Raw genomic sequence first — 54,881 nt, 5'->3', positions numbered from 1 at the left:
AGCGGCCCGATCACTTCCCATTCTTCGTCTGTAACGCCAATCCGCTCGCCCAAGGCAGCCTCCAAAAGCCAGCCTTGAATCAAGGTCCGAGTCCACAGTCAAGCTTTGTCCACGAAGCCTAGTGCGCCTTGCCCTGAAGCAGGTCTGCCCCCTTCTCACCGATCATGATCGTCGGCGCGTTGGTGTTGCCTGATATGATCTCCGGCATGATCGACGCATCGATGACCCTCAGCCCCTCGATCCCGCGAACCCGTAACGCGGGATCGACGACCGAGGCCTCGTCCCCACCCATCCGGCACGTTCCCACCGGGTGGTATAGGGTCCCGCCGTAACCGCGCGCAAATTCGAGCAGCTGCTCATCGGTTTCCAAGGCCAGTCCGGGTTCCATTTCGTACGCGATCATGCCGGAAAGAGCCTGCTGCTCGCCAATCCGGCGACCCCAGCGCAAGCCCGCGATCGCAACTTCGCAGTCGAGTGGATGGTCCAGATAATTGGGGTCGATGCGTGGATGCTCGGTAGGATCGGCCGATTTCAATCTGATCGTCCCGCGGCTCATCGGACGCAACTGACAAGGCGCGATCGTCAGGCCCGGCTGCCGCTCCAACTCAAACCGCTGCTCGGTTGCCAGTTTTTGGGCATCCATCGTCGCTGGAAGAATGTGAAACTGGATGTCCGCGCGTGGCGCCGCCTCGTTCGAGCGCACAAAGGCGGTAATATGCGATGCCGAAAGTGACAAAAGCCCGCGACGGCCGAACCCATAACGAGCAATCTGCGCCAGAAAGCGCGGCCCTCGCGTCAACTCGTTGACGCTGACGACATTCGGGTTGAGCCGATAGCGGACAAGCGTGACGAAATGGTCCTGAAGATTGCGGCCGACTTCCGGCCGGTCCGCCACCACTGCGATCCCGCGCGCTTGCAGTTGTGCACCATCGCCAATCCCTGACAGCATGAGCAGTTGCGGTGAATTGACCGCACCGCCGCTAAGCACCACCTCGCGTCGCGCCCGCACACGCCGTATTCCGGTGTCATTCCAATATTCCACCCCGACAGCGCGTTTTCCTTCGAATAGGATGCGCATGGCGAGGCTGCCTGTACGCACGGTCAAATTGGCGCGCTTCATCGCGGGATGGAGAAAGGCTACTGCCGCAGAGCAACGCTTGCCTCCCCGCTGCGTGACTTGTAGCCAGCCGACGCCTTCATTGTCGCCCCGGTTCATGTCGGCAACTTCGCGAAGCCCTGCCTGCTGCCCGGCACGGACCACAGCATCCGATACGGCGTGACGATCACGCTGGTCCGCAACATCAAGGGGGCCACCGACGCCATGCGCGGCGTCGCTGCCATGTTCATAATTTTCCGATCGCTTGAACAATGGGAGCACATCGTCCCAGCCCCAACCGGTACAGCCGAGTTCTTTCCAGCGCTCGTAATCGGCGGCCTGACCGCGAACATAGAGCATGGCATTGATCGACGATGAACCGCCGAGCACTTTCCCGCGCGGCCACATGTGAGTGCGGCCCAGCGTACCGGGGTCAGCTTCGGTGTCGTACATCCAGTTGACTGACGGGTCTTTCAACGTTCGGGCGTAACCGATGGGAACGTGGACCATCAGGTTAGAGAGGAATTGCCGGGGATTGCGGAGCGGCCGGTCGTCCCCTCCAGCCTCGATCAAGAAAATCCGGTCTTGGCCGCTCGCGCTCAACCGATCAGCGAGCACGCATCCTGCGGAGCCCGCCCCGACCAGGACAAAATCAGCCTCTTCGTCGAAATGATGTGCCGTCATGCTCTCCACCCCAAATCCATCTGAGGCGGGCAGCATATGGGGGGTGGAGGAACAGCAGAACCGGCCGCAAGCCAATCTACAAGAGTTCGTTCCCTGTGAGGCAAAATCCCCCGTCGCGATCCGGTTCGACCTGCCAGGACGAAACGGCCGACCGCGCCGCTTTACTGGCGGCGGCGCGATTCGTTGCGGAATTCGGATGGAGTCTGGCCAAAGGCCTGCTTGAAAACCCGGCTGAAATAGGCACCGTCGCAAAAGCCGCATTGCAAGGCGATGCTCGTGATGGATTCGCAGGAAAAGGCCGTCGACGTCAGCATCCGCGTCGCCAGAGCGAGGCGCTCGCGGCGTACCGCTTCAGAAAAGGTCACGCCCCCTTCGGCGAAAAGGCGATGAAGATAGCGTTCGGTAAATCCGAACTCTCGCGCCACCGCCCGCGGGCACAGGGAGCGCGCTTTCAAACGGTCGCGAATATGCGTCTCGATACGGCGCATAAGTGCAGCTTGGTATCCTGTGCGCATCGTCATTAGCCCCTCGGGCACAAAGCAGGATCCGACGACATCGAGTACGGACCGGAACACCGCTGGCCTTTCGGCCTCGTCGATCATATCGACTGTCTCGTGAAGCTTCCTGATAAGCGACGACAGTATCTTACCAGTACCGGTATTGGGACTCACCTTTCGCCCGCAAAGGTCGTCGATGCGCGAGATATGCTGATCGACAAGCGCGCGGGGAAAGATGATCGATACGCATGACATGAACTCGTCGGAAGCCACGGACCCGGGGCGAGCGCCGCTCCACAGTAGCAACTCCCCCGCGCCCGCCGTTACCTCGTGGCGGTCATGAGAAAAGGTCTGGCGCCCACGATCGTAAAGCGTCAGCACCACCTTGTTGTCAGTATCATGATCGATCTGTCCGGCGGCTCGATGCCCTCGAACCGGATCGACCATCATTGAGGTGAAACTTACATCTCCATACTGTCGGCTGGTTATGCTGCCGCGAAAGTCGGTTCGATTCTCCGGAACCAAGTCCCACGCAAAATGCGCTTGGCACAGCGTCTCGCTAAAGGGACCGAAAGCGTGCAACGCGCCACGATCGACGATGGCCGAATGCAGGGTCATGTCCTTCTCCCAATCCACCCGGAGCGTTCGCTCTCATAAGGCAAAGCGGTGGTACCCGTCATTTCCGAAACGTCGCTAACCAGTCCCTGCGCCCCTCGCATCGACCAATTGAACGCATCAGGAGGAAAGCAGAGGCGACCACTTCGTCCTATACTAATGTTCAAATCTCATTTAATGAACCGGTCGTCAACGGAATCTTCGCAGGCGTCCGCCTTGGATGCCCGCGTCGGTCGTCAACGGGGGTGTCGAGCAGTTGCACGGAGGCGAACTCCTCAGCGAGCAGGAAGTTCAGCGAAGCCCGACCCGGCAAACCATCCTCGACGCGACGATCGCCGTCTTGGCAAACAAGGGGATAGCGGGCCTCACTTATCGCGTCGTTGCGAATACAGCGGGTGTCAGCCGGGCTCTTGTGCAATATCATTTCCAGACCAGACAAAGTCTCGTGTCAGCCGCCTCCCAACACGCCCTGCTGCATTTCCTGCAAATCGTTGATCGCGCCAATAGCCGGACCGTCGAAGCATCGACAGGTCGCCTGCGCTCGCCGCTCTTGACTATCGTCCGCGCGTTTGCCGGGGAAATGAAGGATTCGATCGTGGCGTGCGCTGAAGTATTGGCGCATGCCGGGCGCGACGCCGAAAGCATCGCCATCGCAAGAACTTGGTTCGAACATCTCGATCGAAGCTATACGGCCTCTTCTGCGCCTCCAGACTGCGACCGCCCAGGCCAGCTCCCGCCACAGGATATCGACCTAGCGACCGGCCTCATCTTCGTAATCTGCGCATTGGACCTCGATCCCGAGCGATTGGACGCCGTGATAATCGACCATGCGTCGATTGAAGCATGGGCGCCCCGGGGAGCGGTAGCGGCTGTCGCCCGTCCTGCCCGCCATTACGGAGAGAGGACCGTCAAATCGGCCATCGTCGATGCCGCCATCGAAATTCAGATCGAAGGGGGCCTATCGTCGCTAAATTTCAGGTCGGTGGCAAAAAAAGCAGGCCTCAGCGCATCCGCACCAGTCTATCACTTTCCAACGATCGATACGCTCGTTCGCGAATCCCAGGCGGCACTAACCGGTCGATCCAAACTTCGCTATCGACACGCTCTTTCGGTCATAAACGACCAACCGCTGTCTCCAGCGCTTCTGGCCGCCGTCACATCGACTATATTCGTACGCGAGGTGTCGGAATTTCCTGGCGAAAATGCAGTCCTCTTCGGGAACTGGATAGAGGCTTATCGACATCCGGCGTTAAGGGAATCCATTTGGCCGTTCATCCGGGACACTCAAGCTGCATGGTCCGAGATTATCGGAAAATCCTATGGCCGGACGGGAGGGCTGGCTTCGATCGGAATTTACGGGCTGTCTGCATTTGTCGGCAAAATGGTCAGATCATTGGCCACCGGTCGGACGATGGAAGACATGCTGTTGGCGACAAAACATTTTAAAGAAAACTTTGATTTTATAGCAGAATTGTAGACCATGATCGACGCCGCCCTTCGTGGTTGATTCTGCACGCAGTGAGACTGAAAGAACCCGCGACAGATTTTTACGATCGATCAGCATTGGCGACAAACCCCAACGTCAAATCGACGTTGTTTCAGTGCGACTGACCGGCCATCGATGGCAGATGACGTGTTCTCACAGTTCGGCGTCGGCTGGTGAGCCCACTCTTTCTATCCCAAACGGCAGAACTGAAGCTACGAACCGTCACCTCATTCAACCCATAAAATATCGATTCATCCCCCGAGACCCGGTTGAACGGATGTCATTTCTGATGGCATAAGAATCCGGCTTTCTAGAAATTCAGTTTATATTCAGTGTCTTACTACTACGTCTGGGTGCTCGTAGAGTGATCAAATACCCTCAAAATTCTGCCATTTGCCCCTGTATCGCTGCGCCAAAGCTCATCTTCACTGCATCTTCGTACCCTATGCGCCGCCTGATACGGCATGGGCAGCAACCGGTCGGAGCGCTCCTATTCTCCGGCCTACCAAGCTACCTTCAGATTACGACCGAGAGCGAGTTATAACATCGGTGTCCCCGGGAAAGCGGGAATCCGGGGATGGATCGGCCTATGCAGGCTCTGGATCCCCGCTTTCGCGGGGATGACATGTTGAAGAAGCGGATTGTCGACTTCCGGTCGTTCATTGATATTCGTCATCCCGGACTTGATCCGGGATCCATAGCAGCGCCGAAGTCATGGACCCCGGATCAAGCCTGTCCCGAGCTTGTCGAAGGGTCCGGGGTGACGAGAAGGGGAAGGGCCACTTTCGATCGTCAGCGGACGATCGCGCCGCCCTTCATCACATGGTCGATCTTTTCGAGCGCCGTAATGTCGGCCAGCGGGTCGGCTTTGACCGCGACCATGTCGGCGTAGCGACCGGCGACGATCGCGCCCACATCGTCGCGGCCCATTTCCTCTGCGGCGCGGCCGGTTGCGGCCTGGATTGCCTGCATCGGCGTCATTCCATATTTGACCATGTTGCGGAACTGCCGCGCGTTAAGCCCGTGTGGATAGACGCCGGCGTCGGTGCCGTAGCCAAGCTTGACGCCGAGTTCGACGGCGCGGTGGAATGCGGCGCGCTGGGTGTCGGTGGTTTCGCGATTCTTGCGCAGATATTCCTCGGGCCAGCCCTCTTTCGTGCCTTCCTGATCGATGTAGGTGCCGTTGTAGATATCCATGACGAGCCATGTGCCGTGGGCCTTGGCCATCTGCAACGCTTCCTCGTCGGCAAGGCTCGCATGTTCGATGCTGTCGACCCCGGCGCGGATCGCATTCTTGATACCCTCGGCGCCATGCGCATGCGCGGTTACGCGCTTGCCGCGCGCATGGGCGACCTTCACCACCGCGCGGAGCTGTTCCTCGGTGAGTTCGGGCGCACCGGGTTCGGTCCCGATCGCGAGCACGGCGCCGGTCGCGATCGTCTTGATGAAATCGGCACCATGATCGAGCAGAAAGGCGGTCTTTTCGGCGGCCTCTTCGGGCGTCGCGGCGACGCCGAGGCGCATGTCGGGGGGAAGCTGGTCGTTCGGCACCACCCCGTTGAGTTCGCCGCCGCCGCCGGGGATCGTGATATAGGCGCCCGCGACCCACATGCGCGGCCCCGGCACGTCGCCGCGCTCGATCGCGTTCCGCAGCGCGACGTCGGTCAGGCCGCGATAGGTTCCGACGTCGCGGACGCTCGTGAATCCGGCGTTCAATGTAACACGGGCGTTGCGCGCGCCGACGAGCGCGGTCTCGGCGGGTCCGGCCTTCATCGGCGCGGCGAGGTCGGCGCTCTGGCCCAGATCGGCAAGATGCGTGTGCAGGTCGATCAGGCCGGGCAGAACGGTGTAGGCCGACCAGTCGAGCCGCGTCGCCCCCGCGGGGGTGGTGCCGCAGGGCGCGACCGATGCGATGCGTTCGTCCGCGATCGTCACGCATTGGCCGGTGCGAACCTCGTTCGTCACGCCGTCGATCAGGCGGCCCGTTTCGACATAGAGCGTGGCGGCCGACGCGGGTGCCGCGGCGAGCGCCGCCGCGGCGATCAGAGGGAAGCGCTGAAGGTGTCGCACTGGCGCGGATCTCCGGTTTCAAGCCCGCGACGCAGCCACGTCATGCGCTGCTCGCTGGTCCCGTGGGTGAAACTTTCGGGCACGGGGCGCTGGCCCGCCGAGCGCATCAGCGTGTCGTCGCCGATCGCGTTGGCGGCGCGCATGGCCTCTTCCATGTCGCCGGCTTCCATCACGGGCTGTCCGGCGCTGTTGCGCGCACGTGCGGCCCACACGCCGGCGTAGCAGTCGGCTTGCAGCTCCATCCGGACCTGAATCGCATTTCCCTGCTCCTGCGAGGCGCGCGCCTGCATCTGGCGAACCTTGTCCGATGTGCCGGTCAGCGTCTGGATATGATGCCCGACTTCGTGGGCGACGACATAGGCCTGCGCCGCATCGCCAGCGGCGCCGAAGCGGCTGGCGAGTTCGTCGAAGAAGCTGGTGTCGAGATAGACGCCCTGGTCGGCGGGGCAATAAAAGGGACCCATCGCCGCCTGCGCTGCGCCGCAGCCCGACCGGTTCTGATCGGTGAAGAAATTCAGCGTCGGCTTGCGGTAGCCTTCGATAAGCTGGCCCCAGACCTGATGCGTCGAGCCGAAGACGTTACAGGCGAATTTCTCGGCCGCGGTGTCGCATGCGACGCCCTGCTCCGCGCTGCGGCTGTCGGCCATCGGATCGGCGGTGCCGCCGCCGGTGCTCAGCAGGCTGGCGCCGGGACCAAGGAAGACGAAAGCGAGGATGCCGAGGAGGACGATCGTCCCGCAGCCCATCTTGCGCCCGAGCAGCATCGGCAGCAGACCGACGAGCAACCCGCCCATGCCGCTGCCGCCACCACCGCCGAAGCCACCGCCGCCGCGTCCGAGGTCGCGAATGTCGTCGCCGGGATCATAATCGTCGAGGCGCATCGTCGGGGTCTCCAGCGCAAGGGGTTTCGGTCCGCTTCCGGTTCTGACAGCAGCTTGGCCCAAAGGGAAGGGTCTTCGGCGCCGGGGTTGCAAAGGCAGGTGCCGCGCGCCACCTATGCGGCCCGAACTCCTGCGAAAGGATCCCCCGAGTCCCATGCCGCGCCGCGCCGCTCCCGCCGCCTTGCCGCTGCCCGACCTCGTCGTGCTGGTGCTCCAGGGTGGCGGTGCGCTCGGCGCCTATCAGGCGGGGGTCTATGAGGCACTCATCGAGCTCGGGGTCGAACTCGATTGGGTCGCGGGCATTTCGATCGGCGCGATCAACGCCGCGATCATCGCGGGGAATCCGCGAGACGAAGCCGTCGGGAAGATGCGCGAATTCTGGGACGGCGCCTCTTCGGCGCTGCCCGCGCTACCGACGATCGACAATGACCTCGTGCGCGAATGGACGCACCTCGCCGCCGCCGGACAGGTTGCGACTTTTGGCGTTCCCGGTTTCTTTACGCCGCGGTGGCCGCCGCCGCTGTTCGCCGAACCGCAGACCCCCGCTGCGGTCAGCTTCTATGACACCACGCCGCTTGTCGCTACGCTCGACAGACTCGTCGATTGGGAGCGCGTCAACCAAGGCAAGGTCCGGCTGTCGGTCGGCGCGGTTGCCGTCGAGACCGGAAATTTCCGCTATTTCGACACGAAGAACGATCGCATCGATGCGCGGCATATCCTGGCGTCGGGTGCCCTGCCACCGGGCCTGCCGCCGGTCGAGATCGACGGAAGCTGGTATTGGGACGGGGGGCTCGTCTCCAACACGCCGCTTGAACATGTCGTGCAATCGGCGCGCGATGACATGCTGGTGTTCCAGGTCGACCTTTTTCCTGCCCGCGGCAGCCGCCCGCACGATCTGGAAGAAGCCTGGTCGCGCGAAAAGGATATCCGTTATTCGAGCCGGACGCGCCGCATATCGGACGGCCTCGTCCGTCGCCGAAAGGAGCACCAGCTTGTTCAGAAAATGATCGACAAGCTTCCCGAGGCCACCCGCGCGCTTCCCGAGGTGAAGGCGGTCGAGAAGATGGTCGATTGCCGCGCGTTGAATGTCGTCCAGTTGATCCACGAACCGCCGTCCTGGCAGACCGGCGCGCGCGATTTCGAATTTTCGCGTTCGACGATGGAGGCGAACTGGGCGCTCGGGCGCGCGGCGGTCGAAGCGGCGATGAAGGACGGTCACGTGCTGGCTCAGAGCATCGCCGAGGGTCGCTCCGAAAGTTTTGCGGTTCAGTCGAACGAATTGCGACCAAAGGCGACGCCGGACGTTTCCTGACTCTCTCCCCCAACGAAGAAAGGACCATCATCATGCATCTCAAAGGCAAGACGGCGCTCGTCACCGGATCGACTTCGGGTATCGGGCTCGGCATCGCCAAGGCGCTGGCGACCGAGGGGGCGAACATCGTCATCAACGGTTTTGGCGATGCCGACGCCATCGAAACGGAACGCGTGGGATTGGAAAGACTCAATGGCGCCAAAGCCGCCTACGATAGCGCGGACCTGACCAAGGCCGACGAAATCGGCGAGATGTTCGCGCGCGCCGACAAGGATCTGGGCGGGGTCGACATCCTCGTGAACAATGCCGGGACCCAGTTCGTCTCGCCGATCGAGGATTTTCCGCCCGAAAAATGGGATCTGATCCTGGCGCTGAACCTGTCGTCGTCCTTTCACACCATCCGTCACGCCGTGCCGGGGATGCGCAAGAAGGGGTGGGGGCGGATTATCGGCACCGCGTCGGCGCACTCGCTTGTCGCCTCTCCGTTCAAATCGGCCTATGTCGCAGCCAAGCACGGACTTGCCGGGCTGACCAAGACCGTTGCGCTGGAGGTGGCCGAGGCGGGCATCACCGCCAACTGCATCAGTCCGGGATACGTCTGGACGCCGCTCGTCGAAGGACAGATTCCCGACACGATGAAGGCGCGTCACATGACGCGCGAACAGGTGATCAACGATGTCCTGCTGGCTGGGCAGCCGACGAAGCAGTTCGTCACCGTGGAGCAGGTTGCGGCGCTTGCGGTCTTCCTGACGCGCGACGAAGCGGCAAATATCACCGGAGCCAATCTGAGCGTCGACGGCGGCTGGACCGCCGCCTGATCTCCTTTTTCCTGTCCCGGTCTTGAGCAATGTGACCCCTTATCCTAAGGTTAACGCATATGGGGCCGGGAGTAGATATGATGTGGGGTCGCGCGAAATATATGTTCCTCGCGGCGGGGCTTGGCCTCGCCGCGTGCCAGACGGTGCCGCCGATGCCGACATCGGCCGCCGACACGCCCGCCGCAGGGACGTGGCGGGCCACCGCCACCGAACAGGACCGGATGCGGATACGGAACTGGTATCGCAGCTGGCAGGCGGCGCTGGCCGACGCGCAGGCGAAGGGATATGGGGCCGACATCGAACGCGAAGGGGTGGTGTTGCAGCCGACGGCTGCGCTCCCCAATCCCTATCTGCCGGCGGGCGATTATCGCTGCCGAACGGTCAAGGTCGGTGCGCAGCGCGGCACGCTCGGCTATGTCGCCTATGACTGGTTTCGGTGCCGCGTCGCGGAAGAGCAGGGCCTTGTCAGCCTGACCAAGCTGACGGGGTCGCAGCGTCCCGTTGGCCTGATTTTTCCCGATAATCTGAAACGGCAGGTGTTTCTCGGCACGCTGGAACTCGGCGATGAGGAGATGCCGGTCAGCTATGGCAACGACCGGATGCGCGATATGGCCGGGCTGGTCGAACGCATTGGCGACAATCGCTGGCGGCTCGTGCTGCCGGCACCGGCCTATGAATCGTTGCTGGACGTGATCGAACTGGTTCCGGCCAACTGACAATTTGCACAAGGGGGCGACTATGCGAGTTTTGTGGACAGGTCTTGCGGCGCTGGCACTCGGCCTGCCGGCGTCGGCGCAAACATTGGGCGAACAGGTGAAGGCCGAGATGCCGTCGCTGATCGACATCTATGCCGACCTTCACGCGCATCCCGAACTTAGTTTCCACGAGGTTCGTTCGGCGGGAATCCTCGCGGCCGAGGCCAGAAAGCTCGGCTTCGACGTCACCGAGAAGGTCGGCGGCACCGGTGTCGTCGCGGTGATGAAGAACGGGTCGGGACCGGTGGTGCTGGTTCGCGCCGACATGGACGGCCTGCCCGTGACCGAGCAGACGGGCCTGCCCGGCGCGTCGAAGGTGCGGGTCACCACCGACGAGGGCGTCGAAACCGGCGTCATGCACGCGTGCGGCCACGATACGCACATGACGAGCTGGATCGGCGTGGCGCGGCTGATGGCGGCGAACAAGGATAAATGGTCGGGTACGCTGGTGATGATCGGCCAGCCGGCCGAGGAGCGCGGCGCCGGCGCGCGGATGATGCTGGAGGACGGCCTCTATACGCGCTTTCCCAAGCCCGAATATGCGATCGCCTTCCACGATGCGGCAGGGTTTCCCGCGGGCAAGATCGGGTACACGCCGGGTTATGCGCTCGCCAACGTCGACAGCGTCGACATCACGGTAAAGGGCGTGGGAGGGCACGGCGCCTATCCGCAAGCGACCAAGGACCCGATCGTGCTGGCCAGCCGGATCGTGACGTCCTTGCAGACCCTTGTTTCGCGCGAGGTCAGCCCGCTCGACAGCGCGGTCGTGACGGTCGGCAGTTTTCATGCCGGAGCAAAGCACAATATCATCCCCGACGAGGCGAAGCTGCAACTGACCGTGCGCAGCTACACCGACGAGGTTCGCGATCATCTGCTCGACGGTATCGCGCGCATCGCAAAGGGTGAGGGGGTCGCGGCGGGTCTTCCCGACGACAAGCTGCCGGTCGTGAAAGTCGATCGCGATGAATATACGCCTTCGACCTTCAATACGCCCGATTTCACCGAACAGATGGCATCGGTCCTGACCGCACGGTTCGGAGACCAGCGCGTCGTCAAGATGCCCCCGGTGATGGGCGGCGAAGATTTCGGGCGCTTCGCCCGCGAGGATAAGAGCATCAAGAGCATGATTTTCTGGGTGGGCGGCGTTCCGGCCGGCGAATTTGCGGCGGCGCAGAAGGACGGGCGCACGCTTCCCAGCCTGCATTCCCCTTTCTGGGCCCCCGACGCTCCGGCGGTCATCTCGACCGCAACCGAGGCGCTCACCGCATTGGCAATGAAGCTGATGGCGAAGGGCGCGTCCTAGACCTGCAGCCAACCTTCCCGCGCGCCCGCGTCCCAAATAAATTGGGCTGGACCTGTTTGCAGGGCTGTGGTGAGCAGGCGGCATGTCCGCCAATGAACCTGCTTCCGGCCTGTCGGAGTGCCTTTCCGACCGGGAAATGGAAATTCTGAATCTGTTGGTTGCCGGCCACACCGTCAAGACGATCGCCGCGCGCCTGGGCCGTTCGGAAACCTCGATCAACGAGCGATTGCGCAGTGCGCGGCGGAAGACGGGCGTTGGCAGCAGCCGCGAACTGGCGCGGCTGCTCGACCTCCAAAAAACTTGTGACGAAAAAATCGATCTTTCGAGCCGGGGCCACGCGGTGACAGATCAGGCGCACCCCGAAAAACCCGGGGTCCGTGGTTCGAAAGGAATGATCGTCATGCTGATTGCAATACCGCTGGTCGCCGCCGGATTAATGCTCGCAGCCGACCCCTCGGCCGATCGGGATGGAACAGCCGATGCCGTTTACAGCGCCGCGTCCGGGCAATTGCCGCTGGTCGGAAGCTGGTCGCTCGACGCATCGCTTATGCCCGAGAACGAACGACCCCGACGGGTCACGATGACATTCCGTGCGTCGCAAGACGGCAAATGGACGACGCGGGTCGAAATCGTCGCGCCCGACGGGTCGAGCAAGCATGCGGAATCGACGGCCGCGCTGGATGGCGTGCCCGTGCCCGTCACGGGGAATATGGAGTTCATCGACACGGTGGCTCTGCGCCAACCGGCGCCGGACACATTGGTGATGACGCTGGGCAAGGCTGGCGCGCGGGTTTCGACGCGCGTCTATACCGTCGCCAAGGATTCGAAATCCATGACCGAAACGATCGTCTGGTCCAGCAACCAGCAGGAGAAACTGGAAACGGCGCATTTTAATCGCGTTTCCTGATCGCGCCCCGACCGTCTTCAGCGGCATCGTCCGGGGCCATGAAGAAATGCCGGTTTTCACGCTGTTCGTGGGCTGCGAGGTCGCAGACGCCGAACATGTATAATGCCCCCCTCCCGACTTCCGGCCTCCCGGGCTTGCCCCCGGGAAGCCGATTTTGCTCCCTCCGCGATATTGAACCGACGAGCGCGGCGCGAGGGTCTTGCACGCTGCGGGCGGGCTTCCTACATAATGTTCATGCGGGCCGGGCCCCTCTGGCGTCCACGGAAGTTTCTTCCGAGGCGTGATGTCGGACCGCATCGGGTGACACCGATGCCTCTGGCGGCCCACCTCCCCCCTACCAAGGGCTTCCGGTATCGGCGTCACCTGTTTTTTGAGCTCGCTCATACAGGAGGCCATATGTCTGTACATGCCCACATCTATCGCCTGACGGTGCTGCATCGTCGTCTGGACGACGCGGTACGGCGCGAAGCGCGCCTGAGCGGCGGCGATCCGTTCCGGGTGCTTCGGCTCAAGAAGCTGAAGCTCGCGGTCAAGGATCGCCTCGCCTCGCTGATGCGCCGACCGGCCATCGCGGTTTAATTTTCAGCGGATCGAATTGCAGGGCGCGTCGCCATTCGGCGGCGCGCCCGCCTTGCGTGGAATGGGATCATGGATTTTCTGTTTATCGACTGGCTCGGCACCCCGCTGTGGTTCTGGCTCGCCTTTCTGGGTCTGGTCGTCGCCCTCACTGCCTTCGACCTCGGCATCCTGCACAAGGAAAACAGGGAAATGGGCATCGGAGAAAGCCTCAGGCTTTCGGCAATGTACATCGGCATCGCGATCATGTTCGGCGGCTGGATATGGGCGGCGAAGGGCGGCGAAGCGGGGATGCAATATTTCACCGGCTTTTTCATCGAAAAGGCGCTTTCGATCGACAATATCTTCGTGATTTCCTTGATCTTCGCCACGTTCGCGATCCCGGCGCGCTTCCAATACCGGGCGCTGCTGTGGGGCATCATGGCGGTGATCGTGCTGCGCGGAATCATGATCGCGGGTGGCGCGGCGCTGGTCACCCAATATGGCTGGCTGCTCTATATATTTGCGGCTTTCCTGATCTTGACCGGCATCAAGATGCTGTTCGCCGGCGAGAAACCGATGGACGTCGCGGGCAATCCCGTGGTCGGATGGCTGTCGCGCCATATTCCGATCACGCAGGACCTGCACGGCGAAAAATTCTTCGTTCGCGTGTCGGACGAAAAGACGGGAAAGTTGGCGCTCGCAGCGACGCCGTTGTTCCTCGCGCTGGTCGTCATCAATCTCGCCGACCTCGTGTTCGCGGTCGACAGCGTTCCGGCGATCTTCGCCATCACCACGGACACCTTCATCGTCTACACGTCGAACATCATGGCAATTTTAGGCTTGCGCGCGCTCTATTTCGCGCTCGCGGCGATGGTCCACCGTTTCCACTATCTCAAATATGCGCTGGCGCTGGTGCTCGTGTTTATCGGGTCGAAGATATTCGTCGCCGATTTCGTGATGGGAGGCGGAAAATTCCCGCCGCTGGTCAGCCTGGGCGTTACGATCGGGCTGATTGCGGGCGGGGTGATCTGGTCGCTGGTCAAGACGCGTGACGGCGGGCAGGGGGAAGCGGCGCGGTGATTCAGACCGCGAGCACGAGCGTATCGTCCGCCTTTGGCGGCTCGGCTTCGTAACCGGGCAGCGGATCGAATTCCTGCTCGAGCAATTCGACGGCGCTGAGGCCGCCGAGCTTGAAATGTCCAAGCCGCGGATCTTCGTCCGAGCGGATGCTCTTGGCGGGATTGAGGGCGCTCACGAACAGGTCGCCGTGCCGTTCGAACATCAGGTGGGGAGCAAGGGTCAGGCGCGCGCCATTGTAATCGGCCGCGACCATCCGCTTGGTCGCAATCGCTTGCAACAGGGTCATGCGGGTATCGTTGTGCATCGCATCATAATGCACGGACGGCGCGGAGTGGCAAGAGGGGATAAAAATGCCCGCCGGATGTGCAAGGACATCCGGCGGGCAGGCTTTCCTCCCCAGGAAAGCTCGGGAGGCGCGGGGGGCAACGAAATCCCCCGCGCCAAGCTCATGGGATCAGGCAGCGAACTGGTTCATCGTATTGTCCTTGCCCGCGGCCTTCAGCGCGGCTTCGCCGGCGAAATATTCCTTGTGATCGTCGCCGATATCGCTGCCGCTCATATTCTGGTGCTTCACGCAGGCGATGCCCTGGCGGATCTCGGCGCGCTGGACGTTCTTGACATATCCCAGCATCGCTTCGTCGCCGAAATATTCCTTCGCCAGATTGTCGGTCGACAGCGCGGCGGTGTGATAGGTCGGCAGCGTGATCAGGTGATGGAAGATGCCCGCGCGCCTCGCGGCATCGCGCTGGAAGCTGCGGATGCGGTCGTCGGCCTCGGATGCGAGCTCGCTGCCGTCATAATCGACGCTCATCAGCTTGGCGCGATCATAGGCGCTGACGTCCTTACCCTCCTTTTTCCATGCGTCGAACACCTGTTGGCGGAAGTTCAGCGTCCAGTTGAAGCTCGGCGAGTTATTATAGGCGAGCTTCGCATTGGGCACGACCTCGCGGATACGGTCGACCATGCCGGCAATCTGTTCGATGTGCGGCTTTTCGGTCTCGATCCAGATCAGGTCGGCGCCGTTCTGCAGGCTGGTGATGCAGTCGAGCACACAGCGGTCCTCGCCGGTTCCGGGGCGGAACTGATAGAGGTTCGAGGGCAGGCGCTTCGGGCGCACCAGCTTGCCGCCCCTATTGATCAGCACATCGCCGGGATTGCCCGCGCCGCTGACCTCTTCGCAATCGAGGAAGCTGTTATACTGGTCGCCAAGATCGCCCGGTTCGCGCGTGAAGGCGATCTGCTTGGTGAGGCCCGCACCCAGGCTGTCGGTGCGCGCGACGATGACGCCATCCTCGACGCCCATTTCCATGAACGCATAGCGGAGCGCGCGGATCTTTTGCAGGAAATCCTCGTGCGGCACGGTGACCTTGCCGTCCTGGTGGCCGCACTGCTTTTCGTCCGAAACCTGATTTTCGATCTGCAGCGCGCAAGCGCCGGCCTCGATCATCTTCTTGGCGAGCAGATAGGTCGCCTCGGCATTGCCGAAGCCTGCATCGATATCAGCGATGATCGGCACGACATGGGTTTCGTGATTGTCGATCGCGTGCTGGATCTGCTTCGCCTTGACTTCGTCACCCGCGGCGCGCGCAGCGTCGAGGTCGCGGAACAGACCGCCGAGTTCGCGTGCGTCGGCCTGGCGCAGGAAGGTGTAGATTTCCTCGATTAGCTCCGGAACGCTGGTCTTTTCGTGCATCGACTGGTCGGGCAGCGGGCCAAACTCGCTGCGCAGCGCCGCGATCATCCAGCCCGAGAGGTAGATGTAGCGCTGCTTGGTCGTGCCGAAATGCTTCTTGATCGCGATCATCTTCTGCTGAGCAACAAAGCCATGCCAGCAGCCGAGCGACTGGGTGTAGTTGGCGGGGTCGGCGTCATAGGCCGCCATGTCGGCGCGCATGATGCGCGCGGTGTAGCGGGCGATGTCGAGGCCGGTCTTGAACTTGTTCTGGGCGCGCATGCGGGCGACGTTCTCGGCACCGATCGCGTCCCAGCGACCATCCTGGTCGCGGATCAGGCGGCCGGCTTGCGCCATGTCTTCGGTGTAGCTCATCGTCTTTGTCCTTGGCTGCGCCGCGGGGGCGGTTGGGATGAGCCGAAGGTGCCGAAAGTGCCGCGCAATGTGAAAAGCTTTGTGAATAATTCTTGTGAAATATGCCGTAAAAGTGCAAAATGAGATGTGAATTAGTAAAGAAAGTTACAAGCTATGGCGGAGCGGCGGGTGTTTGCAGGGCCGGCGGTGCGGCGGTTGCGGCGCGAGGCGGGGATGACGCAGGCGGCGATGGCCGAGGCGCTCGACATTTCGCCGAGCTACCTCAACCTGATCGAGCACGGCCAGCGCCCGCTGTCGGCGACGGTGATCGTGCGGCTGGCCGAACGGTTCGGGTTCGACGCCGCGCGGCTCGGCGGCGAAGAGGTGCCCGGCGGGCTCGCGGGCCTGCGGCGGCGGCTTGCCGATCCGCGCTTCGCCGACCTGGGCATCGCCCCGCACGAGGTCGAGGAATGGTTGCAGGCCGCCCCCGCGACCGCCGCCGCCTTTGCCCGCCTGTTCGACGCCGGCGGCGAAGCGGCGGCGGCGCCCGCACTTGCCGATGCGCCCGAAGTTGCCGCGGTACGCCGCGCGATCGAGAAATGGCGCAACCATTTCGCCGATCTCGACGCCAAGGCCGAGGAATTGGCCGACGAATTGCGCCTCGCCGGCGGCGACCTGTACGGCACGATCGCCGAGCGGCTGCGCACCCGCCACCAGCTTGGTATCCGGATATTGCCCGCCGACGTGATGCCCGACCGGCTGCGCTGGCTCGACTGGCACGCGCGGCAGCTGATGCTGAACGAACTGCTGCGCCCCGCGAGCCGCACCTTCCAGGCGGCGGCGACGCTTGCACAGATGGAAGCGAAGGACGAGATCGACGCGCTCGTCGCGGGCGCCGAGTTCGCGGAGAGCGCCGCCGCACGGCTGTTCGAGCGCCATCTGATCCAATATTTCGCCGCGGCGCTGATGATGCCCTATGGCCGTTTTCTGCGCGCGTGCGATGCGACGGGGTACGACCTGTTGCTGCTCCAGCGGCGCTTCGGCGCGGGGTATGAGCAGGTCGCGCACCGGCTGACCACGCTTCAGCGGGTCGGCGCGCGCGGGCTGCCCTTCTTCATGCTGCGCATCGACCGCGCGGGGCAGGGGAGCAAGCGGTACAGCGGTGCGAGCCAATCGCCGCTCACGGACGGCGACACGCGCTGTCCACTGTGGGGCGTGCACGAAGCCTTTGCGCGGCCGGGGGAAGTGATCGCCGATCTGGTCGAGCTGGAGGACGGATCGCGCTGGTTCACCCAGAGCCGCAGCGTCGCAGCGCCCGGCGCGACGGGCAGCGGCCCGCCCGCGCGCTTCGCGGTCTGCGTCGGCGTCGATGCGAAAGTCGCCGCGCCGCTGACCGCCGCGCGCGGCATCGACCTGATGCGCGCGCCCGCGACCGCGATCGGACTGGGGTGCCGGCGCTGCACGCGCAGCGGCTGCATCCAGCGCTCGATGCCGCCACTCGGCCGCACGCTGCGCTTCCGCGAGGGCGAGCGCGGCGTGTCGGCGTTCGATTTCGCCGGGGATTAGGGGCGGGGCGAGGGAGCGGCGAGAGGCGCGTCCCGTTGCCGTCGTCGCAGATTTGTTCCGGTTCGGTCACGAACGGCGGAGTGCGGTGGATTCGAGACATTAACCTAACCCTTCCTACCCCCTCCTCTTCAGAGGAGGGGCAGCGAGACTTACGCGCTTTGCGCGTTAGTCGCAGCGGGGTGGTGCGCCTTCACCGGCCCCACCACCCCAAACCCCTCCTCTGAAGAGGAGGGGCTTAAGAAGGACTGCAACCGATCGTTTCCCGCCAACCCTCCCTGTCGCGTAACGACGGGGAAGGAGACCGCTCGCGCAGCAAGTGGTGGAGGGGCCGCGACCTCGCGCCATTAGCCCCTGCGTCGGCGCGTCGCGCTGCCTGCGGCACAGGGAGGACCAATGGCCGCGGCGGGCCGGACGCGGATATCCCCCTGGTGATTTAAGTCCCCGCTTTTCGTGCCGTTATCCCTCTTTCAGGGCAATCGCGCGCACGGGACCCAGGGTGCATGCTACACAGGATCAGTCCGGAGGATGTCGAGATCGGGATGCTCGTCCACGCCTTTGAAGGGTCGTGGTTCGATCATCCGTTCTGGCGCCGCAATTTCAGGATCTCCTCGCTCGACGACGTGATGCGTATCCGCAATTCGCGGATCGAAGGGCTGGTGATCGATACCGAGCGCGGCGATATCGCGCCCGAAGCGCCGTTGCCCGTCGCGCCGCCGCTGCGCGGAGGCAAGGGGGGCGGAAGGCGGCGCGGCGCGGCGCGCACGGCACCGTCGCTGGCGCTCCGCTACGACGCCNCCGTTGCCCGTCGCGCCGCCGCTGCGCGGAGGCAAGGGGGGCGGAAGGCGGCGCGGCGCGGCGCGCACGGCACCGTCGCTGGCGCTCCGCTACGACGCCGGCGAACCGTTGTTGCCGCCGCCCGCACCACCGCGCGAGGCGACGCTGCGGCGGACCGGCTATCGCGCCGAGCGTCGCCGCGCGCAGAAGCTGGTCGAACGGTCGGGCAAGGCGGTGCTCGACATGTTCGAGGATGCGCGGTTGGGGCGCGCCGTCACCGCCCGGCGGATGGTGCCGCTGGCGCGCGCGATCGGCACCTCGATCGAACGCGACGCAAAGGCACTGCTGAATCTGGTCCGGTTGAAGCGCAAGGACGAATATACCTATCTGCACTCGGTCGCCGTCGCCGCGCTGATGATGAACTTTGCGCGCCACCTGGACCTCGACGCCGCGGCGGTGCAGGATCTGGGGGTCGCCGGGCTGCTCCACGACGTCGGCAAGGTCGCGGTGCCGGGCACGGTGCTGAACAAGCAGGGCAGCCTGTCGGAGCGCGAGTGGCAATCGGTACGCGCGCACCCGCTGGCGGGACATCGGCTTCTGTCGCAGTCGCCCGATGTGCCGGCGGCGGCGCTGGAGGTGTGCCTGCGCCATCACGAGAAACTCGACGGGACCGGTTATCCCGGCAATATGGAAGGCGAGGCGGTCTCGCTGTTCGCGCGGCTCGGCGCAATCTGCGACGTCTATGACGCGATCACGTCCGACCGGCCGTACAAGCGCGCCTGGACCCCGGTCGAGGCGCTGTCCGAAATGCAGAAATGGTCCGGCCATTTCGACTCCAGGCTGCTCGACCGTTTTGCCGACAGCCTGGGCATATTTCCGACGGGGACGCTGGTGCGCCTGTCGACGAGCGAGCTTGGCGTCGTGGTCGAAAGCGGCGGGGAGGCGAATGAAGGCGTCGTCGTGCGGGTCTTTTTCGACTGCGAGACGCTGAACGAATGCGAGCCGTTCGACCGCTTGGTCGTTCCCGCCGACGAACATCCGCGCATCCTGTACCGCGACAGCCCGACCTTCTGGCGCTTTGTCGACTGGACCGCGATCAAATATCGCGTGCTGGGCGCGCGGGCCGGCGGGGACGCCGGATAGCGCGGGGTTGGCGCAGCGTGCGTGCCGCCTATAAAGCGATCCATGACGCCAGCGCTAGCGCGAGCGCCCCGCACAGCAGATATTGCAGCAGCCGCTTCGGTCGCCGCGCCGGAAAGGCGATGGCGGCGGCCGGGATCGCGGCGCTTGCGATCCAGAAGATCGCGGTGAGCGGCGCGGCGTTTCCGATCAGCAGGCGGGCGAGGAAGGCCAGCGCGAGCGCGAGCGGCACGCCCCAGATCACGCCGTCCCAACCGGCGCGCAGCCGGGGTTCGTGGAGGCCGCGGCGTGCCCGCTTGCCGAGCCAGATCGAGGTGCCTGTCGCGACGACGACGGTCAGCGCGAGGCCGAAGACGATATAGGCGAGCTTGACCGGCAGGCCGCCGTAATTGCCGAAATGAAGGTTATAGGTCGATGCCGCCATCTGGCGCCCGAGCGGGCCGTCGGACAGGCCGACGGTGCCCTGAAACCGGCCGTCGGCGTCGAAATCATAGGCTTCGCCATAGATCAGGCGCTGCGGATGCTCGGCGAGGATCTGGACATGCTGACCGCGCGTCTGCGGGTCGTGGACGACGACATAGGTTGGGCGCACATCGGGATGCTGCGCCGCGATCCATGCGAGTGGGGCGGCGACGTTCGCGAGCGGCGCCGGGCGCGGGTCGGGTTCGGCCTCGCCGCCGAAGATCGGGGCATAGGCAGCCTCGACATCGCCGTCGTAGAAGGCGGTGGCGAGCCCCCACGCGCCGATCGAGCCGAGCCCGATCATCGCCCCGGTCAGGGCGATCGCGAGCGCGAAGGGCAGCGTCCAGACGCTGAGCCGGTTGTGCCAGTCGGCGAGCCCGACGCCCTGATGATCGCGAGCGCGCAGGCGAAAGGCGTCGCGAAAGATCCGCGGGTGTGCGATGACTCCGGACAGCGACAGCGCGACGATCATCACCCCCAGCATGCCGACGATCGTCATGCCGACAAGGCCGGGGATGTTGAGCGCATAATGGGCGCCGAGGAGGAATTCGGACCAGGCATTTTCCTCTGGCCCGGCGAGGGTGCCGTCGGAATTGACGTGAAAGGCGCGATGGTCGGTGGTGATCGTCGTGCGCGGCAGGTCGGGGACCGGCATATGGACGTAGAGATGCGTCGTCGGCGGCTTGTCGGCGTCGGCCGCGAGTGCCGCGGCCACCGCCCGCTGGACCGCATCGGGGGCGATCGCGCCCATTTCGGGGGCGTCCGGCTGTTCGATCCGCTGCCACTCCTGATAGAAGACGACGACGGTTCCGGTCAGGCAGACCAGATAGAGAAGCGCCGAGGCGAGGAGACCGATGGCGGCGTGCGCGTGGAGCGCGCGCTGGACCGTGCCCTTGGCGATGGGCTGGGTCATGCGCCGGCTCCGATCCAGATCAGGCCGAGCCCCGCGACGGCCGGGACGGCGAGCCACAGATATTGGTCGCGGCGGCGCGGCAGCATCAACAGCGCGAAGGCGAGGAGGCTCCAGACAAGCGGCAGAAGGAGGAGGGCGAGGCCGGTGCCGTCGGCCTCTGCCGCGCCGGCGAGCATCGCCGCGGCGCGCGCGCCGAGCGCGACGAGCATCGCGGCGGCGAGCGCGAACGGCACGGTGATCGCGAAGGTCAGCAGGCGGCGGCCGATATGCCGGGGCTCACCGCGTTCGGGCAGGATATGCGCCTTGCGGTCCGAAGCCCGCACCCTGGCCGGGCGCGACGTCGCGGCGGCCTGGACGAGGAGCAGCGTCGCGGCGGTCATCGCGAACAGCGAAACGATCGAGACGCCCCAGGCGCCATTGCCGGCGCCGCCAAGGACCGCCCCCGCAAGAAGCAGGAACCAGGCGATGCCATTCTGCGCCGCCGAGCGCCGGGGCAGGCCCCAGGCGCGGCGGAGCAGCAGCACCCCCGCGACCGCGATCGCCGACCCGGCCCAGACGAGAGGCGAGGCGGCGGTCACCGGAAGCGGTAGCCGACCGTCGCCATCACGTTGCGCGGCGCGCCCATGAAACAGTCGCCGCGCGCAAGGCACGAGGCATAGAAGCGGTTGTCGAGAAGGTTCGTCGCATTCACCGCAAAGCGCCACTTGTCCCACGTGATCTCGGCCAGCGCGTCGACGGTGGTGTTGCCGGGCGTGGTGATGTTCCACGCCGGACCGTCCGACCGGCGCTTGCCGGTGTAGACGACGCCGGCGCCCAGACGCAACTGCGCCTCGCCGGGCAGGCCGAAGGTCTTGGTCGACCAGACCGACGCGATATGGCGCGGCAGATAGTCGAGGTCGGTGTTCGTCTCCGAACGGAGCTTGTTATAGCCATAGTTGACCAGCAGTTCGAAATTGCCGGGCAGCGTGTGGCTTGCCTCGAACTCGACGCCCTTGGTGGTCAGCTCGCCCGACTGGGTGGTGGAGCTGCCTTCGCCGTAAAGGACGCGATTGCGCTCCTTGATGTGAAAGGCCGTGATCGTGACCAGCGTGTCGGGTGCGGGCTGCCACTTGAATCCCGCTTCGAATTGCTTGCCGGTCTGGGGCTTGAACGGGTCGCCGATGGTTCCGTCGACGTCGGTCAGGAAGCCGGCGATCGGCAGGAAGCTCTCGGTATAGCTGAAGAAAGGCGAGATGCCGGCGCCGATCTCGCCGATGATCCCGGCGCGGAAGGTGGTGGCATGGTCGGTATTGCCCGCCGATGTCACCCGGTCGCGCCGCGCCCCGAGCACGACCGAGACGCGGTCGTAAAAGCGGATCTGGTCCTGAACATAGACGCCGAGCTGCTTTTGCGATTCTTCGGTGAACGGCCCGGTCGGATCGTAGGTCAGCAGCGCATCGCGGTCGATATCGTAGAGGTCGATGACCTCGTACCCGCCGGCGTAACGCTTGCCGACCTTGTTCCAGCTATAGTCGACCCCGACCAGCAGCTTGTGTTCGATGTCGGGACCGGTGCCGAAGCGGAGTTGCAGATTGTTGTCGGTCGAAAAGACGTTCATCCGCGCATCGCTGGCATCGGCATAGAGCCCGATCGTGCGGCGGTCGGGCCCGTAGGGATCGGTCGGGTTGCTGTAGCTGTTGGTATAATGGGTGAAATATTCGAGATCGCTGTCGATGTAGCGCGCCTTGAGGCTGAGCCGGACCGCGTCCGAAAAGTCGTGGGTGACGCTGCCCATGCCTTGCAACGAGCGACCGTTGTAGCGATCCCAGCCCGGCTTGCCGACGAAGGTGTAGCGGTCGAGCTGGCCCGGGGCGCCGGGATTGGGGCGGAAGGTGCCGACGATCGGCAGGAATTGCGACGTCGAGCCGCTGTCGTCCTCCTGGTACAGGCCGGTGAGGACGATATCGGTCGCGGGTGTCGGCTTCCAGCGGATCGACGGGGCGAACATGACGCGATCGTCGGGAACATGGTCGACATAGGTGCCCGAATCGCGCACCCGGCCGACCGCGCGCACCGCGAGCGTATCCGAGACCGCATAGTTGATGTCGCCGAGCAGTTCCTTGCGGTCGTAGCTGCCGTAGACCGCGTTCAGTTCGCCGCGGGTTTCGAAATCGGGGCTTTTCGACACGAGGTTGACGAGGCCGCCGATCGACCCCTGGCCGAAGAGCACCGACGCGGGACCGCGCACAATCTCTACCCGCGAGAAATTATAGGGGTCCGACGTGATGCTGGCGTAATAGGAGAAGATGTCGCGCATCCCGTCGCGAAACTGGAGCGCGTCGATGCCGCGGACGTTGAAGCCGTCGACGCGCGTGTCGCGGCCATAGGGATTGGCGAGGACGCCGGCGGCATATTTCACCGTGTCGCTGATGCTGATCGCGCCCTGCGCCTCGTACTGGTCGGCGGTGATGACCTTGATCGGCTGCGGAAGCTCGGTCAGCGACGTCTCGGTCTTGGTGCCGGCATAGCCGGTGACGACGATCTGGTCGCGGTCCTGATCGTCGAGCGAAGCCGCTTCGTCCGCAAACGCGTGGCCCCCGGCGAGCGTAGTGCAGGCGAGCAGGACGAAGCGAACGGATTTCATGGATGGACCCCCAATGGCGTAAAACGATGGTGCGGAGGCTCTCTAATGAGAGTCAATCGCATTAGCAATGCGGAAGTTGGATTTTGTTCGTCGGCGCGGCCCGAAACGCGAGCGCGCGCCCGGCGATGCGGCGCCGTCGCCGCGGTGTAAAATTAACCGACAGTTGAGACCTGCGGGGCTATAGCGGCCCAGTTGAAAGGGCGCGCGATTTTTCATGTTCCGGTTGTTCAAACATTATGTCCCCCACGCGGTCGTCTGGCTGGCGCTGATCGAGTTCGCGGCGCTGCTGCTGTCGGCCGAGGCGGCGTGGCACCTGTACGCCCACCAGTCGGGTTTCGACGCGGGCGCGCTGAGCGCGCGCTGGCTGCCGCTGCTGACCTTTGCGCTATCCAATTCGCTCGCGATGATGGCCGTCGGCATGTACGGCACCGAGGCGCTGCGCTGGCTGGGCTTCGCCTCCGCGCGGCTGCTCGCGGCGATATCGCTCGGCGTGATCTTCCTGTCGCTGCTGAGCTTTCTGTTGCCGGCCGCGACGTTGTGGCGCGCGAACAGTCTCTACGCGATGATCCTTGCGGTCGTCGCGATTTTCCTGATCCGGCTGGCGGCGACGCAGGTCGCGGGCGCCGATGTGTTTCGCCGCCGCATCCTGGTGCTCGGCGCCGGGCCGCGCGCGGCGCGGCTTGCAGAACTGGCGGCGCGGCAGGGCAGCGGGCTGAGCATCGTCGGGCATATCGCGATGGCCGACGCCGAGCGAGCGGTGTCCGGCGCGCTGCATCGCAGCACCGTCGCGAACCTGGCCGAACACGCAATTGCGCTGAATGCCGGCGAAGTGGTGCTGGCGATGGAGGAGCGGCGCGGCTCGCTGCCGCTGGCCGACCTGTTGCGGGTCAAGACCACCGGCGTCCATGTCAACGACATCGCAAGCTTCATCGAACGCGAAACCGGGCGGGTCGACCTGGCGACCACCAACCCGAGCGGATTGATCTTCTCGGACGGATTTTCGGCGGGCCAGCGCCTGTCCAAGGCGGGCAAGCGATTGTTCGACATCGTGGCCAGCCTGATCGTGCTGGTGGTCGGCCTGCCGCTGGTCCTGATCGCGGCCCTGGCGGTCAAGCTCGACAGCAAGGGCCCCATTTTCTATCGCCAGACGCGCGTCGGCCTGTTCGGAGCACCCTATGACGTCGTGAAGATCCGTTCGATGCGCACCGATGCCGAGGCCGCCGGCAAGGCGGTCTGGGCGAGCGAGAACGACCCGCGCATCACGCGCGTCGGGAAGATCATTCGCCAGACGCGGATCGACGAATTGCCGCAGCTGTGGTGCGTGCTGAAAGGCGATATGAGCTTTGTCGGGCCGCGTCCCGAGCGCCCGTCCTTTGTCGAGGAACTGACCCGCGACCTGCCCTTCTATGCCGAACGGCATATGGTCAAGCCGGGGCTGACCGGGTGGGCGCAGATCAACTATCCCTATGGCGCCTCGGTAGAGGATGCGCGCGCGAAGCTGGAATATGACCTGTATTACGCGAAGAATTATTCGCCGTTTCTCGACCTGCTGATCCTGCTCCAGACCGTCCGCGTCGTGCTGTGGCCGGAGGGGGTTCGCTGAGGTGACGGCGCTTGCCGCCCTTTCGGAAATCCTGTCGGGCGCAGTGCTGGCGGGGTTCACCGTCCTGACGCTGTGGCTGCTCAGCCGGCCGCGCGCGCGGCTGGCGATCCTGGTCCCGGCTCCGCGCTGGCTGGTCGCGGCGGCGGCGGCGACCGCGCTGTGGTATCTGCTCGTTTACGCCTTCGGCCCCGGATCGCCGCAGGGACTGGCGGGCCGGGCGCTGCGCAATATCGCATGGCTCGGCTGGCTGGGGGCGACCTTTTGGACCGCACAGGCGCCGATGTCGCAGCCGTTGCGCCTGATCCAGCGCCTGCTTCTGACCCTGTGCCTGGTCGCGGCGGTGGGGGGCGGTGCGGCGCTGCTGTTCGCGGGGACGCGGCTTGCCCCCTGGATGGAGCCGGGACTCGCGATCGTCGCGATGATCGTTTCGTCGGGCGGCCTGCTGCTGGTCGATACCGGCGTACGGCACGGCAGCGCGGGGCTGCGCATGCCGGTGCTCGCGGTCGCGGGCGGCTTTGCGATGCTGTGGGCCTATGAGCTCAACGTCCAGCTGATCGGCGCGCTGACCGGGCGCGAAGCCGAGACCCTGATCCTGTTGTCGCCCGCGGTCGCGCTGCTTCTGTTGCCGACATTCGTCCTCTCCGCGATGGACGTCGGCCGCGAGCGGATGCGGTTGTCGCGTGCCGCGGCGATGCGCGCGATCGCGCTGGTCTGCGCGGCGGCCTATCTGGTCCTGATCGGGCTCGCGGGGGCGGTGGCGCGGCTGATCGGCGGCGATTATGGCGAACTGGCGCAGGGGCTGTTCCTGATCGTCGCCCTGGGCGCGGGAACCTTGCTGTTCGCATCGCATCGCGCGCGCGGCTGGTTGTCGGTAACGATATCCAAGCATTTCTTCGAGCATCGTTACGATTACCGAACCGAGTGGATGCGCTTCACCGCGACGCTGGGCCAGCCCGACGCGAGCGCCGCGGGCGAGGGCGACAGCAAGCTGTATCGCCGGGTCGCGAAGGCACTGGCCGAACTGACCGGCAGTCCGGCCGCGCTGTTGATGCTGCCCGACCCGCAGGGCGGCTTTCGCATCGCCGATCAATGGCATTGGCCGACGGGAACCGACGAGACCGCCGAATTGTCGCTGCGCTGCGCCTTCATGCTTCAGGAGACCCAGCATATCGTCGACCTGGACGTGGTGCGCCGGGGCGGCGAAGCGGACAACGATCTGGCGCTCCCCGCATGGCTGATCGAGGACGGGCGCGCGTGGGTCGTGGTGCCCGTCCTGCATTTCGGACGGATGATCGCGCTCGCGGTGCTGCACCGGCCCGAAGTCGCGCGGGCGCTCGACTGGGAGGACCTCGACGTGCTGCGCATCGCCGGGCAGCAGGCGGCGAGCTATATCGCCGAATCGCAGAGCCAGGCGGCGCTGTCGGAAGCGCGGCGATTCGACGAATTCAACCGGCGCTTTGCCTTCATCATGCACGACATCAAGAATCTGGCGAGCCAGCTGGCTCTGCTGGCGCGCAACGCCGAGCGTCACGCCGACAAGCCCGAGTTCCGCGCCGACATGGTCGAGACGCTGAAACTGTCGGCGGGCCGGCTGAGCGGGCTGCTCGCCCGTCTGTCGCCGCGTGACCGGGGGCGTCCCAACGAAGCGGCGCGCGTGCTGGTCGAACCGCTGCTGACTTCGGTCGCGGCGCAGATGCGACCGCGGCGGTCCCTGTTCGTCGGATGCGAAACCGGGCTGGCGGCATGGGCCGACAGCGACGCGGTGCGCCAGATCATCGAGCATCTGGCCACCAACGCGATCGACGCCTCGCCCGCCGAAAGCGCCGTGCAACTGCTCGCCGCAAAGGAGAGCGGGCGGGTACGGATCGATGTGGTCGACCAGGGATGTGGGATGAGCCGCGATTTCATCCGCGACGAGCTGTTCAAGCCCTTTGTGTCGACGAAGGAGGGCGGTTTCGGGCTGGGCGCGTTCGAGGCGCTGGGCCTCGCGCAATCGATGGGCGGAACGATCGAAGTGGCGAGCGAGGCGGGGCAGGGCAGCCGCTTTACCCTGTGGTTGCCGCTGGCGGACATGAAGGGCGCCGACGGCGCCGGCGAAGACTGGATGAAAGTGGCATCATGAAGAGCGAGGGGACCGAAGCGCCGCGCAAGCTGCTGGTCGTCGAGGACGATCCCGGACTGCAGACGCAGCTCAAATGGGCGTATGACGACTATCAGGTGCTGATCGCGGGCGACCATGACAGCGCGATCGACCTGCTGCGCGCCGAAGAGCCCGCGGTCGTGACGCTTGACCTGGGATTGCCGCCCGATCCCGACGGAACGCGCGAGGGGTTCCGCGTGCTGAAGGCGATCCTGGAGATCAAGCCCGATACCAAGGTCATCGTCGTGTCGGGACATGGCGAACGCGCGAGCGCGCTGGCGGCGATCGCCAGCGGCGCGTGGGATTTCTATCAGAAGCCCATCGATATCGAAGAGCTGGGCCTGATCGTTCGCCGGGCCTTTCACGTCCGCGACCTGGAAGTGGAGAATGCCCGGCTGGCCGAGGCCGGCGCGGCGGACAACCGCGTGCTCGGCGGGATGATCACCGGCGCGCCCGAGATGCTGAAGGTCGCCCGCACGATCGAACGCGTTGCGAACCTGGGCGTTTCGGTGATGCTGCTGGGCGCGAGCGGGACGGGCAAGGAATTGCTCGCGCGCGGCTTGCACGAGGCGAGCGGGCGGCGCGACGGCGCCTTTGTCGCGATCAACTGTGCCGCGATTCCCGAAAATCTGCTCGAAAGCGAATTGTTCGGGCACGAGAAGGGGGCCTTTACCGGGGCGGTCAAGACGACCGAGGGCAAGATCGAGCTGGCGCACGGGGGAACGCTGTTCCTCGACGAGGTCGGCGACATTCCCCTGCCGCTGCAGGTCAAGCTGCTCCGCTTCCTTCAGGAGCGGACGATCGAGCGGATCGGCGGGCGCAAGCCGATCGCGGTCGACACGCGGATCGTGTGCGCGACGCACCGCGACCTCGACGCGATGATCGCCGAGGGAAGTTTTCGCGACGACCTCTATTACCGGCTCGCCGAAATGGTGGTGAAGATTCCCGCGCTGGCCGAGCGTCCGGGCGACGCGGTGCTGCTGGCGCGCCATTTCCTGCACCAATATGCGCCCGAGATGAACCCGGCGGTGCGCGGCTTTGCGCCCGACGCCCTGCAGGCGATCGACGAAGCGCGCTGGCCCGGCAATGTCCGCGAACTGGAAAACCGCATCAAGCGGGCGGTGATCATGGCCGACGGCAAGCAGGTCGTGAAGGACGACCTGGACCTGGCGGCGGGCGCGGACGATGACGAAGCGACGTGGCTGAACCTGCGCAGCGCGCGCGAGGCGGCCGATCGCGTCGCGATCCGCCGCGCGATGACGCAGAGCGAGGGCAATATTTCCGCCGCGGCCAAGCTGCTCGGCATCAGCAGGCCGACGCTTTACGACCTGCTCAAGCAATATCGGATGCAGGCCTGAATGAGCCTTTGCCGGGTCCGGACGGGGGCGCTGTATGCCGCGCTGCTGCTCGCCGGGTGCGGCGACGGCCAGCCCGAATCGCCGCGCGTCGCGCTCGAACGCCAGCGGACCGAACTGGCGCGGTTCGTCGCCGATCATCCCGATGCGGTGCGCGAACGCGCCGCGCTGGCGCGGATCGCCATCGAGCTCGGCGACGGCGTTGCGGCGGAGGCGGCGGTCAAGGAAGCGCTGGCGGCGGGGGGCGCGGGCGAGGTGCTGCGCCCGCTGCTCGCGCGCGCCTATGCGATGCAGGGCGAGGGCGATCGCGCGCTCGCGGCGCTCGATGCCGGGCCGATCGCGCCCGACATGGTCGGCGAAGCGGCGTGGGTCGCAGCCGATGTGCATCTGGACAATGGCGACCTGGGCGCGGCGCGCGAGGCGCTCGACCGGGCGGTGCGCGAACTGCCGCGCAACGCGGCGCTGTGGGTCGATGTCGCGCGCTTTCGCGATGCCAATGCCGACACGATGGGCGCGCGCGATGCGGCGGATTATGCGATCGAGCTCGATCCCGGCAACGGCGCGGCGCTGGCGATCAAGGCGAACCTGGTCCGCGCGCAACAGGGGCTGACGGCATCGCTGCCCTGGTACGACAAGGCGCTGGCGGCCGATCCGAGCAACGCCGGTGCGCTGATCGACCAGGCCGCGACCTTTGGCGACCTTGGCCGCTATCGCGACATGCTGGCGGCGGTGCGGCGTGCGGCGGCGGTCGCGCCGGGCGATCCGCGACTCTATTATCTGCAGGCGGTGCTCGCGGCGCGGGCCGACAACTACCGGCTCGCGCGCAGCCTGCTCCAGCGCACGCGCGGGCAGATGGACGACGAGCCGGGGGTCATGCTGCTGAACGCGGTGGTCGAGTTGCAGCTAGGCGGGCAGGCGCTGGCGGCGACCTGGGCCGAGCGGCTGATCGAGGCGCAGCCGCATAACTGGACCGCGCGGCGGATCCTGGCCGCGGCCAACTGGGTCGACGCCGACGCGGAGGCGGCGGCCGAGGCGCTCGCGCCGATCGTGACGCGCGCCGACGCCGACAGCTGGTCGCTGCTGCTGGCGGCGCGGGTTGCGGCGGAACAGGGTGATGCGCGGACGTCGGCCGACTATCAGGACCGTGCCGCGAGCCTGACGCGTGGCGATGCGGCCCCCTTTGCCGTCGACGATGATTATGCCCTGGTGACGATGGCGGCCGATGCCGCGCCGCTCGACCCGTCGAAGGCGATCCCGGCGATCTCGATGGACATCGCGCGCGGCAACCCGACGCGCGCGCTGGCCCGCGCGACGCGGCTGCGCGATGCCAATCCGGGGGTCGCCGACGCGCATATCCTGCTGGGCGATGCCGCGGTCGCCGACGACCGCCTTGTCCTGGCCGTCGCCGCCTATCGCAAGGCGCGCGACCTCGACGCGAGCGAGGAGGCGGCGCTCCGGCTCGCCAACGCGCTGTTCCGCGCCGGCGACAGCGCCGGGTCGGGGGCGGCGATCCTGGCGCTGCGCGACAGCCAGCCGTCGAGCATCGCCGCCGACCGGCTGGCCGGGCACCTGGCGATGGACCTCGAGCATTGGAGCCGGGCGATCGCGCATTTCGAGCGCGTCCGGCACCGGATCGGCGACCGCGACGTCGTGATCCTGCGCGAGCTGGCGCGGGCGCAGGTGGCGGACGGCGATGCGAAGCGGGCGTTGCGGACGATCGCGCGCGCCTATCGGCTCCAGCCGCTCAATCGCGACATCATGCTGATCTACGCCGACTTGCTCGACGGTGACGGCGATGCGAAAAATGCCGAGGCGCTGCGCGACAAGGCGGCGCAGATCGGCAAATGAGGATCAGGCGTCGCTGAGGTCGAGGAGCGTGCGTGCATCGAGCCCGATGCGGCGCATCTGGGCGGCGACCGGCGGCCACACGTTGCTGAGGAAATCCTGGCGCATCAACTCGCGCAGCCGGTCGGTCGCGCCGTCGGCGACGAACATGCCGACCCCGCGCTTGACCACGACCAGCCCCTCGTCCTGAAAGGTCTGATAGGCCTTTGCCACGGTCAGCGGGTTCGCCCCCTCTTCGGCCGCGAGCGAACGGACCGACGGGAGCATGTCGCCATCGCCATAGGTGCCATCGAGGATCGCGTTGGCGATCACGTCGCGCAGGCGTTGGTAGACGGGCTTGGACTGATCGAGCATGCCGCCTTAATGCCATAAGACAGCAGAACAGTCAAATCGCGAACCTGCCGAAAATGCGCCCGGCGGCGACATTAAATGTCCCAGTGGCTCACGACATCGTCATATTCTGGCCGGGGCCGTTCGGATAGCGGGGCGCCTGCGGTGCCGAAAAAGAAGAAGCCGACGATCGCGTCCCCCTCTTTCGCGCCGAAAGCCGCCGCGACGTCGCGGTTGAACGCCGCCCAGCCGGTCAGCCAGCTGCCGACGAAACCGTGTGAATGCGCGGCGTGGAGCAGGTTCATGCCGACCGCGCCGGCCGACATCTGTTGCTCCCACACCGGGATCTTGCTGTCGCGGACCGGGGTCGCGAGCAGGACAACGAGCGACGGTGCCTGGTGAGCGAACTGTTCGAGCGCCGAGAGGTCCATCCCTTCGGCCCCCGGATGATCGGCGATCCACGCGCGCTTGAGAAGGGCTGCGAAGGCGTCGCGCTGGTCGCCGGCGACGGTGACGATCCGCCACGGGGCGAGCTTGCCGTGATCGGGGGTGCGCAGCGCCAGCGCGACGATATCGCGAAGCTGCGCGGGGTCGGGGCCGGGAGCGACGATGTCGCGCGCCTTTCCCGAGCGGCGGGTGGCGAGGTACGAGCGGAGCGAGGCGGTGTCGTTGAACATGGCGGCGCATGTGGGTCTTTTGCGAGGGATTCGCAAGAGGTGCCGGCGCGCTCTACCTGGTTTCACACGCAATTAGATTCTTTCAATCCGTCATTTTCGCGCTAGGTTGCCCGATCATTCGCACGGCAAAAGCCGCAGAAAAATCATTCCGGGACAAGGGACGCACACGCATGAAAGCAATCGGTTTGTGGCAGGAAGGAGACTGGCTCGCGGTTATCGCGGTCGTGATCCTGGGGATATTCCTGGGGGTCGGCGCGGTGATCGCCGGCAGCAAGAAGCCCGAGTTCGCCGGCCACCCGCGGGGCCTCTACATGCTGTTCTTTGCCGAGATGTGGGAGCGTTTCTCCTATTACGGCATGCGGGCGCTGCTGATTTTCTATCTGACGCAGCACTGGCTGTTTTCGGACGGCAAATCGAACCTGATCTATGGCGCCTACACCAGCCTGGTCTATATCACCCCGGTTCTGGGCGGCTATCTGGCCGACCGCTATCTGGGACAGCGCAAGGCGGTGCTGTTCGGCGGGGTGCTGCTGGCGCTCGGCCACCTGTTCATGGCGTTCGAGGGCGTCGGCGGACAGGAAGACCCGACGATCAACGTCTTCTGGCTCGCCCTCGCGCTGATTATCGTCGGCTCGGGCTTTCTGAAGGCGAACATCTCGGTGATGGTCGGGCAGCTCTATCGCCTGACCGACATGCGCCGCGACGCGGCCTATACGATCTTTTACATGGGCATCAACGTCGGCGCGGCGCTCGGCACCATCCTGGTCGGCTATCTGGGCCAGACGGTCGGCTGGGCCTATGGCTTCGGCCTTGCGGGGATCGGCATGGTCGCCGGCCTGATTGTCTTCGTGCTCGGCAAGAAGGTGCTGCTCGGCGCCGGCGAAGCGCCCGCGCCGCTCGCACGCTCGAAGGAGCTGACCATCTATGGCGTCGGCGTTGCGGCCGTGGCGGTGATGTGGGCGCTGGTGCAGTATCAGGACGTCATCCAGACGCTGCTCATCATTTCGGGCATCGCGCTGCTCGGCTGGGTCCTTTACCAGGCGTTCAAGCTGGACAAGGAACCGCGCGAGCGGATCTTCGCCATCCTGTTCCTGATCGCACTGAACCCGCTGTTCTGGGGCCTGTTCGAACAGGCTGGCGGCAGCTTCAATCTCTATACCGATCGCTATGTCGACATTGGCGGCGTGCCGGCGTCGGTGTTCCAGTCGATCAACCCCATCTACATCATCCTGTTCGCGCCGGTCTTTGCCGCGCTGTGGCAATGGCTCGGCAAGCGCGGGCTCGAGCCGTCGGCGCCCGCGAAATTCGCGCTGGCGCTCGCGCAGGTCGGGCTGGGCTTCCTCGTCTTCGTCTGGGGCGCGAAGAGCGTCGGTATGGAGGCGATGACGCCGGTGGTCTTCGTCTTCCTGCTCTATCTGCTCCATACCACGGGCGAACTTTGCCTGTCGCCGGTCGGATTGAGCGCAATGAACCGGCTTGCCCCCTCGTTCATGGCGTCGCTGATCATGGGCGCCTGGTTCTACATGACCGCGGTCGGCAGCTTCGTTGCCGGCAAGATCGGCGAAGCGACGGGCGGCGAGAGCGGCGAAATGTCGAAGGAACTGGCGCTGTCGATCTATAACGAGATCGGCTGGATCACCCTTGGCGTCGCGGTCGTCGTGCTGGCACTGTCGCCGATCGTCAAGCGGTGGATGCACCTCGACACGCTGCGCGACAGCGATGCCGATGTCGCGGGCGCCGAGGAACTGGGCGAGGCGCAGGCCGCCGGCGTCCATCCCGAACCCAAGCCGGCGAGCTGAGCATGGTCCGGGGTGTGAGGGGCAGCCTGCTCGCTGCCGTCGCGCTGGCGTTCACCGGCTGCGCGGCGACCGGCGCGGGTCCGCAGGCGGCGAGCGATACGCCGTCCACGGCGGATGCCGGGTCGGGCGGGTTCGACAAGAACCCCTATCCGTCGACCTATCACGCCTATCCGGGCCGCGTGACCGCGGTGACGGGCGTGACGATCTTCGACGGTGAGGGCGGCCGGATCGACGGCGGCACCGTCGTGCTGGCGGACGGCAAGGTCGAACGCATCGGCGGGGCGGAGACTCCGGTCCCCGACGGGGCGCTGGTGATCGACGGACTCGGCAAATATGTGACCCCGGGCGTGATCGACGTCCACAGCCACCTGGGCGTCTATCCTTCGCCAAGCGTCGATGCGCTGAGCGACGGCAACGAAATGACGAGTCCGACGACCCCCGACGTGTGGGCAGAGCATAGCGTCTGGCCGCAGGACCCGGGGTTCAGCCGCGCGCTGGCGAACGGCGGCGTGACGACGCTGCAGATCCTGCCCGGCAGCGCCAATCTGATCGGTGGCCGGTCGGTCACGCTGAAGAATGTGCCCGCGCGCACCGTGCAGGGGATGAAATTCCCCGGCGCACCCTATGGCATGAAGATGGCGTGCGGCGAGAATCCGAAACGCGTCTATGGCGGCAAGGGTCGCATGCCGTCGACCCGCATGGGCAATATGGCCGTCGATCGCGAGATGTGGGCCAAGGCGGTGGCGTACAAGAAAAAGCTCGATGCAGGTAAACCGGTCGAACGCGACCTGGCGATGGAGACGCTTGTCGGCGTCCTGTCGGGCGAAATCCTGATCCACAATCACTGCTATCGCGCCGACGAAATGGCGCAGGTGATCGATATGAGCCACGAGTTCGGCTATAAGGTGACGGCGTTCCACCACGCGGTCGAGGCGTACAAGATCGCCGACCTGCTGAAAAAGGAAGGCATTTGCGCCGCGCTGTGGGCCGACTGGTGGGGCTTCAAGATGGAAGCCTATGACTCGGTGCCGGAAAACCTGCCGATGGTCGAGCAGGCGGGTGCCTGCGCGATCGTCCATTCGGACGATGCGAACCAGATCCAGCGGTTGAACCAGGAAGCGTCCAAGGCGCTGGCCGCCGGACGTCGGATGGGGATCGAGATCAGCGACGAGCGCGCATGGCGCTGGCTGGCGATCAACCCCGCGACCGCGCTGGGCATCGCCGACAAGACGGGAAGCCTGAAGCCCGGAAAGATGGCCGACGTCGTGCTGTGGAACGGCAATCCGTTCAGCGTCTATACGCGGCCCGAAAAGGTCTGGATCGACGGCGCGCTGATGTTCGACGCCGACGATCCCAAACGACGGCCGGTCAGCGATTTCGAGCTGGGGCAACCGGGCGAGGGAGATGTGAAATGAGAACTCTCCTGAACCTCCGATCCCTCGTTTTGCGTGCCCCTGGCAGGGGCACGGCGGGATTGGGAGGCGCGCTGGCCGCAGTCCTGGCTTTGGCCACTCCCGCCAGCGCCCAAGACGTTGCGATCACCAATGCGAAGCTGGTGATCGGCGACGGCAGCGCGCCCGTCGAGGGCGGCATCGTCGTCGTGCGCGGCGGCAAGGTCGTCGCGGCGGGCGCGGGCGTCGCGGTGCCCGCGGGGATCGAGACGGTCGATGCCGCAGGACATTATGTCACGCCTGGGATCGTCGCGGCGTTCAGCCGGGTCGGGCTGACCGAGGTCGATGCGGTGTCCGGCACCAACGATCGCAGCGCGCCGCGCACCCGCTTTTCGGCCGGGCTCGACATCGCGCCGGCGCTGAATCCGATGGGCTCGCCCGTCGCGGTCAATCGCGCCGCCGGCGTGACGCGCGCGATCGTCGCGCCGGGAGGCAGCAGCAATTTGTTCGCCGGGCAGGGCGCGGTCGTCGACCTGGGTGACGACATGGACATGGTGACGCGTCCGCGCGCGCTGCAATATGTCGCCTTTGGCGAGGATGGCGCATCGAAGGCGGGCGGCAGCCGCGCCGCCACTTTCCTGCTGTTCCGCGAACAATTGCTCGCGGCGCGCAGCTATGCCCGCAACCCCGCGGCGCTCGCCGAATGGGGCAATGACGCGATGATCCAGCGCGCCGACGCTGATGCGCTGGTGCGTGTGGTCGACGGAACGACGCCGCTGTTCGTGCGCGTCGACCGCGCCGCCGACATATTGAATGTCGTCAAGCTGAAGCGGGATTTTCCCGCGCTGAAGCTGGTGCTGGTCGGCGCGACCGAAGGCTGGATGGTGGCACCGCAGATCGCCGCGGCGCGGGTGCCGGTGATCGTCTCGCCTTTGACCGACCTCCCGAACAGTTTCGAACAGCTGGGCGCGACCCAGTCGAACGCCGGACGCCTCGAAGCCGCGGGGGTAACCGTCGCGGTGGGGGTCTTCGACGACGACGACGCGCACAAAATGGGTTATGCCATGCAATATGCCGGCAACCTGGTCGCGCTGGGCCGGATGCCGGGAGCAAGCGGGTTGAGCTGGGACCAGGCCTTTGCCGCGATCAGCAGCGGGCCGGCGCGCGCGCTCGGCATGGACGACCGCATCGGCTCGCTGAAACCCGGGCGCGTCGGCGACGTGGTGATATGGGACAAGGACCCGCTCGAACTGGGCAGCCGTCCGACCGCGATCTGGATCGACGGCAAGCGCCAGTCGCTGACGACGCGGCAGGACCGGCTGCGCGACCGGTACGCCGACCCGGTCGAGGGGGCCTTGCCCAATGCCTATGACTGGTAACCGCCGCATCTGATCCGCGCGGCCGATTTGCAAGGGGAGGAAAGGCCGTGGAACCGATGAGTTTGCTGATCGCGACCTGTGTGCTGTTCGTCGGTACGCACCTGGTGCTGTCGCACCCGCTGCGCGAACCGCTTGCGGGACGCATGGGCGAGCGCCCCTTCCAAGCGATCTATTCGCTCGTCGCCATCGCGACGCTGGTGCTGGTGGTGCAGGCCTATCGCGGGATGCCGCCCGAGCCGCCGCTGTGGGCGGTGGGCGATGCGCTGTGGGCCCTGGCGTCGGCGATCGTGCTGCTTGCCAGCATCCTGTTCATGGGGTCGCTGGTCGGCAATCCGGCGCTGCCCGCGCCGGGCGCCGCCTTTACTGCGCAAAAGGCGCCGCGCGGGGTCTTTGCCATCACGCGGCACCCGATGATGTGGGGCTTTGCCCTGTGGGCATTCGCCCATGCGCTGGTCGTGCCGACGCCGGGGCAGATCGTGCTGTCGGCGACGATCGCCTTTCTCGCGCTGGTCGGGTCGGCGGGCCAGGACGTCAAGAAGGCGAAGCAGATGGGCGATGCCTGGCGCCACTGGACGGCGCGGACCAGCTATGTGCCCTTTGCGCGCCAGATCGGCGGTGCCGCGCCGTGGGGCGACACGATCCCGCGGGGCCATGCGCTGCTGGGCGGAATCGTCGTCTGGCTTGCGGCGACCTGGGCGCACGGCGCGCTCGGCTATATGGCTGCGGGCCTGTGGCGCTGGATCGGGTAGGCCCCGGTGGCCACCAGTGACACGCATCTTTCGGATCTCGCCGAACGCCTGCTCGGCAAGCCCCTCGACGCGCTCGATCGGGAGGAACGGCGCGTCATCCGGGCGATCGCCGACCGCGAGCCGACGAGCCGCGACGCCGCCGACATCGACGATGCACGCGCGACGCTCGGCGACCGGCTCGCCGACCGGGTGGCGGCGATCGGCGGCTCGTGGGCGTTCATCATCGTCTTTGCGCTCGTGCTGCTGGGCTGGATGCTGCTCAACTCGCGGGTGCTCGACCGCTTCGGGATGGCGTTCGACCCCTATCCGTTCATTTTCCTGAACCTGATGCTGTCGACGCTCGCGGCGATCCAGGCACCCGTCATCATGATGAGCCAGAACCGGCAGGCGGCGAAGGACCGGCTGGCCGCGAAGCTCGACTATGAAATCAACCTGCGCGCCGAGCTGGAGATCATGCGCCTGCATCACAAGCTCGACGCGCTGGCCGAGGCGGTGAACGAGGTCAGGGGACGGGGCTAGAGCCGCACCATCCGCATGCCCTGTTCGCCGTAGCGCGGGCCGCTGGTGCCGCCCATCGGTGCGGCGGCGGCGATCGCGGCGAGATCGTCGGCATCGAGCGCGAGGTCGGCGGCAGCGATGCTGTCCTCCATCGTGACGCGGCGCTTGGTGCCGGGGATCGGAACGATGTCGTCGCCCTGCGCAAGCAGCCAGGCGAGCGCGACCTGCGCGTTGGAGACGCCATGCCGGGCCGCGACGCCGGCGATCGCGTCGACGATGCGCAGGTTGGCGGGCAGATTCTCGTCCGAATAGCGCGGGTCGTTGCGGCGCCAGTCGGTTTCGGGCAGGTCGTCGCGGCTGCGCACCGTCCCGGTCAGGAAGCCGCGGCCGAGCGGCGAATAGGGCACGAAACCGATGCCATGTTCGCGGCAGACGGGCAGGATCTCCGCCTCGACCTCGCGCTCCCAGATCGAATATTCGCTTTGCAGCGCGGCGATCGGCGCGGCCTTTGCGGCGCGGCGCAGCGTATCGGGGCCGGCTTCGGACAAGGCGATGTGGCGGACCTTGCCCTCCTTGACGAGCTCCATCATGCCACCGACGGTTTCCTCGATCGGAACGTTCGGGTCGACGCGGTGCTGGTAGAAGAGGTCGATCGTGTCGATGCCGAGCCGCCGGAGCGACCCCTCGCACGCCTGACGGGCGTTTTCGGGGGTGCCGTCGACCCCGACGATCTGCTTGCCGTCGAACCGGAAGCCGAACTTGGTCGCGATGACGAGGCCCTCGCGCTTCCCCGCGATCGCCGATCCGAGCAGCTCCTCGTTGGTGAAGGGACCATAGATTTGCGCGGTGTCGAAAAAGGTGACGCCAAGGTCGATCGCGCGATGGATGGTGCGCGTCGCTTCGTCCATGTCGGCGGTCTCGCCATAGAGGATGTTGCCGCCCTTGATCATCGGCATGCAGCCGATACCGATCGCGGATACGTTCAGGCCCTGGCCGAGGGTGCGATATTTCATGCCGGCTCTCCATCGCTATCGTCGGGGGCGCCGCGCGCCGCATATCTGGTCGCGGCGACGTCGGCGATGACATTGCCCACCGTACGCCAGATATCGGGAAATGTCTCGACCGCGACGAGCAGGCCGAGCGGCCCGACGGGAACGCCCATCGACACGGCGATCGGCGCGATCGAGGTCACATAGCTGATCGATCCGGGCAGGCTGACCGCGCTGAGCGCCGAGGCGACCGCGACGAACAGCCCCGCCGCCATCGCCCACGGACCGATGGGCAGGCCGAAGAGCCACGCGATATAGAGCACGACCGCGAGGTTCATCGCGGTGCTGGTGAAGCGGAACAGCGCGACCGCGAGCGGCAGGACGACGTCGGCCTTGCGGGGGTCGACGCCCAGCTCTTCGGCCGCTTCAAGCATCGCGGGCAGGCTGGCGAGTGAACTCTGGGTGCCGACCGCCACCGCGAAGGTCGGGATCATCGCCCGGGCGAAGCGCAGCGGGGTCAGCCCCGCGAGGAAAAAGGCGAGCGCGAAAGCCAGGATCACGCAGCACAGGCCGATGGCCGACACGATCAGCACATAATGGACCAGTCCACCGAAGGCCGCGAGGCCCGCCTTGATCGCCAGCGCATAGCCGAGCGCGAAGACGCCGAGGGGCGCGACCGCGAGCACCCAGCCGATGACCACGAGCATCGTGTCGCCGAGCGCGCGGAACAGGCTGGACAGCTGCGTCCGCTGATCGGGTTCGATGCGCGTAATCGCAAAGGCGAAGACGGTGGTGAAGATGATGAGCGGAAGGATCGCGGTGTCGGCGGCGGCGGCGATCGGGTTGGTCGGTATCAGCCCGAGCAGGAAATCGCCGAAGCTGGGGGACGGGCCCGTTTCGACCGCACCGCCGAGACCGTGGCGCAGCGCCGCCGCCGCGTCCGCCGACAGGGGAAAGAGCCGGAGCAGGAGCGGGGTCATCACCAGCGACATCGCGCCCGAAATGACGATCGCCACGAGGAAGGTCGCGACCGCCCGTCCCGCGAGCGACCCGGCGCGCGCCGCGTCGGCGGTCGCGGTGATGCCGGTGATGAGCAGCGCGACGATCAACGGGACGATCGTCATCTTGAGCGCGTTGAGCCAGAGCTGGCCGATCGGTTCGACGAACGGGAGCGAGCGCGCCGCGAGGTCGGGGCCGACCGCCTCGACCGCAAGCCCGAGCAGCATTCCGGCGATGAGCGCCGAAAGAATGATCCATGCCGATTTCAAGTCGCTTTCTCCCCCGCGGCACGCCGGTCCGCTTGCCAAGCAAAAGTCGGTGACATAGAGCACCTCCCGGAACGAACGGGAACCCGTTTTCGGGCCGGGAAATGCTCCGTGGGGGCCATCCCGGAGACGCGGGGCAGGGCCTGCCCCGGGATTAGGTAACGGAGCCATCATGCGCAAGTTTTTCGGAACCGACGGGATTCGCGGCCTGACCAACATGGCGCCGATGACCGCCGAGGTCGCGATGCGCGTCGGCATGGCGGCGGGCGCGCACTTCCTGCGCGGGACCCACAAGCATCGCGTCGTCATCGGCAAGGATACGCGCCTGTCGGGCTATATGATCGAAAATGCGCTGGTTGCCGGTTTCACCAGCGTCGGGATGGACGTGGTGCAGGTCGGGCCGATGCCGACCCCGGCGGTGGCGATGCTCGCGCGGTCGATGCGCGCCGACCTGGGCGTGATGATTTCGGCGAGCCACAATCCCTTTGCCGACAACGGCATCAAGCTGTTCGGTCCCGATGGATATAAATTGTCCGATGCCGACGAAGCGCAGATCGAGGCGCTGCTGGCTGTCGAACCCAAGCTGGCCGAGCCCGCTCAGATCGGTCGCGCCAAGCGTATCGAGGATGCCCGCGGCCGCTATATCCACGCGGTCAAGCAGAGCCTGCCGCAGACGATCCGTCTCGACGGGCTGAAAATCGTCGTCGATTGCGCCAACGGCGCCGCCTATAACAGCGCGCCGACGGTGTTCTGGGAGCTCGGGGCCGACGTCGTCGCGGTGGGCGTGACGCCGAACGGGCTGAACATCAACGACCAGTGCGGATCGACGGCACCCGCCCTGTTGCAGGAAACCGTGGTCGCAAGCGGCGCCGACATCGGCATCGCGCTCGACGGCGACGCCGACCGGCTGATCGTCGTCGACGAGGCGGGCGCGATCATCGACGGCGATCAGATCATGGCGCTGATCGGTGCAAGCTGGGCGCGGCAGGGCCGGCTGACCGGCGGCGGAGTCGTCGCCACGGTGATGTCGAACCTGGGCCTCGAACGCTTCCTTCAGGGCGAGGGCCTGACGCTCGAGCGCACCAAGGTGGGCGATCGCTATGTCCTTGAACGGATGCGCGAGGGGGGCTTCAATGTCGGCGGCGAACAGTCGGGTCACATGATCCTGTCGGCTTATGCGACGACCGGCGATGGCACCCTCGCGGCATTGCAGGTGCTCGCCGAGCTCGTTACGGGGAGCAAGCCCGCTAGCGAATTGCTCCACCAGTTCGACGCTGTTCCGCAGCTTTTGAAGAATGTCCGATTTGCGGGCGGCAGGCCGCTCGACGACGGACAGGTGCAGGCGGCGATCGCCGAGGGTGAAGCCGCGCTTGCGGGGCGGGGACGCCTGGTGATCCGGGCGTCGGGCACCGAACCGGTCATCCGCGTGATGGCCGAAGGCGACGATGCCGGCGAAGTCGAGCGTGTCGTCGACATGATCTGCGACGCGGTGCGCGTCGCGGCCCATTGAAACACTAACCGGGCTTCGCCGACGATGCGGAGCGAAGAAAGGATTGTCATGCTGGAAATGCGTCCCGATTGCGAGCGGTGCGGCCGCGACCTGCCCGCCGACAAGCACGGCGCCTTCATCTGTTCGCTCGAATGCACCTTTTGCGCGGAGTGTGCGGATCGCCTGGAAGAGCGTTGTCCCAATTGCGGCGGCGACCTGCTCGACCGACCGATGCGCGAGGGGCCGGCGCTGGCCCGTTTCCCCGCTTCGACGGAGCGGCGGCATCCGGGGGCTCGGGGCTGATCGCCGGACGATGACCGCGCGCGTCCTTATCATCGCGGGCTCCGACAGCGGCGGCGGCGCCGGCATCCAGGCCGATATCAAGACCGTGACGATGCTGGGCGGTCACGCGATGACCGCAATCGCCGCGATCACGGCGCAGAACACGCGCGGGGTGCAGGACGTCCACGCCGTCCCGACCGCGATGGTGCTGGCACAGATCGACAGCGTCGTCGCCGACATCGGCGTCGACGCGGTCAAGATCGGCATGATCGGCAGCGCCGAAACCGCCGCCGCGGTCGCCGAGCGGCTGGCGCGTCCCGACCTGGCCGGCGCGGCGGTGGTGTTCGATCCCGTCATGGTGTCGACAAGCGGATCGGTGCTGGCCAATACGGCGACGATCCATGCCTTCGAGGCCCTGATGGCGCGCGCGACCGTTACGACGCCGAATATCGACGAACTGGCGGCGCTGGGGGGAGAGTCGGCGGTGCTGGCCCGAGGCAGCGCGCTGCTTGCCAAGGGCGGTCACGGCGATGGCGATACGGTGATCGATCGCCTGATCGAAGCCGACGCCGGCGAGGTGGCGCGCTGGGAAGCCCCGCGGATCGACACGCCGCACACCCATGGAACCGGCTGTACGCTGGCGAGCGCGATTGCGACCGGCCTGGCGCAGGGTATGCCGCTGGAGCCTGCCGTGGCGCGCGCGCGCGATTTCGTGCGGCTTGCGCTGATGGGGGCGCCGGGGCTGGGGAGCGGACATGGCCCGATGGGCCAGCAGACGGTGCGCAACGACGGCCTGTTCACCGGCCCGGCGCTCAACCAGATCACGCTGCCCGCTGTCGATTATCCGGCGTCGGTCGCCTTTTACAAGCAGCTCGGACTGACGCAGATCGTCGATAGCCCGGGCGCCGAGGGAATGGGCGGCTATGCGCGCTTCGAGGCTGCAAACGGCGTCACCCTCTCGATTCACGTCGGCGATGGCGCGGCGGGCGGCGCGACGACCTATCTCGAAAGCGGCGCGCTCGACGCCTGGGTCGCCTATCTGGCGCGGCGCGGGGTGCGCTTCGACCAGATGCCCCGGGACGAGGAATGGGGTTGGCGCGAGGCGCGGCTCATCGATCCGGCGGGCAATCGCCTGTGCCTCTATCAGGCGGCGGAATATCGCAGGTTCCCGCCGTGGCGCGTCTGATCTCCCACTCCGCTGCGACTGGCGAGCAAGCTCGCCAGTCCCGCTGCCCCTCCCGCAAGCGAGAGGGGAGGCCATGTTGATCGTCGGCGTCGACGAGGCGGGGCGCGGACCGCTCGCCGGTCCGGTGGTCGCGGCCGCGGTGATCCTGTGCGAGCCGGGGATCGACGGTCTCGACGATTCGAAGAAGCTGACCGCGAAGCGCCGCGCCGAACTCGACATCGAGATCAAGGCGCGTTGCCGCTGGGGGGTCGGCGAGGCGAGCGTGGCGGAGATCGATGCGATCAATATCCTGCAGGCGACTTTTTTGGCGATGACGCGCGCCGTCGAGGCGTTGAAGTGCGACCCGCACGAGATACTCGTCGACGGCAACCGGTTGCCGCGCTGGCGCTACTCTGCGCGCGCCGTCGTGGGGGGCGATGCGCTGCATCCCTGCATCTCGGCCGCGAGCATCGTCGCCAAGGAGCATCGCGACCGCGTGATGGTCGCCGCGGCGCGCGATTTCCCCGGCTTTGGCTGGGAGCGCAACATGGGTTATGGTACCCCCGAGCATCTGACGGCGCTGCGCCTCCACGGCCCGACGCCGCTCCATCGATCGAGTTTCGCGCCGGTGGCGCAGCTGACGCTGATCTGAGGGGGTAGAAGGGGCGATGAGCAAGGGATTTACGGCCGGCGACGTGGCGGCCCAGACCGGGCGGCGCTTCCTGATCACCGGGGCGAATGCCGGGATCGGGTTCGAGGTCGCGAAATTGCTTGCGGCTCGCGGCGGGCACGTGGTCCTGGCCTGTCGCGACGCCGACCGCGCCGAGGCGGCGATGGCGCGCATACGCGCCGACGTCCCTGCAGCCGACCTGGCGTTCCAGCCGCTAGACCTGGCCGATATCGACCAGGTGCGCGACGCCGCGGCAGCGGTGCGCGCCGGTCCGCGCATCGATGTGCTGGTCAACAATGCCGGGGTGATGATCCCGCCGCGCACGCTGACCCGGCAGGGGTATGAGCTGCAATTCGGCGTCAACCATCTGGGGCATTTCGCCTTTACCGGACTGATCCACCCGCATGTCGACGACCGCATCGTGCTGACCGGCAGCCTGGCGCATCGCAGCGGCACGATGGATTACAGCGACCTCGACGCGAGCCGGAGCTATCATAACTGGCAACGCTATCAGATGAGCAAGCTCGCCAACATGCTTCACATGTTCGAGCTCGACCGGCGGCTCGGCGCCGCGGGGCGCGCCACGCAGGCGATCGGCTGTCACCCCGGCGTCGCGCTGACCGAATTGCAGCGCCATTTGCCTGCGCCGCTGCGCTTTCTGACCCCGCTCGCGACGCCCTTTTTCAACAGCGCGGCGCAAGGGGCCTGGCCGACCCTGCAAGCCGCGACGGGCGCCCATGTCCAAGGCGGCGATTATCTGGGGCCGCAGGGGCTTGGCGAGGTGACGGGACCGTCGGGTCCCGCGCGTGCGACCGCCTTTGCCCGCGACCCCAGGGCGGCGCGCGAATTGTGGGAGCGGTCGATCGACCTGACCGGGATCGATCCGGGGCTGTGAGGATTTTTCGCCCCCCACCGCTGGCGGTTGGGGGGGGAAGGGACGATTTTTTTGCCGCTGAGTCTTCATCGCCACACCACCAGTGGTTGAGTCCGGGCGTCGCGCGCGACTCCATATGTCGTGGCAGACTCCTTTCGTTCTCCCCGCCTTAACCATTTCGTCAGGCTTAAGTCCTAGCGACTCGTGCTTGACGGCGGGTTTCGCCGGACTCATCAAGGCCTTCTTTGGTTAAGAACGAGGGGCGAGAGCATGGGTGTGATGGAGCGGGTCAAGGCGCCGGCAGCGAAGCAGCGGGCGGCGAAGGCGACCCCGGCGGACCTGCCGCTCGACAGTATATTGCAGGGCGACTGTATCGAGATGATGCGCTCGCTGCCTGCGGCGTCGGTCGACATGATCTTTGCCGATCCGCCCTATAATCTCCAACTCGGCGGCGACCTGCTCCGTCCCGACGGCAGCCAGGTCGATGCGGTCGACGACGATTGGGACAAGTTCGACAGCCTGGGCACCTATGACCGCTTTACCCACGCGTGGCTGAAGGAAGCGAAGCGCATATTGAAGCCCAATGGCAGTATCTGGGTGATCGGCAGCTATCACAATATCTTCCGCGTCGGCGCGGCGCTCCAGGACCAGGGCTATTGGATCCTCAACGACGTCGTGTGGCGCAAGGCGAACCCGATGCCCAATTTCAAGGGCACCCGTTTCACCAACGCGCACGAGACGCTGATCTGGGCGTCGATGGGCGAAAAGGCGCGCTACACGTTCAATTACCGCGCGATGAAGACGCTGAACGACGAACTGCAGATGCGCAGCGACTGGCTGATCCCGATCTGCGCGGGGCAGGAACGGCTGAAGAAGGGCGGGCACAAGGTCCATCCGACGCAAAAGCCCGAAGCGTTGCTCTATCGCGTGCTGCTTGCCTGCTCGAACCCGGGGGACGTGATCCTCGATCCCTTTTTCGGCACCGGGACCACGGGTGCGGTCGCGAAGCGGCTGGGGCGCCACTTTATCGGCATAGAGCGCGAGGACGATTATATCGCAGCGGCGAAGGAGCGCATCGAGATGGCGCTGCCGCTGGACGAAAGCGCGGTCCGGACGATGATGGCGCCGAAGGCGGCGACGCGCGTGGCCTTTGGCACGCTCGTTGAATGCGGGATGATCGCGCCGGGCTCGCGGCTCACCGACAGCAAGCGCCGCTGGCAGGCGGTGGTGCGGGTCGACGGCAGCCTTGAATGCGACGGGCAGCCCGCGGGATCGATCCACAAGGTCGGGGCGGGCGTACAGGGCGCGCCGAGCTGCAACGGCTGGACCTTCTGGCACGTCGACGACGGCAAGGAATTGCGCGTGATCGACGCCGTTCGCCAGGACTGGTTGCTGGCGAACGAGGCTTGATGCGTGCGTCATTGCGAGCGAAGCGAAGCAATCTCCAGCTGTCGGCATGCCTTGCCGATGGCTGGGAGATTGCTTCGTCGCTACGCTCCTCGCAATGACGGGTAAGGGACAGGCATGTTCGCACCGCTGTCCAAGGCCGATTTCGGCAAGACGTGGGAAGATGCCCGCGTCTATCTGCGCCCCACATGTTTCGTCGATCGTCCGCACGAGCTCGACGACGATTGCCTGCGCATCGCCGACACGATGATCTGGTTCGCGGCGTGGCACCTCAGCCTGCGCGACGACCATGCCGTGAAATCGGCGATCGTGCCGGTTCCCGAACTGGGCGACTGGATCGCGGCGATGCCCGATGCACTCGCCGAAGCGGCGACGGCGCAGCGCGCGGCGACGCAGCGTCCGCGCGGCGTGCTGCACCTCGGCGAGCGGACGGTCCGGCTTGGCGAACCCCAAGTGATGGGCATTTTGAACGTCACCCCCGACAGCTTTTCGGACGGCGGCAAGCATGTCGACCGGGCCGCCGCGATCGACGCCGGTTTTGCGATGGGCGTGGCCGGCGCCGCGATCGTCGATGTCGGCGGCGAATCGACGCGTCCCGGTGCGCCGCTGATCTGGGAAGGCGACGAGATCGAACGGGTCGAGGACGTCGTCGCGGCGCTGGCCAGGGGCGGGGTCGCGGTGTCGATCGACACACGCAAGGCGGCGGTGATGGAGGCGGCGCTTGCGGCAGGCGCGACCGTCGTCAACGACATCTCGGCGCTGCGCTACGACGATCGCGCGATGGATGTGGTGGCCCGGGCAGGGGGCCCGGTGGTGCTGATGCACGCCCCCTCCGCCAAGAGCGACCCGCACGAGGGCGGCAGCTATTCGCACATCCTGTTCGACGTTTACGACATGCTCGCCGAGCGGATCGCCGCGTGCGAAGCGGCGGGGATCGATCGCGCGCGGATCCTCGTCGATCCGGGCATCGGTTTCGGCAAGGGCGTCGCCGACAATCTGGCGCTGGCGAACGGGCTCGCGCTCTTTCACACGCTCGGTTGCCCGATCCTGTTCGGCGCGAGCCGCAAGCGGATGATCGGCGCGCTCGACAACGAAGCGGACGCCGGCCACCGGCTCGGCGGTTCGATCGCGCTCCATTATCAGGCCGCGACCCAGGGCGCGCAGATCGTGCGCGTCCATGACGTCGCCGAGACGCGGCAGGCGCTGCGCATCTGGCGCGGGCTGCGCGACGCGGCGCTGACCGCCTGACGCGGGCATTCCGGCGCACGCGCTTGAAACCGAAACCCTTGTTCGCGCGTCTCTTTCAGGAGAGCGCGGTCGTCTGGCCGCGCCGACAGAAAAGGAGACTTCGATGCACCTTCCCCATGACGCGCATGTCGCGGTCGCCGATGGCGAGCGGTTCGTCCTGTTCCGCAACGACGGCGACGAAGCGCTGATCAACCTGGTCGATGCCGCGAGCTTCGACGTCGACACCAGCAACCGCAGCGGCGCCAACCCCGAAGTGCGCGACCTGGACGAACGTGGCCATGCCGCCGGCGTGGCCGCGATGCTGAATCAGCGTGTGCTCGCCAACGAGATCGAAAAATTGCTGATCGTCGCCGATCCCAAGACATTGGGGATCATGCGCGACCATTATCACGGCGAACTCAAGCGCCGCCTGGTCGGCGAATTGCCCAAGACGCTGACCGGCGCCGATACCGCCGAAATCGAACGGACGATCGGCGCGGCCTAGGACGGGCGCCGCGTCACGCCGCCGTGTCGATCCCCAGATCGCTCAGCTTGCGATAGAGCGTCGAGCGGCCGATGCCGAGGCGGCGGGCGACTTCGCTCATCCGTCCGCGATAATGGCCGATCGCGAGCCGGATGACGTCGGCTTCGATCTCTTCGAGCGGGCGCAGATTGCCGTCGGGAAGATAGAGGGTGACGCCGATCGCCTCGCCGTTGATCGCCACCTCTCCGTCTCCGCTCGCCGCGCCGCCGCCCAGGGCCGCTTCGATGGCGGTGAAGTCGGCGGCAGTGAGGACGTCGGTTTCGCTGGCGACCGCGGCGCGGAACAGGACGTCCTGGAGCTGGCGGACATTGCCGGGCCAGGCATAGGAGACGAGCAGGCGCAGCGCGTCGTCGGTGATGCCGATCTGGCCCATGCCCGGCAGGCTGCCGATGCGGGTCAGCAGGTGCCGCGCGAGCGAGCCGATGTCGCCGCGCCGTTCGCTGAGCGAGGGCAGGGTGAGCTGCGCCGCCGACAGTGCATAGAACAGGTCTTCCCGGAAATGACCCGCTTCGATCAGCTTGTCGAGCGGACTGGCGCTGGTCGAAATGACGCGAACGTCGACGGTCTGGCGGATCGTGCCGCCGATCATCTGGACCTCGCCCGTGTTCAGGAATTCCACGAGCTTCGCCTGCGTCTCGAGCGGGATGCACTCGACATGGTCGATGATGATGCTGCCGCCGTCGGCCTGGACCAGCCGGCCGACCTGACGGTCGAAGGCGCCCGGAAAGGCGCCGCGTTCGTGCCCGAACAGGCCCGAACCGATCAGTCCCGGCGACACCGCCGAACAATCGACCATGACCAGTGCGCCGCGCGCGCGCGGGCTGGCGCTGTGGATGGCGCGGGCAAAGACCTCTTTGCCGGTTCCGGGCTTGCCGTTGATCATCACCGGGACCCGCGCACGCGCCGCCTTTGCGGCGATCGCGAGCGCGGTGCGGAAATTGGGCGACGAGCCGATGATTTCCTCGAAGGCGAGGGGCGCGCGCAGTTTTTCGGTCAGCGGGCGCAGTTCGCCCTGCGGCCCGCCGGTGCCGACCGCGGTGTCCAGCGCGCCGAGCAGGCGATCGGGCGCGATCGGCTTTTGCACGAAATCGCTGGCACCGGCGCGCATCGCCGCGACGGCGAGTTCGACGCCATTGCGCAGGGTGATGACGATCAGCGGCAGCCCTGGTCGCCAGCGACGCAGTTCGGCAACGAATTCGGGAATCGCTATTCCCGGCGCGCCCTGGTCGACGATGACCGCGTCGAGGGTCATGCCTTCCTGCGTGCCGAGCTTTGCAAGCGCCGTATCGGTGTCGGGCACGACCACGGTACGCCACCCGCCGCGCGAGGCCAGCGCCGACAGAAACCGCTGCTGCGCCGGCTCGCTGTCGACGATCATCAGCGTTCGCGTGTCGCGGTTGTTTGCCATAATCCCGATTCCGCCCCTTGCTGCGGCCAGTTCAGCCAGCTTTCCGCCCGGCTTTCCGCGTTGACGGGCCGATCTAAACCACGGGGGTAAAGGGGCGATTAAGGCCGTTCAACATTCGGCTGCGATTCCGCCGCGACACGCCGCCCCTTGAGCATCGCCGAACGCGTGGCTAAGACCGGCGCGAATCCGGAAATTTCCGGGCCGCGTCGACGCGGCACCGGCGACAAGGCAAAAGGGGAAGAGCCATGGCGGAACAGGAAATGAAGGCGGCGACCGAAACCTATGCGGGTTTCCTGAGCCTGCTCAAGACCGGTACGATCCTGACCGTGATCGTCGCGGCGTTCGTCGTCCTGCTGATCGCGTCCTGACGCGACCGGCATGCGCATCGCCGTATTGAAAGAGCTCGCCCCCGGCGAGACTCGCGTCGCCGCGACCCCGGAAACCGTGAAGAAATTCATAGGCCTGGGAGCCGAAGTTGCCGTCGAATCGGGGGCCGGTGAGCACGCCTCCATCGCCGATGCCGATTATGGCGCCGCAGGCGCGAGCGTCGCTGGACGTGCCGACGTGTTAAAGGGTGCGGACATCATCCTCGCAATCCAGGGGCCGTCGCCCGACAGCCTGGCTGGTTTCGCCGACGGCGCCTGGCTCGCCGCAGGTCTCAACCCGTTCGGGGAGCGCGCCCGCGTCGACGCCTATGCCAAGCTGGGACTTGAGGCGCTGGCGATGGAATTCATGCCGCGCATCACGCGCGCGCAGTCGATGGACATCCTTTCGAGCCAGGCAAATCTCGCGGGCTACAAGGCGGTGCTGATGGCGGCGAGCGCCTATGGCCGCGCCTTTCCGATGATGATGACCGCCGCCGGCACGGTCAGCGCCGCCAAGGCGTTCGTCATGGGCGTCGGCGTTGCGGGGCTTCAGGCGATCGCCACCGCGAAGCGCCTGGGCGCGCAGGTCAGCGCGACCGACGTCCGCTCGGCGACCAAGGAACAGATCCAGTCGCTTGGCGCCAAGCCGATCTTCGTGGAGAGCGTTGCAGGCATCGAAGGCGAGGGCGCCGGGGGCTATGCCACGGAAATGTCCGACGAATATAAGGCGGCGCAGGCCGAACTCGTGTCGTCGCACATCGCCAAGCAGGATATCGTCATCACCACCGCGCTGATCCCGGGGCGTCCCGCGCCGCGGCTGATCTCCGACGCGCAGCTTGCGACGATGCGCGCGGGCAGCGTCATCGTCGACATGGCGGCGGAAAGCGGCGGCAATGTCGAAGGATCGGCGCCCGGCGAAACGAAGCGCCTTCATGGCGTCACCGTGATCGGCGCGCAGAATATCGCGGCCCTCATGCCTGCCGATACGAGCGCGCTGTTCAGCCGCAACCTGTTCAATTTCCTGTCGGCTTTCTGGGACAAGGACGCGGGCAGACCCGTGCTGGACGAGGAAATCGGCAATGCGGTGCGCCTGACGCAGGGCGGCAAGGTCGTGAACGAGCGGCTTCTCGGCTGACGCGCCCGACTTTCTTCTGAAACCTTCGCGGTCCAGTGCGCGTTCGCCGATTGGACGGATGCGACGTGCGCCGCCGCCGTCAACGCGATTTCGGATGAGGAGACTATCAGCGTGAACAGGCAGCTTATGTGCGCAGCCGCGGTAGCGGCGATGACCCTGGCCGGATGTAACAAGACACCCGAGCCGCCGGCGACCGAGACGATGAAGATCGACGCCGGCGCGGCGAGCGGCACGACCGATTCGTCGAAGACCATCGTCGAAAACCTGATGGCGATGCCCGATGAAAAGACGCTGGTTTCGGCGGTTACCGCGGCCGGGCTGGTCGAGACGCTGTCGGGCGACGGGCCCTTCACGCTATTCGCGCCGAGCGACGCGGCGTTCCAGCAGGTTCCGGTGGTTACGCGCAACGGCTGGATGCGCCCGGCACAGAAGGATGTGCTCGCCGGCGTGCTCGAATATCATGTCGTTCCCGGCAAGCTGACCGCGGCGGACCTTGCCGCACAGATCGAACGGGGCGGCGGCAAGGCGGTGCTGAAGACCGTCGACGGGCAGGAGCTGACCGCGTCGATGAGCGGCGACAAGATCCTGTTGACCGCCGCAGGCGGAAACAAGGCCACCGTCACCGCGAGCGACCTCGACCAGTCGAACGGGGTGGTCCACATTGTCGATGCGGTGCTGCTGCCCAAGATGTAAGTCGCCGGCTGTATTCGTGAAACTTTATGTCGTCAAACGGCGGCATTTCCGGCGATAACAGGGCGGGGGCCGGCCTTTTCGACGGTTTGGGAGTCGACAGTGGCCCCTGCGGGCTGCAATAGGGGCGCGCACGGAATCAACAGGGGAGCATGCCGTGGATTTCATCGCCATTTTCTCGATCTTCGTCCTCGCCTGCTTCGTGGGCTATTTCGTCGTCTGGTCGGTGACGCCGGCGCTGCACACGCCGCTGATGAGCGTGACCAACGCGATTTCGTCGGTGATCATCGTCGGCGCATTGATCGCGAGCGCCGCCGCGGGCTCGGCGTCGTCGAAATGGCTCGGCCTCGCCGCCGTGGTCATGGCGAGCATCAACATCTTCGGCGGGTTCGCGGTCACCGAGCGCATGCTCGCGATGTACAAGAAGAAAGAGCGCTGAATTTTTGACCCTTCTCCCCCGGGGAGAAGGATACGAAGCCTTGTCGCATCAGCGACTAGGCGCAGTTGGATGAGGGGGTCAACAGCGGCCCGGAAATTCGGCGGCGGCGCCCCTCACCCAGCTTCGACTAACCGGCAAGCCGGCAAGTCTTCGCAACCCTCTCCCAAAGGGGAGAGGGATGAAAGAGGGGCAATACATGCACGAAGTCGCACCGATCAATCCCTGGGTGGCGCTGGCCTATCTGGTCGCCGGGGTCTGTTTCATCCTCGCGCTGCGCGGCCTGTCGTCGCCCGCCTCGTCGCGGCGCGGCAACCGGTTCGGCATGATCGGCATGACGATCGCGGTCGTCACGACGCTGGTGACGCATGTGCCGTGGAAGGCCGGCGACGCGGTCAACAGCTATGTCGGGATCGACGCGGTTGCGATGGCCGAGATACTGGGCGCGATCGCGATCGGCGCGATCATCGGCATCGTGATGGCGCGGCGGATCGCGATGACCGCCATGCCGCAACTCGTCGCGGCGTTCCACAGCCTCGTCGGCCTGGCCGCCGTCGCGGTCGCGGCGGCCGCCTATCTGAACCCCGGCGCTTTTGGCATCGCCGATGCGGCGGGGCAGATTTTCACCGTCAGCCGGATCGAAATGGGGCTGGGCATCGCGATCGGCGCGATCACCTTTTCGGGGTCGGTCATCGCCTTCCTGAAGCTGAACGGCAATATGTCGGGCGCGCCGATCATGCTGCCCGCGCGCCACGTCATCAACCTGGGGACGCTCGCGGCGATTTTGGGGCTTATCGGCTATTTCCTGACCGACCAGTCCCCGGCGGTCTTCTGGACCATCACCGCCTTGAGCTTCCTGATCGGTTTCCTGCTGATCATCCCGATCGGCGGTGCCGACATGCCGGTCGTCGTGTCGATGCTGAACAGCTATTCGGGCTGGGCCGCCGCCGCGATGGGCTTCACGCTACACAACAGCGCGATGATCATCACCGGCGCGCTGGTCGGCTCGTCGGGTGCGATCCTGTCGTACATCATGTGCCGCGCGATGAACCGCAGCTTCATCAGCGTCATCGCCGGCGGCTTCGGCGCCGATACTTCTTCGGCGGGCGGCGCGGCGAAAGAGCAAAGGCCGTGGAAGCCCGGCAGCGCCGAAGACGCGGCGTTCCTGATGAGCCAGGCCGACAATGTCATCATCGTCCCCGGTTACGGCATGGCGGTCGCGCAGGCGCAGCACGCGCTGCGCGAGATGGCCGACATGCTCAAGAAGGAAGGCGTGAACGTCAAATATGCGATCCACCCTGTCGCGGGCCGCATGCCCGGCCATATGAACGTGCTGCTCGCCGAGGCGAACGTCCCCTATGACGAGGTGTTCGAGCTGGAAGACATCAACAACGAATTCTCCCAGTGCGATGTCGCCTTCGTCATCGGCGCCAACGACGTGACCAACCCGGCGGCCAAGACCGACAAGACGTCGCCGATCTATGGCATGCCGGTGCTCGACGTCGAAAAGGCGAAGACCGTGCTGTTCGTGAAACGCTCGATGGGCGGCGTCGGCTATGCCGGCGTCGACAACGACGTGTTCTACATGGACCAGACGATGATGCTGCTCGGCGATGCGAAGAAGATGGCCGACGACATCGTCAAGGCGCTCGGCGAGGGGCATTGATTTTCCATTCCGTTCGCCCCGAGCTTGTCGAAGGGCGGTTCTTCCTTCAAAGACGGGGCAAATGACGGACGGGACTTCGACAAGCTCAGTCCAAACGGTTTTTGGAGGATAGCTTGCGCAAGATCGGTTTGATCGGGGGAATGAGCTGGGCGTCGACCGAGCTTTATTACCGGCACCTCAACAAGGGCGTGCAAAAACGGGTTGGAACAAGCTGTTCGGCACCGGTCCTGCTGGAAAGCCTGAACTATTGCGAGCTCTCCCGGCTGACGACGCCCGAGCAATGGGACCATGCGCGCGACATATTGGTCGCGTCGGCGAAGCGGCTCGAGGATGCGGGCGCGACGGCGCTGATGATCGCGGCCAATTCGATGCACCGGCTGGCCGAGGATATCGCGGGCGCGATCTCGATCCCGCTGCTCCACATCGTCGACGAGGCGGGCGAAAAGCTGAAGGCCGACGGGGTCAAGGCCGCGGCGGTGATCGGCACCCGCAATGTGATGACCGAGGCGTGGTTTCGCCAGCGCCTGGTGCGGCACGGGCTGACGCTGGCTCCCTATGACGGGGCGCGGGCCGAGGAAATCGACCGCATCATCTATGACGAGCTGATGCAAGGCAAGGTGACCGAGGAGTCGCGCCGCACGATGCGGACCTTCATCACCGACATCGCCAAGCAGGATATCGAGGCACTGATCCTCGCCTGCACCGAACTCGTCATGCTCGTCGATCCCGACGCCAATGTGCTGCCGATCTATGACACGACGCGCATCCATGTCGCGGCGGGGGTCGACTGGATATTGGGCGAAGCGCCCTAAAAGCGCGGGTCGAAGCCCTGCCGACGGTTGTCGATCGGCGGCGCCCTTTCCGGTCCGTCAGTTGGTGCGGGTCCATGTCACGGTCTTGCAGAACACCGCGACACATCCCTTCATTTTCAGGTGGCTGCCGTCGGGGGTCAGTTGCGCGCGGAAATTGCGGCCTTGTTCGGGCATACAGCCCTGGCCCGCCCACGACGACCCCTCGCGCGTGAGGCCCCAGAAGACCCGCGATCCCAGCAGCCGCTGGCCGCGTTTCGCACGGTCCGGATTCTTCGCGTCGCGTGCGCCTCCGGCGGGCTCGGCAATCAGGAAGCGCTGAATATGGCCGCACATCGCGCCGCCGCACGGCGCAAATTCGACGACCGCGCGCCCGTCTTCGTTGATCCAGCGCCCCGCGAGCGCGGGCTTGTCGGCGGCCTGGACCGGCGCGACGGCGAGGGCCATTGCCCCCGCGAGATGATATTTGAGCATTGCGAACACTCCCCGGTTTGCCCCTGGCCCGTCCATGTCGGCAACATAGCTTGGCTTTGTTCCAGTCTTGCACCATGATTTCAAAAAACAAGGGAGAGTCTCATGCGAGTCCATCGGTTCGCCGCATCCTTGGCGGCATGTTTAGCCTGCGCCGCCCCCGCCGCGGCGAAGACGCTTCACGTCGGCGCGGAAGGCGCCGATGCGAACGAGAAGTTGCAGGAAGCCCTGATCCTGGCGGAGCCGGGCGATGTCGTCGAACTGGGCGCCGGAGTATGGACGCTGACCGACGGGCTGTCGCTCGACGTCGACAATGTGACGGTACGCGGCGCGGGGACCAAGGACGGCGAAGGATCGATCCTCGACTTCGCCGGCCAGCAGGGGGCGGGCGAGGGGCTCCTCGTCACCTCCGACGATGTGTTGCTGACCAACTTCGCCGTGCTCAATACCAGGGGGGACGGGATCAAGTCGAAGGATGCCAACCGCATCGTCTATCACGAACTGCGCGTCGAATGGACGGCGGGCCCCAAGGAGACCAACGGCGCCTATGGCATCTATCCGGTCGAAAGCAGCGATGTGCTGATCGACAGCGTCTATGTCCGCGGCGCGTCGGACGCCGGAATCTATGTCGGCCAGTCGAAAAACATCGTCGTGCGC

The 54,881-nt window shown here is 65.9% G+C and carries 49 protein-coding genes and 1 pseudogene (1 of these 50 cut by a window edge); 35 read left to right on the top strand and 15 right to left on the bottom strand.

Going from position 1 to position 54,881, the window contains the following annotated elements; all coding sequences use genetic code 11:
- Positions 1-118 precede the first annotated feature (118 nt).
- A complete protein-coding gene (locus tag AC58D2_RS14175; protein WP_494227845.1) occupies positions 119-1,780 on the bottom strand; it encodes a GMC family oxidoreductase N-terminal domain-containing protein in 1,662 nt (553 codons plus the stop codon).
- A 161-nt stretch (positions 1,781-1,941) separates the two neighbouring features.
- Complete coding sequence (locus tag AC58D2_RS14170; RefSeq protein WP_494227846.1) at positions 1,942-2,895, bottom strand: helix-turn-helix domain-containing protein; 954 nt, start codon at positions 2,893-2,895, stop codon at positions 1,942-1,944.
- A 217-nt stretch (positions 2,896-3,112) separates the two neighbouring features.
- Between AC58D2_RS14170 and AC58D2_RS14165 the strand changes: the two genes are divergently transcribed.
- On the top strand, positions 3,113-4,369 hold the full coding sequence (locus AC58D2_RS14165; protein ID WP_494227847.1) for a TetR family transcriptional regulator: 1,257 nt from the start codon (positions 3,113-3,115) through the stop codon (positions 4,367-4,369).
- Positions 4,370-5,170: 801 nt separating this feature from the next.
- On the opposite strand, the gene AC58D2_RS14160 is transcribed toward AC58D2_RS14165, so the two are convergent.
- Positions 5,171-6,448, bottom strand: a complete 1,278-nt coding sequence (locus AC58D2_RS14160; RefSeq protein WP_497391401.1) for a Xaa-Pro dipeptidase — start codon at positions 6,446-6,448, stop codon at positions 5,171-5,173.
- Positions 6,421-7,329 carry a KPN_02809 family neutral zinc metallopeptidase gene (ypfJ, locus tag AC58D2_RS14155; protein ID WP_497391399.1) on the bottom strand — a complete coding sequence of 303 codons (909 nt, stop codon included), beginning with the start codon at positions 7,327-7,329 and terminating at the stop codon, positions 6,421-6,423. The genes AC58D2_RS14160 and ypfJ overlap by 28 nt, the downstream gene beginning before the upstream one ends.
- 154 nt (positions 7,330-7,483) lie before the next feature.
- Between ypfJ and AC58D2_RS14150 the strand changes: the two genes are divergently transcribed.
- From AC58D2_RS14150 to AC58D2_RS14120, 7 genes are all read left to right on the top strand, one after another.
- A complete protein-coding gene (locus tag AC58D2_RS14150; protein WP_497391397.1) occupies positions 7,484-8,641 on the top strand; it encodes a patatin-like phospholipase family protein in 1,158 nt (385 codons plus the stop codon).
- Between the two features lie 32 nt (positions 8,642-8,673).
- A complete protein-coding gene (locus AC58D2_RS14145) occupies positions 8,674-9,459 on the top strand; it encodes a 3-hydroxybutyrate dehydrogenase (protein WP_497391396.1) in 786 nt (261 codons plus the stop codon).
- Between the two features lie 77 nt (positions 9,460-9,536).
- Complete coding sequence (locus AC58D2_RS14140; protein ID WP_497391394.1) at positions 9,537-10,175, top strand: DUF4893 domain-containing protein; 639 nt, start codon at positions 9,537-9,539, stop codon at positions 10,173-10,175.
- A 22-nt stretch (positions 10,176-10,197) separates the two neighbouring features.
- Entirely contained in the window at positions 10,198-11,517 is a 1,320-nt protein-coding gene (locus AC58D2_RS14135) for an amidohydrolase (protein ID WP_497391392.1), read from the top strand.
- Between the two features lie 82 nt (positions 11,518-11,599).
- Positions 11,600-12,424, top strand: coding sequence for a helix-turn-helix domain-containing protein (locus AC58D2_RS14130; protein WP_497391390.1), 825 nt, complete (start codon positions 11,600-11,602; stop codon positions 12,422-12,424).
- A gap of 396 nt (positions 12,425-12,820) precedes the next feature.
- Complete coding sequence (locus AC58D2_RS14125; RefSeq protein WP_497391388.1) at positions 12,821-13,003, top strand: DUF465 domain-containing protein; 183 nt, start codon at positions 12,821-12,823, stop codon at positions 13,001-13,003.
- Positions 13,004-13,072: 69 nt separating this feature from the next.
- A complete protein-coding gene (locus AC58D2_RS14120) occupies positions 13,073-14,062 on the top strand; it encodes a TerC family protein (protein ID WP_497391386.1) in 990 nt (329 codons plus the stop codon).
- 1 nt (position 14,063) lies between these two features.
- Here the strand turns inward: AC58D2_RS14120 and AC58D2_RS14115 are convergent, their stop codons facing one another.
- Positions 14,064-14,366, bottom strand: coding sequence for a WYL domain-containing protein (locus tag AC58D2_RS14115; RefSeq protein WP_497391384.1), 303 nt, complete (start codon positions 14,364-14,366; stop codon positions 14,064-14,066).
- Positions 14,367-14,516: 150 nt separating this feature from the next.
- Complete coding sequence (locus AC58D2_RS14110; RefSeq protein WP_497391382.1) at positions 14,517-16,109, bottom strand: isocitrate lyase; 1,593 nt, start codon at positions 16,107-16,109, stop codon at positions 14,517-14,519.
- A 153-nt stretch (positions 16,110-16,262) separates the two neighbouring features.
- On the opposite strand from AC58D2_RS14110, the gene AC58D2_RS14105 reads away from it, so the two are divergent.
- The 3 genes and pseudogenes from AC58D2_RS14105 (at position 16,263) to AC58D2_RS14095 (ending at position 19,571) form a co-directional block, all read left to right on the top strand.
- Positions 16,263-17,654, top strand: coding sequence for a helix-turn-helix domain-containing protein (locus AC58D2_RS14105; RefSeq protein ID WP_497391380.1), 1,392 nt, complete (start codon positions 16,263-16,265; stop codon positions 17,652-17,654).
- Between the two features lie 500 nt (positions 17,655-18,154).
- Positions 18,155-18,358, top strand: a pseudogene (locus AC58D2_RS14100) (DUF3391 domain-containing protein); the annotation flags it as partial.
- 94 nt (positions 18,359-18,452) lie between these two features.
- Positions 18,453-19,571, top strand: coding sequence for an HD-GYP domain-containing protein (locus AC58D2_RS14095; protein ID WP_497391378.1), 1,119 nt, complete (start codon positions 18,453-18,455; stop codon positions 19,569-19,571).
- A gap of 28 nt (positions 19,572-19,599) precedes the next feature.
- On the opposite strand, the gene AC58D2_RS14090 is transcribed toward AC58D2_RS14095, so the two are convergent.
- The 3 genes from AC58D2_RS14090 to AC58D2_RS14080 are packed head-to-tail and all read right to left on the bottom strand — an operon-like array spanning position 19,600 to position 23,566.
- On the bottom strand, positions 19,600-20,943 hold the full coding sequence (locus AC58D2_RS14090; protein ID WP_497391376.1) for a PepSY-associated TM helix domain-containing protein: 1,344 nt from the start codon (positions 20,941-20,943) through the stop codon (positions 19,600-19,602).
- Positions 20,940-21,521 carry a hypothetical protein gene (locus tag AC58D2_RS14085; RefSeq protein ID WP_497391374.1) on the bottom strand — a complete coding sequence of 194 codons (582 nt, stop codon included), beginning with the start codon at positions 21,519-21,521 and terminating at the stop codon, positions 20,940-20,942. Before AC58D2_RS14085 ends, AC58D2_RS14090 begins: the two co-directional genes overlap by 4 nt.
- Positions 21,518-23,566: a TonB-dependent siderophore receptor gene (locus AC58D2_RS14080; protein ID WP_497391372.1), complete on the bottom strand. Its 2,049-nt coding sequence runs from the start codon at positions 23,564-23,566 to the stop codon at positions 21,518-21,520. Before AC58D2_RS14080 ends, AC58D2_RS14085 begins: the two co-directional genes overlap by 4 nt.
- A 214-nt stretch (positions 23,567-23,780) precedes the next feature.
- Between AC58D2_RS14080 and AC58D2_RS14075 the strand changes: the two genes are divergently transcribed.
- Genes AC58D2_RS14075 through AC58D2_RS14060 form a run of 4 tightly spaced genes read left to right on the top strand, consistent with a single transcriptional unit; the run spans position 23,781 to position 30,512 of the window.
- Positions 23,781-25,169, top strand: coding sequence for a TIGR03013 family XrtA/PEP-CTERM system glycosyltransferase (locus AC58D2_RS14075; protein ID WP_497391370.1), 1,389 nt, complete (start codon positions 23,781-23,783; stop codon positions 25,167-25,169).
- Position 25,170: 1 nt separating this feature from the next.
- Positions 25,171-27,291 (top strand): XrtA/PEP-CTERM system histidine kinase PrsK, encoded by a 2,121-nt coding sequence (prsK, locus tag AC58D2_RS14070; protein WP_497391368.1) that lies wholly within the window; start codon positions 25,171-25,173, stop codon positions 27,289-27,291.
- Positions 27,288-28,667 carry a PEP-CTERM-box response regulator transcription factor gene (gene prsR, locus AC58D2_RS14065; protein WP_497391366.1) on the top strand — a complete coding sequence of 460 codons (1,380 nt, stop codon included), beginning with the start codon at positions 27,288-27,290 and terminating at the stop codon, positions 28,665-28,667. The genes prsK and prsR overlap by 4 nt, the downstream gene beginning before the upstream one ends.
- Positions 28,668-30,512, top strand: coding sequence for a tetratricopeptide repeat protein (locus AC58D2_RS14060; RefSeq protein ID WP_497391364.1), 1,845 nt, complete (start codon positions 28,668-28,670; stop codon positions 30,510-30,512).
- Positions 30,513-30,515: 3 nt separating this feature from the next.
- Here AC58D2_RS14060 and AC58D2_RS14055 read toward each other — a convergent pair whose 3' ends face one another.
- Positions 30,516-30,863, bottom strand: coding sequence for a GntR family transcriptional regulator (locus tag AC58D2_RS14055; RefSeq protein WP_497391362.1), 348 nt, complete (start codon positions 30,861-30,863; stop codon positions 30,516-30,518).
- 71 nt (positions 30,864-30,934) lie between these two features.
- Positions 30,935-31,516, bottom strand: coding sequence for a nitroreductase family protein (locus AC58D2_RS14050; protein ID WP_497391360.1), 582 nt, complete (start codon positions 31,514-31,516; stop codon positions 30,935-30,937).
- Between the two features lie 170 nt (positions 31,517-31,686).
- Between AC58D2_RS14050 and AC58D2_RS14045 the strand changes: the two genes are divergently transcribed.
- From AC58D2_RS14045 to AC58D2_RS14025, 5 genes are all read left to right on the top strand, one after another.
- A complete protein-coding gene (locus AC58D2_RS14045) occupies positions 31,687-33,315 on the top strand; it encodes a peptide MFS transporter (RefSeq protein ID WP_497391358.1) in 1,629 nt (542 codons plus the stop codon).
- 2 nt (positions 33,316-33,317) lie between these two features.
- Positions 33,318-34,730, top strand: a complete 1,413-nt coding sequence (locus AC58D2_RS14040; protein WP_497391356.1) for an amidohydrolase — start codon at positions 33,318-33,320, stop codon at positions 34,728-34,730.
- 89 nt (positions 34,731-34,819) lie between these two features.
- Positions 34,820-36,085, top strand: coding sequence for an amidohydrolase family protein (locus AC58D2_RS14035; RefSeq protein ID WP_497391354.1), 1,266 nt, complete (start codon positions 34,820-34,822; stop codon positions 36,083-36,085).
- A 47-nt stretch (positions 36,086-36,132) separates the two neighbouring features.
- Positions 36,133-36,834, top strand: coding sequence for an NnrU family protein (locus AC58D2_RS14030; RefSeq protein WP_497391352.1), 702 nt, complete (start codon positions 36,133-36,135; stop codon positions 36,832-36,834).
- A gap of 6 nt (positions 36,835-36,840) precedes the next feature.
- On the top strand, positions 36,841-37,353 hold the full coding sequence (locus AC58D2_RS14025; RefSeq protein ID WP_497391350.1) for a DUF1003 domain-containing protein: 513 nt from the start codon (positions 36,841-36,843) through the stop codon (positions 37,351-37,353).
- Here AC58D2_RS14025 and AC58D2_RS14020 read toward each other — a convergent pair.
- Together AC58D2_RS14020 and AC58D2_RS14015 are read right to left on the bottom strand one after the other, a co-directional pair.
- Complete coding sequence (locus AC58D2_RS14020; RefSeq protein ID WP_497391348.1) at positions 37,350-38,345, bottom strand: aldo/keto reductase; 996 nt, start codon at positions 38,343-38,345, stop codon at positions 37,350-37,352. The two genes, AC58D2_RS14025 and AC58D2_RS14020, sit on opposite strands and share 4 nt — an antisense overlap.
- Positions 38,342-39,589: a dicarboxylate/amino acid:cation symporter gene (locus AC58D2_RS14015; RefSeq protein ID WP_497391346.1), complete on the bottom strand. Its 1,248-nt coding sequence runs from the start codon at positions 39,587-39,589 to the stop codon at positions 38,342-38,344. Before AC58D2_RS14015 ends, AC58D2_RS14020 begins: the two co-directional genes overlap by 4 nt.
- 166 nt (positions 39,590-39,755) lie before the next feature.
- Here AC58D2_RS14015 and glmM point away from each other — a divergent pair, with 166 nt between their 5' ends.
- From glmM to AC58D2_RS13975, 8 genes are all read left to right on the top strand, one after another.
- Positions 39,756-41,096 (top strand): phosphoglucosamine mutase, encoded by a 1,341-nt coding sequence (gene glmM, locus AC58D2_RS14010; RefSeq protein ID WP_497391414.1) that lies wholly within the window; start codon positions 39,756-39,758, stop codon positions 41,094-41,096.
- A 48-nt stretch (positions 41,097-41,144) separates the two neighbouring features.
- Entirely contained in the window at positions 41,145-41,378 is a 234-nt protein-coding gene (locus AC58D2_RS14005) for a DUF1272 domain-containing protein (RefSeq protein ID WP_497391344.1), read from the top strand.
- A gap of 10 nt (positions 41,379-41,388) precedes the next feature.
- The gene (gene thiD, locus AC58D2_RS14000; RefSeq protein WP_497391342.1) at positions 41,389-42,543 is read left to right on the top strand and encodes a bifunctional hydroxymethylpyrimidine kinase/phosphomethylpyrimidine kinase; all 1,155 of its coding nucleotides are present in this window, start codon (positions 41,389-41,391) and stop codon (positions 42,541-42,543) included.
- Positions 42,544-42,616: 73 nt separating this feature from the next.
- The gene (rnhB, locus tag AC58D2_RS13995; RefSeq protein WP_497391340.1) at positions 42,617-43,174 is read left to right on the top strand and encodes a ribonuclease HII; all 558 of its coding nucleotides are present in this window, start codon (positions 42,617-42,619) and stop codon (positions 43,172-43,174) included.
- Positions 43,175-43,190: 16 nt separating this feature from the next.
- Positions 43,191-44,087, top strand: a complete 897-nt coding sequence (locus tag AC58D2_RS13990) for an oxidoreductase (RefSeq protein ID WP_497391338.1) — start codon at positions 43,191-43,193, stop codon at positions 44,085-44,087.
- A 249-nt stretch (positions 44,088-44,336) separates the two neighbouring features.
- Positions 44,337-45,476 carry a site-specific DNA-methyltransferase gene (locus tag AC58D2_RS13985; RefSeq protein WP_497391336.1) on the top strand — a complete coding sequence of 380 codons (1,140 nt, stop codon included), beginning with the start codon at positions 44,337-44,339 and terminating at the stop codon, positions 45,474-45,476.
- Positions 45,477-45,590: 114 nt separating this feature from the next.
- A complete protein-coding gene (gene folP / locus AC58D2_RS13980) occupies positions 45,591-46,721 on the top strand; it encodes a dihydropteroate synthase (protein ID WP_497391334.1) in 1,131 nt (376 codons plus the stop codon).
- Between the two features lie 103 nt (positions 46,722-46,824).
- Complete coding sequence (locus AC58D2_RS13975; RefSeq protein ID WP_497391332.1) at positions 46,825-47,205, top strand: baeRF12 domain-containing protein; 381 nt, start codon at positions 46,825-46,827, stop codon at positions 47,203-47,205.
- 13 nt (positions 47,206-47,218) lie between these two features.
- On the opposite strand, the gene AC58D2_RS13970 is transcribed toward AC58D2_RS13975, so the two are convergent.
- On the bottom strand, positions 47,219-48,652 hold the full coding sequence (locus AC58D2_RS13970; protein ID WP_497391330.1) for a sigma-54-dependent transcriptional regulator: 1,434 nt from the start codon (positions 48,650-48,652) through the stop codon (positions 47,219-47,221).
- 245 nt (positions 48,653-48,897) lie between these two features.
- Between AC58D2_RS13970 and AC58D2_RS13965 the strand changes: the two genes are divergently transcribed.
- From AC58D2_RS13965 to AC58D2_RS13940, 6 genes are all read left to right on the top strand, one after another.
- A complete protein-coding gene (locus AC58D2_RS13965; RefSeq protein WP_497391328.1) occupies positions 48,898-49,020 on the top strand; it encodes an aa3-type cytochrome c oxidase subunit IV in 123 nt (40 codons plus the stop codon).
- Positions 49,021-49,030: 10 nt separating this feature from the next.
- Positions 49,031-50,152: an NAD(P) transhydrogenase subunit alpha gene (locus AC58D2_RS13960; RefSeq protein WP_497391326.1), complete on the top strand. Its 1,122-nt coding sequence runs from the start codon at positions 49,031-49,033 to the stop codon at positions 50,150-50,152.
- A gap of 111 nt (positions 50,153-50,263) precedes the next feature.
- Positions 50,264-50,845, top strand: a complete 582-nt coding sequence (locus AC58D2_RS13955) for a fasciclin domain-containing protein (protein WP_497391324.1) — start codon at positions 50,264-50,266, stop codon at positions 50,843-50,845.
- 154 nt (positions 50,846-50,999) lie between these two features.
- The gene (locus AC58D2_RS13950; RefSeq protein WP_037556765.1) at positions 51,000-51,281 is read left to right on the top strand and encodes a proton-translocating transhydrogenase family protein; all 282 of its coding nucleotides are present in this window, start codon (positions 51,000-51,002) and stop codon (positions 51,279-51,281) included.
- Between the two features lie 196 nt (positions 51,282-51,477).
- On the top strand, positions 51,478-52,944 hold the full coding sequence (locus AC58D2_RS13945; RefSeq protein ID WP_497391412.1) for an NAD(P)(+) transhydrogenase (Re/Si-specific) subunit beta: 1,467 nt from the start codon (positions 51,478-51,480) through the stop codon (positions 52,942-52,944).
- A gap of 113 nt (positions 52,945-53,057) precedes the next feature.
- The gene (locus AC58D2_RS13940) at positions 53,058-53,756 is read left to right on the top strand and encodes an aspartate/glutamate racemase family protein (protein ID WP_497391322.1); all 699 of its coding nucleotides are present in this window, start codon (positions 53,058-53,060) and stop codon (positions 53,754-53,756) included.
- A gap of 57 nt (positions 53,757-53,813) precedes the next feature.
- On the opposite strand, the gene AC58D2_RS13935 is transcribed toward AC58D2_RS13940, so the two are convergent.
- Positions 53,814-54,227, bottom strand: a complete 414-nt coding sequence (locus AC58D2_RS13935; RefSeq protein WP_497391320.1) for a DUF2147 domain-containing protein — start codon at positions 54,225-54,227, stop codon at positions 53,814-53,816.
- A gap of 102 nt (positions 54,228-54,329) precedes the next feature.
- Here AC58D2_RS13935 and AC58D2_RS13930 point away from each other — a divergent pair, with 102 nt between their 5' ends.
- Positions 54,330-54,881 carry the 5' portion of a parallel beta-helix domain-containing protein gene (locus AC58D2_RS13930; RefSeq protein WP_497391318.1) on the top strand. It continues 654 nt past the right edge of the window, so only the first 552 of its 1,206 coding nucleotides appear in the window; its start codon is at positions 54,330-54,332; its stop codon lies off the right edge, out of view.

Source organism: Sphingopyxis sp. CR5, assembly GCF_059693785.1.
Note: the sequence above shows the minus strand (reverse complement) of the source record. Positions and strands in the feature narration are given on the sequence as shown.

Coding starts and splice junctions, on each gene's coding strand:
- AC58D2_RS14080 (WP_497391372.1), bottom strand. CDS start 23,566: ATGAAATCCGTTCGCTTCGTCCTGCTCGCCTGCACTACGCTCGCCGGG.
- AC58D2_RS14020 (WP_497391348.1), bottom strand. CDS start 38,345: ATGAAATATCGCACCCTCGGCCAGGGCCTGAACGTATCCGCGATCGGT.
- AC58D2_RS14115 (WP_497391384.1), bottom strand. CDS start 14,366: ATGCACAACGATACCCGCATGACCCTGTTGCAAGCGATTGCGACCAAG.
- AC58D2_RS14075 (WP_497391370.1), top strand. CDS start 23,781: ATGTTCCGGTTGTTCAAACATTATGTCCCCCACGCGGTCGTCTGGCTG.
- AC58D2_RS13990 (WP_497391338.1), top strand. CDS start 43,191: ATGAGCAAGGGATTTACGGCCGGCGACGTGGCGGCCCAGACCGGGCGG.
- AC58D2_RS13970 (WP_497391330.1), bottom strand. CDS start 48,652: ATGGCAAACAACCGCGACACGCGAACGCTGATGATCGTCGACAGCGAG.
- AC58D2_RS13965 (WP_497391328.1), top strand. CDS start 48,898: ATGGCGGAACAGGAAATGAAGGCGGCGACCGAAACCTATGCGGGTTTC.
- AC58D2_RS14150 (WP_497391397.1), top strand. CDS start 7,484: ATGCCGCGCCGCGCCGCTCCCGCCGCCTTGCCGCTGCCCGACCTCGTC.
- AC58D2_RS14045 (WP_497391358.1), top strand. CDS start 31,687: ATGAAAGCAATCGGTTTGTGGCAGGAAGGAGACTGGCTCGCGGTTATC.
- AC58D2_RS14170 (WP_494227846.1), bottom strand. CDS start 2,895: ATGACCCTGCATTCGGCCATCGTCGATCGTGGCGCGTTGCACGCTTTC.
- ypfJ (WP_497391399.1), bottom strand. CDS start 7,329: ATGCGCCTCGACGATTATGATCCCGGCGACGACATTCGCGACCTCGGA.
- AC58D2_RS14050 (WP_497391360.1), bottom strand. CDS start 31,516: ATGTTCAACGACACCGCCTCGCTCCGCTCGTACCTCGCCACCCGCCGC.
- AC58D2_RS14130 (WP_497391390.1), top strand. CDS start 11,600: ATGTCCGCCAATGAACCTGCTTCCGGCCTGTCGGAGTGCCTTTCCGAC.
- AC58D2_RS14120 (WP_497391386.1), top strand. CDS start 13,073: ATGGATTTTCTGTTTATCGACTGGCTCGGCACCCCGCTGTGGTTCTGG.
- AC58D2_RS14060 (WP_497391364.1), top strand. CDS start 28,668: ATGAGCCTTTGCCGGGTCCGGACGGGGGCGCTGTATGCCGCGCTGCTG.
- AC58D2_RS14005 (WP_497391344.1), top strand. CDS start 41,145: ATGCTGGAAATGCGTCCCGATTGCGAGCGGTGCGGCCGCGACCTGCCC.
- AC58D2_RS14125 (WP_497391388.1), top strand. CDS start 12,821: ATGTCTGTACATGCCCACATCTATCGCCTGACGGTGCTGCATCGTCGT.
- AC58D2_RS13975 (WP_497391332.1), top strand. CDS start 46,825: ATGCACCTTCCCCATGACGCGCATGTCGCGGTCGCCGATGGCGAGCGG.
- AC58D2_RS14165 (WP_494227847.1), top strand. CDS start 3,113: ATGCCCGCGTCGGTCGTCAACGGGGGTGTCGAGCAGTTGCACGGAGGC.
- AC58D2_RS14140 (WP_497391394.1), top strand. CDS start 9,537: ATGATGTGGGGTCGCGCGAAATATATGTTCCTCGCGGCGGGGCTTGGC.
- folP (WP_497391334.1), top strand. CDS start 45,591: ATGTTCGCACCGCTGTCCAAGGCCGATTTCGGCAAGACGTGGGAAGAT.
- AC58D2_RS14105 (WP_497391380.1), top strand. CDS start 16,263: ATGGCGGAGCGGCGGGTGTTTGCAGGGCCGGCGGTGCGGCGGTTGCGG.
- AC58D2_RS13945 (WP_497391412.1), top strand. CDS start 51,478: ATGCACGAAGTCGCACCGATCAATCCCTGGGTGGCGCTGGCCTATCTG.
- AC58D2_RS14135 (WP_497391392.1), top strand. CDS start 10,198: ATGCGAGTTTTGTGGACAGGTCTTGCGGCGCTGGCACTCGGCCTGCCG.
- prsR (WP_497391366.1), top strand. CDS start 27,288: ATGAAGAGCGAGGGGACCGAAGCGCCGCGCAAGCTGCTGGTCGTCGAG.
- AC58D2_RS14175 (WP_494227845.1), bottom strand. CDS start 1,780: ATGACGGCACATCATTTCGACGAAGAGGCTGATTTTGTCCTGGTCGGG.
- AC58D2_RS13960 (WP_497391326.1), top strand. CDS start 49,031: ATGCGCATCGCCGTATTGAAAGAGCTCGCCCCCGGCGAGACTCGCGTC.
- AC58D2_RS13935 (WP_497391320.1), bottom strand. CDS start 54,227: ATGCTCAAATATCATCTCGCGGGGGCAATGGCCCTCGCCGTCGCGCCG.
- AC58D2_RS14055 (WP_497391362.1), bottom strand. CDS start 30,863: ATGCTCGATCAGTCCAAGCCCGTCTACCAACGCCTGCGCGACGTGATC.
- AC58D2_RS13985 (WP_497391336.1), top strand. CDS start 44,337: ATGGGTGTGATGGAGCGGGTCAAGGCGCCGGCAGCGAAGCAGCGGGCG.
- thiD (WP_497391342.1), top strand. CDS start 41,389: ATGACCGCGCGCGTCCTTATCATCGCGGGCTCCGACAGCGGCGGCGGC.
- AC58D2_RS14040 (WP_497391356.1), top strand. CDS start 33,318: ATGGTCCGGGGTGTGAGGGGCAGCCTGCTCGCTGCCGTCGCGCTGGCG.
- AC58D2_RS14090 (WP_497391376.1), bottom strand. CDS start 20,943: ATGACCCAGCCCATCGCCAAGGGCACGGTCCAGCGCGCGCTCCACGCG.
- AC58D2_RS14145 (WP_497391396.1), top strand. CDS start 8,674: ATGCATCTCAAAGGCAAGACGGCGCTCGTCACCGGATCGACTTCGGGT.
- AC58D2_RS14110 (WP_497391382.1), bottom strand. CDS start 16,109: ATGAGCTACACCGAAGACATGGCGCAAGCCGGCCGCCTGATCCGCGAC.
- rnhB (WP_497391340.1), top strand. CDS start 42,617: ATGTTGATCGTCGGCGTCGACGAGGCGGGGCGCGGACCGCTCGCCGGT.